This window comes from Arthrobacter sp. SPT-J7 (assembly GCF_059089965.1).
In genome coordinates, this window is the sequence record NZ_JBNHFF010000002.1 from 396,890 (window position 1) to 453,121 (window position 56,232).

The window sequence follows — 56,232 nt, forward strand, 5'->3', positions numbered from 1 at the left end:
GATCAGCAGGGTCAGCAGCCGGGTGCCGATCCCCTGCCCCTCGCGCTCGGGCACCACGGCGATGGTCTGCACGTCGGCGATCGGCCGCACGCACATCAGTCCGGCATAGCCGATCACTTCGCCCAGCGCATCCACGGCCACGTAGTAGCTGCGGGTGTCCTGCGCCAGTTCCTCGTAAAACATTTCGGTGGGCCAGGCATCGTCCGGAAACAACTTCTGCTCCAGCGCATCCACCGCCGGAACATCGGCCTCGGTCATCGCCCTGATGCGGCCCGCGGGCTGCGCGCCGGCGGTCACAGTGCACGCTTTCGCGGCCCGGGGACCTTCGCGTCGGATTCGCGCAGGTACAGCGGCGCGGTGTCCAGCAGGTCCAGCCCCTTGACCAGCTTGACGACGGCGGTGCGGCCCAGCGCTTCGGCGGTCGGCTGCGTGCCGCTGTACTCGGTGACACCGCGCAGTTGCTTCGGGTACAGCCCGGCGCCCATGCCGTAGGCCGGCAGGTCCGGAACCTCGGACGGCGCGCTGACGTGCGGGCCGTCCAGCAGTTCATGCATGCCGCCTGTGCTGCGGTAGCGCGCCCAGTACACTTCCTTGCGTCGGGCGTCGGTGGCCACCACAAACTCGTCCGCGCCGGCTCGCCAGGCATCCGGCGCGGCATCCACGGCGATGGCATCCAGGCTCATCACGCCGTGCAGCGGCTTACCCCAGGCGAAGGCCAGCGACCGGGCCGTGGCAATCCCGGAGCGCAGGCCGGTGAACGGCCCCGGGCCCACGCCCACCACCAGGGCGTCGATGTCTGCGCCGGTGACGTCCGCCGTCGTCATAATCTTGCCGATTCCGGGGGCCAGTACTTCGGCGTGGCTGCGGGTGTCCTCGGTGGCGAAGGCGGCCAGCGTCTCTCCTTGTCCGGTCAGCAGCGCGGCGCTGGCGATGGCGGAGGTATCGAGGGAGAGGATCAGCACGCATCAATTTTACTTGAGGTACTCCGCGGCCCGTGGCATCCGCCCGGCGGCACCCGTGCACCGTGGGCTGGCGGATGGGTCACGATGGCGGCGGCCCGGCGATATTCACCATCCAGCGCACGCCGAACTTGTCCGTGCACATGCCGAAGGTGTCGCCCCAGGGCGCTTGTTGCAGCGGTTCAGTGACGCTGGCGCCGTCGATCAGCTTGTCCCAGTAGCCGCGCAGTTCGGCCTCGTTGTCGCCGCTGAGCGAGAGTGAGTGGCTGGAACCCGGCGTGTAGTCCATGCTGTTCGGCGTGTCAGCTGCCATCAGCACCAGGCCGCGCTCGGTGGCCAGCTGCGAGTGCATGATCTTATCCGTCTCCGCCGGGTCGTCGCTGGCGTGGAAGTCGCCGAAGGTGTTCAGCGTCAATTCGCCGCCGAACACCGAATGATAAAAGGTCATCGCTTCTTTGGCCTGGTCGCGGAATCCCAGGTACGGGGTCAGCGCAGTGTCCATGGGTTGGCCTCCTCGCGGGTCTGCTGTCGCCATCGATTATGGACCCGTGCCCGAAGGCCGTGAAGACCGAGTGCGTCCGCAGCGCCTCGCGGTGCAGCAAATCGCGCTGAGGACCGCTGAGGCGTCAGGCGAAAATGTACGCCGCCCAGCGCGGCCCGTAGGCCGCCATCCGGATCAGCCGGGGCTCGCCGTCGTCGGGCTCTTCAAAATCGAGCACGACGCCGGGGCTCGCCTGCGTGCCCGCGGCACCGTCGGTGGAACCCTGCTCGGGCCCGCCGCCAGCCGGCGCGGCCGGCGCGGTGCCTTCGGTCGGTCGGTTCATCAGGTCCGCCCCGGTGGGCCGGACCAGCGAAATGTCCAGCCAACTGTCGGAGAGGTGCTCCACACGGCCGCGGCCCCACTCCACGACCGTCACAGCCTCATCCAGGGTGTTCTCCAGATCAATGTCGTCGATCTCGCCCTCGGACTCCAGCCGGTAGGCGTCCACGTGGACCAGGTCCGGGCCGCCGTTCATGCTCGGATGGCTGCGCACCAGAACGAAGGTGGGCGAAATGATGCCCGGCCGGACGCCGAGCCCCTCGCCCAGGCCCTGGGTGAAGGTGGTTTTCCCCGCGCCCAGCTCTCCGCTGAGCACCACCAGGTCGCCTGCCCGCAGTATCCTGCCCAGCCGGGCGGCGAGCGCCTGTGTCTCCTCCGCGGAGGAGACGTGGAACTCGCGTTCCCACACCGGCATGGGCTGTTGCTCCCGGGCCACGTCTGCCGCGCCTGGCTGGCCCGCCCCGCTGGTCATGCCAGCACCGCGCCGGCGTCCCCGGCGCTGTCCGTGTTCCGATCGTCCGTCGTGGCCAAGGCCGCGCGGACTTGTGCGGCTGCGGCGGCCTGCTCCGCCGCGGACGCGGGGAGTACTGCCGCCTCCGCCACAGAAGCGGCTTCCCCGGCGTCGTCCCATTCATCGGCAGTCCCGGCGTAGTAGCGCGGGACGCGCTGGCTCACGCGCGTGACAATTTCATAGTTGATGGTGCCGGCGCCGACCGCCCAGTCCTGCGCACCGGGAACATCCCGACCCGGGCCGAAAACGATCACTTCCTCGCCCAGGAGGTCACCGGCGTCGTTGGTCCTCAAGTCCACCACGAACTGGTCCATAGCCACCCGGCCCACCACGTCATACCGCTTGCCCGCGATGGCCACCTGCACGCCGGAGGCGCTGCGCGGGATGCCGTCGGCGTAGCCCAGCGGCACCAGCACCAGCGTGGTTGGCTCGGTGGTTAGGTAGTTGAGCCCATAGGAGACGCCCTGGCCATTCGGTACCTGCTTGCAGTTGGCCACCCGCGCGCGCAGCGTCATGGCCGGCACCAGCCCCAGTTCCTCGGGGGTCTGCGACTCGAAGGGGGACAGTCCGTAGATCCCCAGGCCCACCCGGACCATGTCGAAGTGTGTATCCGGACGGCTGAGCGTGCCCGGCGTGTTGGCCAGATGCCGGACTTCCAGATCCAGCCCGGCGTTTTCCGCTACCGCCACCGCCTCCCGGAAGCGGTCCACCTGATCGTCCGTCTCCGGCCGGTGCGGTTCGTCGGCAACGGCCAGGTGGGAGAACACCCCCACCACCCGCAGCAGCCCCAGTTCCTGGTATTCCACCGCCCGATTGACCAAGTCCTCCCAGAGCGCGGCCGGGCAGCCGTTGCGGCCCAGACCGGTATCGATCTTCAGGTGCACGCGCGCCGGCCGTTCCAGCTGCCGCGCGGCCCTGACCACCGGTTCCAGCTCCCAGCCGGACACACCGACGTCGATCCCCGCCTCAATCCCGGCCGCGAAGTCGGTGTCCGGAGTGTGCAGCCAGGCCAGGATGGGAGCGTCGATGCCCGCTGCGCGCAGGGCCAGTCCCTCGGTGAAGTGGGCCACGCCCAGCCAGCCGGCACCGGCTTCCAGTGCGGCGCGGGCCACCGGAATGGCGCCGTGGCCATAGGCGTCCGCCTTGACCACGGCCATCACGCGGGCGGGGGCTGCGATCTCTCGCAGCTGCCGCACATTGGCGCGGATCGCGTCCAGGTTGATGACGGCTTGGCGGTCATAGGGCAGCGGCGACGTTGTAGAGCTCACGGATCCATTCTCCCATCCGAAGCTTGCTTTCCAGCTGAAGAGTTACGCACAGCTAGACGTCCGCCTTCACCATGCGGGGCTCTTCAGCCGGGCCGCGCGTTTGAGCGGCTAGGGTCAGTGGTTGGCCCTAGCTGGCACAATACAAGCAAGGGGCGCGTCCCGGGCACGGGGCCGCCGATTGTTATCCAAAGTCAATGTTCGGGGGAAGCAGTGGCAACACTTGCCATTCTGGGCGGCGGCGGGTTCCGCGTGCCGCTGGTCTACCGCGCGCTGGCCGAAGGGCCGGCCGCGGGGCTGGTGGACCGGCTGGTGCTGCACGACGTGGACCCCGGCCGCCAGCAGGCGATCGCCCGGGTGCTGGCGGATGCTCCGCTGCCCGTAGGGATCCGGACGCCAAGCATTGAGTCCGCGCACAGCCTCGACGACGCGCTCGCCGGGGCCGACGTCGTCTTCTCCGCCATCCGTCCCGGCGGCACGCAGGCCCGGACACAGGACGAACGCATTGCCGGCCGGCTGAACCTGCTGGGTCAGGAGACCACCGGAGCAGCCGGCATTGCCAGCGGCCTGCGGGCCGTCCCCGCCGCCTTGGACATCGCCCGGCGGCTGCGCGAGCTGAGCCCCGACGCGTGGCTGATCAACTTCACCAATCCCGCCGGGCTGGTCACCGAAGCCGTACTGCCGGTACTCGGCCCCCGGGTGATCGGCATCTGCGACACGCCCCTCGGGCTGGTTCGGCGCTCCGCCAAGGCCGCGGGCGCGCCGTTGCGGCGCGGCTCCTTGGCGGGTGTGGACTATGTGGGCCTGAACCATCTGGGTTGGCTGCGCGGTTTGGAGCACGACGGCGGGGATCTGCTTCCGGGGCTGCTCGCCGACCCCGGCAGGCTGCAGTCGTTTGAAGAGGGCAGGATCTTCGGTACCCGGGAATTGCAGGTCCTCGGGGTGATCCCGAATGCCTACTTGTTCTATTACTACTTCCGCCGCGAAGCCACGATGGCGCTGGCCGGTGCCACGCAGACCCGCGGCGAGTCGATCCACGAGCTGCAGCAGGAGTTGTACGCCAGGCTGCAGGCCTCCGGGGCTCCGTATGCGGAGTGGGAGGACGCGCTGCGGCGCCGCGAGGAAAGCTATCTGTCCGAGGCCCGGGAGATCGGCGTTTCCCGCGATGAGGAGGACCGAGCGGCCGGCGGCTACGAACACGTCGCCCTGGACACCATGCGTGCCCTGCTCACCGGCGAGCGCAGCGAGCAGATCCTCAACGTCCGCAATGCCGGGACCATCCCGCAGCTGCCGGAGGACGCCGTCATCGAAGTGCCTTCGGTGGTGGATTCGGACGGTGCCCGTCCGCTGCCGGTGAAACCGCTGACCCTGCACCAGGCCGGGTTGATGACCCAGATCAAAGCAGTGGAGCAGGAGGTCATCCGCGGCGGACAAGGCGACCGCGCCGCCGCGCTGCGGGCCTTCATGATCCACCCGCTGATCACCTCCGGCCATGTGGCCCACCGGTTGCTCGAGGCCTACGAACAGGCCCACGGATACCGCTGGAACTGAGATGGTGCAGAACACCTCGTCGCCGGGTGCTTCCGAGTGGATAATCACACCATGGACTTTGTCGGCGGGCTGATCGCGCTGGGACTGGTGGCGTTGATCATCGCCGCCACCGTAGCGATGGCGTCCCGACCGTGGCGCGGCTTTCCCGGGTCCGCGGGAATTTCCGGCGCGTTCGGCGCCATGGAAGAGGTCTTCGCCCCGGGCCGCTATGAAACGCGGATGGAACAGGAGCGGCAACAGCAAGCACCTGCCCCGGCCCCGACTCCCGGCGACAAACCCACACCGGGCGAGGACCTTGGGACCGAAGGGCCAGCCCGCGTCGGCGACAAGGACGACGGGGTGTAACGGAAATGCCTACCGAGGACGATGTGCGCCGCCTCTGCCTGGCCCTGCCCGGCGTCGCCGAACGGCCCAGTTGGGGACAGCCGGCGTGGTTCGCGAAAACGCTCATGGCCCGCATCTGGGAGCCAGGCGTGCTGACCGTCAAGACGGAGGAACGCGAGGCCCTGGCCGGCACAGCCCCGGACATTTTCTTCTGGACGCCACACCACGAGCGGTCACCGTTGCTGGTGCTCCTGCACTTGGTGAAGGTTTCACCGGCCGAACTCGAAGAGCTGCTCGACGAATCGTTCCGGATCGCCGGAGGCCGGCACCTTCCCTGAGGGTTGGTGCCGGCCTCCGGCACGATTCGGGCGTGCGTTGCCTAGCGGACTCCGGCCGCCTGAGCCGGCTCGGGCAGGTCCGACTGCTGGACCAGCTTGGCGCCTTCCACATCCACGTCCGGCAGGATCTTGTCCAGCCACCGCGGCATCCACCAGGCAGCCTTGCCGAACAGGTGCATGGCTGCCGGAATCAGCGTCATCCGCACCACGAAGGCGTCCAGCAGCACGCCCAACGCCAGCGCAAAGCCGATCGGCCGGACCATGGTCAGGTGGGAGAAAATGAACCCGGCGAAAACGGAAACCATGATGATCGCCGCGGCCGTGACCACCTTCGCACCGTGATTGAAGCCGCTGACCACCGCGGCCCTGGCGTCTTCACCGTGCGCATAGGATTCGCGCATGCCGGAGACCAAAAACATCTGGTAGTCCATCGCCAGGCCGAAGAGCACACCAATCATGATCATCGGCAGGAAGCTCAGGATCGGCCCCGGGTCATGCACATCGAACAGGTTGCCCAGCCAGCCCCACTGGTAGATCGCCACCACCGCGCCGAAGCTGGCGCCCAGCGAGAGCAGGAAACCGGCGGTGGCCAGCAGCGGCACCAGGATGGAGCGGAAGACCAACAGCAGCAGGATCAGCGAGAGCCCGATGACAATGGCCAGGTACACCGGCATGGCGTCCGCAAGTTTGTCGGACACATCGATCTGCATCGGCGGCTGACCGGTGACGGAAATCCCGACGCCGGTGCTCTCCTCGAGTGCGCTTGTCGCCGCCCGCAGGTTATGGACCAAATCCTCGGTGCTCTCGGCCGCCGGGCCTTTCTCCGGAATGACCTGCAGTACCGCGGTGCGGCCGTCCTCGCTGGTTGCGGTCGGAACGGCGGCGGCAACGTGGTCCATGGCGCGCAGTTCCTGCGAGAGCTGCAGCAGGGTTTCGTCGGTCTCCGCCCCCTTCAGCCCCGCCGGCAGGTCAGCCACTACGATCAGCGGGCCGTTGATGCCTTCGCCAAAGTTCTCTCCCAGCTGGGTGTAGGACCGGTAGGCCGTCGAGTCCGCCGGTTCGGAGCTGCCGTCCGGCAGGCCCAGCCGCAGTTCGGCGGCCGGCACCGCCATCACGCCCAGCACTGCCACGCCCGCGATCAGCGCCAGCCACGGGTGCTTGGTGACCGACCTGCCCCAGCTGCGCTTCGGATCGTTGTGGAATTCGTGTCCCGGTGTGGAGCTCTCCGCACCGGCGGCCACGGGCCCGGTCAGCCCCGCCTTGGCCCACGCCCGTTTGGACAGAATCCGCCTGCCCATGATGGCCAGCAGCGCAGGGGTCAACGTCAAGGCAACCACGACGGCGACGGCCACCGTGGCGGCTCCGGCCAGTCCCAGCACAGTGAGGAACGGGATGCCCGGCACCGCCAGTGCGGCGAGCGCGATGATCACCGTGAGCCCGGCAAAGAGCACGGCGTTGCCGGAGGTTCCGGTGGCACGGCCGATGGACTCGATCAGCGGCACTCCGGACAGCAACTGGGTGCGGTGGCGGTTGACGATGAACAGTGAATAGTCGATGCCCACAGCCAGCCCCAGCATCAGCGCCAGCACCGGTGACACGGAGCTCATCTCGACCACGCCGCTCAGTGCCATGGTGCCGCCCACGCCGACGCCCACGCCGACCAGCGCCATGAGCAGCGGCAGCCCGGCGGCGAGGAGCGTGCCAAGCATCAGCACCAGCACGGCGGCCGCCACCGCAATGCCGATGACCTCGGCCGCGCCGAACAGGCTCGAGATGTCTTCGACGATGTCCTTGCTGTACTCCGCCTGCAGCCCGGACACCAGGCCGGCTTCGGTGACTTGCTGGACCTGTTCGCGGTCCTCCTTGGAGACCGACATCATGTCCTGTTCGAATTGGACCTGGACGAAGGCGGCCGAACCGTCCTCCGAGACGAACCGCAGTCCCTCCGACGACTGCTGTTGCAGCTTGGCCGTTTCCAGATCGGCGACCCCGGACTCGTACTCTGCCCGGCCGTCTTCCAGCCGCTGCTCGGCTTTGTCCAATTGCTCTTGGGCCGCTTCCAGCTGGGCCCGCTGCGGCTCCAGCTGAGCACGGGCCTGCTCGGCCATGGCGGTCTGGCCGGCGGCTTCAAGCTGCTCGATCTGAGCCTCGGCAGCCTGCACTTGCTGCAGCCCCGGCTCCAGCTGCGCCTTGCCCGCATCCAGGTCGGCCCGGCCGTCGTCGAGCTTCTGGGCTGCCTTTTGCAGCTTCTCTTCCCCGTCGGCAATCATCTGCGGCGCATCGTCCAGAGACGTTTGCAGGTCCACCGGGTCCGTGGCTCGTTTGACGGCACCCAGGGCCGTCAAGTCGGCCGAGATCTTGGCAATGGCGTCTTCCTGCTTGGCAGTAAATGCCGTGCCGTCCGCCGAGGTGAAGACAATGGTGCCGAGTCCGCCGGAGGCGTCCGGCAGTTTCTCCTGCAGCTCGTCCGCGACCGCCTGTGCGGGGGTGCCCGGAATGGTGAAGCTGTTGGACAGGGTGCCCATGAAGGCTGCGACGGAACCGCCGACGGCCACCAGCACCACCAGCCACGCAGAGACAAACCACCAGCGCTTGCGGGCGGCCAGCTTGCCGAGTCGATAAAGCAGTGCTGCCATGCGATTAGTCCTTGTGGTTGGTGTTGAAGCCGCTACGCAGCAAATCAAAGCTTTCGAGCAGCTGCTGCCGGAAGGCCGACGGCGGAGGCGCTTCGCCGTCGGGGGTTTGGTCGGCTGCCATCCGCATGGCTGCCTGCGCGCAGGCGATCAACGAGCCGGCGAGCGCGGTGACCATCAGTTCACCGGAGTTCTCCGGCAAGCGAGGGCGCAGTCCGTCTTCCAGCGACCGCTTGGCCTGGCTCCAGATTTGAAGCTGCATGCGTTCCAGTTGCGCGTCGTCCGCGCCCATTTGGTAGATCTCGCAGAGCAGCGCCAGCCGGTCCTGGCTGATGTCCCCGCCGAGAGTGGCAAGCACCGCATCCATGATCGGCTCGTCGCCCGGCCGTTCGTCCAACCGGGCGAAGGACTCCTCCAGGAACTCCTCCACTGGTAACGTGACCGCCGCTTCGATGGACGGGAAGTAGTTGAAAAAGGTCCGCCGCGAGACGCCGGCCTCTGCCGCCACCTGGTCCACCGTGAAGCCGCCCGGCCCCTGCTCGCGGGCCAGCCGCAAAGCGGCCGCAGTGATGGCAGCCCGGGTTGCCACCTTGTTTTTCTCCCGGCGGCCTTCCGGCGGGACCGCGCTCTCTGCACTCACCCGCCCAGCATAGAACCAAACTTGCACACCATGCAAAGTTGCCCACCGTGCACAGATGGCACCACCAAGCTGGTGCGCGGACGCCATTTCGCTCGTCACGCAAAGCAGACCCCCACGTCTGGACGCCGAAACAGCGGATTCATCAGCAGCGACCTCTGGACGGTAGTTTGGAGAGGATCCCGTTCCCCAAGCCAAGGACCGCATTTGTCTCCGCGCACCCTGTTCCGGACCGTCGCTTTCGCCGAGGCAGTCACTTGGACGCTGCTCCTCGCCGGTCTGGTGTTGAAGTACGTCACCCACACGACCGATCGCGGAGTTAGTATCGGCGGCGGCCTGCACGGCTTCGTCTTCCTTTGTTATGTGACCAGCACATGCTTCACCTGGGTGAACCAAAAATGGTCGGTCGGCCAGGGCACATTGGCTCTGGGCGCCGCCTTCCTCCCCTATGCCACGATTCCCATGGAGCGGGCAATGGACCGCCGCGGCAGGCTCGACGGCGGTTGGCGACTGGCGGCCGGAGGCGAGCGGCCACAGGGTTTACTGGAGAAGCTTCAGGCGTGGGTGCTCGCCAAACCGGCCACCGCCGTCGTGGTGGCCCTCGCATCGGTGGCAGTGGTCTTCAGCGTCCCGCTGTTTCTGGGGCCGCCCGGTACCTGGTTTTCGTGAATCGTGAGCCGGTTCTTTTCCGGCCCCTGTTACGCGCCCTAATTCGCGCTGACGTCTCCTCAGCAGCCGGAGCGTCAGGCATCGAACCGGGCGAAGGCGCGCAAGGCTCCGCCGTCATAATCAGTGACTTGCGTGTAGCCGAGCGATTCGTAGAACGCCTTCTGGCCGGCCTCGTTGTCGGTCAGCAGGACCTTTTGCCGGACCTGGGCGAAGGGCTGCAATACCAGCAGTACTAGCTGCCGGCCGATTCCCCGTCGTTGGAAGTCAGGGCGGACCAGCACTTCCTGCAGATAGCAGATCGATGCTCCGTCTGATATCACCCGGGCGAGCCCAACCAGTTCGGTGCCGACATGGGCAACTGCGATGGCGTCGGAACCGGACAGGGCGGCTGAGATGGTCTCTGGCGACGAGGTGTAGGCCGTCCAGCCCACGGCGCCGTATAAAGCGAGCACCTGATCGAGGTCCAGTTCAGCCGCGACGGTGAGGCTGACGTTCAGCGGCGTCTCGCCTGTCACGGTGGGACGGTCCACGGTTAGCTCTTCGGCTTCCAAATGTTGATGTCGGAGTCCACGGCGAACTGGTCGATGGCTTCGGCTTCCTCGGCCGTGAAATCGAGTTTGGCCATGGCGGCGAGGCTATCCTCCAACTGCGTGACACTGGATGCCCCGATCAGCGCCGAGGTCACCGGGGCGCCCTTCGACTGCTCGCGCAGCACCCAGGCGATGGCCATCTGCGCGAGCGACTGACCGCGGTTCTGCGCCAGCTCGTTCAGCCCGCGGACGCGGTCCAGGTTTTCGTCCGAGAGCATCTGCGGGAACAGCGACTTGTTTTGCGCCGCCCGGGAATCCTCGGGGACGCCTTTCAAGTAGCGGTCCGTGAGCATCCCCTGGGCAAGCGGCGAGAAGGCGATGCAGCCCATGCCCTCCTCGTCCAGCACTTCCAGCAGGCTCGGGCTGGAGTCTTCCACCCAGCGGTTCAGCATGGAGTAGGACGGCTGGTGAATCAGCAGTGGCGTTCCGAGCCCTCGCATGATGCGGGCCGCGTCCCGGGTCTGTTCGGCCGTGTAGGAGGAGATGCCGGCGTACAAGGCCTTGCCCGAACGGACCGCCTGGTCCAGCGCGCCCATCGTCTCCTCCAGCGGCGTGTTGGGGTCCGGTCGGTGGCTGTAGAAAATGTCCACGTAGTCCAGACCCATCCGCTTCAGCGAGGCATCAAGGCTGGACAGCAGGTATTTGCGCGAGCCCCACTCGCCGTACGGTCCCGGCCACATCAGGTAGCCCGCTTTAGTGGAAATCACCAGTTCGTCGCGGTAGGGCAGGAAGTCCTCGCGCATGTGCCGGCCGAAATTCGTCTCGGCGCTCCCCTCGGGCGGACCGTAGTTGTTGGCCAGATCGAAGTGCGTCACGCCCAAGTCGAAGGCCCGGCGCAGGATCGCGCGCTGTACCTCCAGCGGCTTGTCATCACCGAAATTGTGCCAAAGCCCCAGCGAGACGGCGGGCAGCTTCAGTCCGCTTCGTCCCACCCGGCGGTAAGGCATGTTCTGGTACCGGTTCTGTGCAGCTTCAAACGCCATCCCCTCATCATGCCATCGTGCACCTGCTGGTGCCGACCGGCGATGATCCTGACCACAGCCGGAGGGACTGCTCCGTGGACATCGAAGAGCCGCCGGCGGCCGGTCCCCCGCTCGGACGACAGAGCGGTGGGGAGGGCCGGGACACCCCGTCCTCCCCATCGAGATGATTACCTTGGGGGCGAGTCACCCGTGGTCGCAGTGGAAGCGGACCTTGCTGCTCGACACCCAGCCGTCATTGCGGCTGAAACTGACAGCCTTGTAGGTGCGGTCGCACCGCAAGCCGTCGTTCCGGCTGGTGAAGTCGCCGTGATGGGTCCGGACGTAGAACTCATTGACAACGCGGTCCCGGGAGACATTGACAACCCAGACATGGACGCGCTTTGCCTCGTAGTCCGTTCCCCGTACCCGGTAGTCGCCGTTGCCGAAAATTCGCAAGGACAGGTTGGCGTCGCCTCCGCCTTTGTGTCCTCTGTCCGCCTGTGAAAGTGAAGACGTCGCGGCGACAGTGCTGGCACCGGCGGGCGCTGCCATGCCCATGCTGGCGAGAAGTCCCAGGAATACGCCGGCGATCATCAACCATGCGCGCCATTTTGCTGAAGTTTTCATCGGTGAGAGTGCTTCCGTGCTTTCCGGAGGCTGGACGCGGAAGGCGCGTCCGCCCGTCAAAAAGCGGCTTGGCGTGCCCCCGGCATTCTGTCGCCACTGCCGCTTGCTGCGCCGGATCAAACCACGGGAGCTGCTCCGGCCCATCGGTGTTCCCATGAGGTTGCCATCCCTCAGGAGGATTCTGCCTCCGGTGCGCCGCCCCCATGCCCCTGCGGTGCGGTTAGCACGTGCCTATAGCGTAGTTGAAACAGGTAACGCCGGGTATCCCCGTGAGGCCGCTTTCCCTGCTCAGGGGCCCGGCGCCGGCCACTCTTCCCGCCATCCTGTCATCGCTGCGGCTACAGGTTTGGACCGGCGATGATCCTGCCCAGCACGGAGGGGAGGGCTGCGCTGATATCGGACGCAGCCAGCGGACGGCCCGGCCCGGATGACGACGGCGGTGCGGACCATCCGCTGCCTGCCTTCGCTGCGTCCGGTTCCGGCGCCCACGCTGCTTCGCCTCGTCGCGAGGCCGCTGCCCCGGCCAGTCCGTGGAGGCAGGCGGCCATGGCGGCGACCACTGCCCAGCGATCAGGCTCCGCGAATCCGGCCGCGTCCAACTGCTCGGTACGGATAGTCGCGGCAAGGGCTCCGAGAATCCCGGCGAGTGTGTCGCCGGATCCGGCGGTGGCCAGCCAGTCGGGGCCGTCGTCCTGGCTGAACATCACGCCGTCCGGTGCGGCGATCACCGTCGCTGCTCCTTTGAGCAGCACGGTGGCGCCCGTGAGACCGGCTGCCAGCGCGGCGAATTCGCCGGGCGCAGCCTCAATCTGTTCGCGGTCCGTCACCACGCCCTGGGCTTCCAGGATGCGTACCAGTTCGCCGGCATGCGGGGTCAGGATCACGTGCGGTCCCAGCTCCGCGGGGAGCACGTCGAACGCGCCGGCATCGGCCACCACCGGCAGCCCGGAAGCAATGGCGTCCCGTGCGCGCCGGTGCTGGTCCTCGTCGCCGTCGGTACCCGGACCCACCAGCCAGGCTTGGACCCGGGACTCCCCCACCGCGCCCTGTGAACAGACAGCTTCCGGCGTTTCCAAGTTGATCAGCCGGCACACCTCCGCGGGCCCCAGGTACCTGATCATTCCGACACCGGTGGCCGCCGCCGCCTTGGTCGCGAGCAAGGCCGCCCCGGGATAGGAAGCGGATCCTGCCGCGATGCCCAGCACTCCGCGGGTGTATTTGTGGTCGGTCCGCCGCGGCACCGGCCAGAGCATGGCCAGGTCCCGCGCTTCAAGCCGCCGCAGCCCCGGTTCCGGGAGCAGGTGGCCGATGCCAATGTCCACCGTCTCGATCCTGCCGGCGAGCGCGGCCGCGGGATCGAGGAACAGGCCCACTTTGGCCCCGCCGAAGGTCACCGTGAGGTCCGCGGGCAGCACTGGTCCGGCCACCTGTCCCGTTTCGGCGTTAACGCCGCTGGGCAGGTCGCACGCCACCACCAGCGGACCGCGGCCGCGGCCTTGGTCGGAATCCAGCAGCGTCTGCACCAGCTCCCGTGCCGGACCGCGCAGTCCTCCGGCGGAACCGGTGCCCACAATCCCGTCGACCAGCGCGTCAGCGGCTGCACAGGCTTCTGCCGCCGCCCGAACCGCATCAGTTAGATCCGCCGCACCAGCAGCCGGCTGGCCCAGCCGGATCACCCGGCCGCCTCCCCGCTTAAAGGCAGCCAACGCCTCCGCATGCACGCGCTCGGCGGTGAGCACCGCCGTCGTCATGACACCGCGTTTAGCCACCGTTGCCGCAGCGTACAGGGCGTCGCCGCCGTTGTTGCCGCTCCCGGCCAGCACCACCAGCCGGGCGCCATAGATCCTGCCGGTCACGCGTTTGAGTTCGCGGATGATGCCGTCGGCCAGCCCTGCCGCCGCGCGGGCCATCAGCTCCGGCCCTTGTCCGTCATCGAGCAGCGGGCGTTCGGCGGCGCGGATACGGTCCGGCGTCCAGGCCTCGATCATGCAGTCCTTTCGGCCACGCAGCCGGCGGGCGGCGAGTCGGGCGGTGGAAGGTCAGTTACTGCTGCCGCAGCAGCCAGGGCTACCAGCCGTCGGGCGACAGCTTCAGAGCACGTCCTCTGCTGCAGCCATGAAGCCGATCCTAGCCTGCGGCCCCGCTGCGGACTATGGCGGCCGAGTGCCCGGGCAGAACCAGCCCGTCAAACGCCCGCTTGCTGTCTGTCGATGCGTCTTCAACGGTGCCGGCGGCATTCCCGGCGGCACCGAACGCAGCGCCGTCGTCGGTGGCCAGCACCACCGTCCCCGTCGCTGCCGGGACGGTGCAGGGTTCGGCGGAGAAGTTGCAGCAGATGGCAAACGGTCCACGGTGCAGGATGAGCCATCCAGCCTCCGGGTCCGTTTGTACCGACACCGCCGAGAAATCCGGTTCGGTCAGCTCGGGATGCTGCTTCCGCAGGGCAATCAGCTGCTTGTACAGCTCCAGCATCCTCGCGTGGTCGCCGGTTTCCGGCTCCGTCCAGTCCAGCTTCGAGTTGCGGAAGGTACTTGGATCCTGCGGGTCGGGTACCACGCGCGGGTCCCAGCCCATCCGTTCGAACTCCTTGAGCCGGCCCGCGGAAGTCGCTTCGCCCAGCTCCGGTTCCGGGTGCGAGGTGAAGAACTGCCACGGGGTGGACGCTGCGAACTCCTCGCCCATGAACAGCATCGGGGTGAACGGCGCGGTCAGGTTCAGCACCGCGGCGAGCGCCAGTTGCCCGTAGCCGAGGCTGCCGGTGAGCCGGTCGCCGGCGGCGCGGTTGCCGATCTGGTCGTGGTTTTGGGTGCAGACCACCAGCTGCGGAGCCGCCACCCGCTCCTTGTTGATCGGCCGGCCGTGGTGGCGTTCCCGGAACGAGGAATAGCTGCCGTCGTGGAAGAAGCCGTCCCGCAGCACCTTTTCCAGCGCCCCCAGTCCGGCAAAGTCGGCGTAGTAGCCACTGGTTTCGCCGGTGAGGTTCACGTGCACGGCATGGTGGAAGTCGTCGCTCCATTGCCCGGCCAGGCCGTAGCCGTTGGACTCCCGGGACTCGATGAGCCGCGGGTTGTTCAGGTCCGACTCAGCGATCAGGAACAGGGGCTTGCCCAGCTTCGCCGCGCAGTCATCCGTCGCCGCGGCGATCTCCTCCAGGATGTGCACCGCACGCTCGTCCCGCAGCGCGTGCACAGCATCCAGCCGCAACCCGTCCACGTGGTAGTCGCGGAACCACATCAGCACATTGTCGGTGATGAACCGGCGTACCTCGTCCGAGCCGGGCCCGTCCAGGTTCACCGACTCGCCCCAGGTGTTGGCGCTGCTGCTGCTCAGGTACGGCCCGAAGCGCGGCAAGTAGTTACCGCTGGGACCCAGATGGTTGTAGACAACGTCCTGGATAACGCCAATGCCCTTGGCATGCGCGGCATCGACGAACCGCTGATAAGCGGCCGGCCCGCCGTAGCTCTCCTGGACAGCGAACCACAGCACGCCGTCGTAGCCCCAGTTGTGCGTTCCGTTGAACGCGTTGACCGGCAGCAGTTCGACGTAGTCCACGCCGAGTCCGGCAAGGTAGTCGAGCTTGTCTGCGGCTGCATCCAGCGTTCCCTCGGGGGTGAACGTGCCGATATGCAGTTCGTAGATCACCCCGCCCAACCCGGGTGAAGCCCAGTCTTGGTCCTGCCAAGGGTGCGCCCCTGCGTCGAACGTTCGGGACAACCCGTGCACGCCGTCCGGCTGGCGCCGCGACCGCGGATCCGGCAGCGCCTTGTCCTCGCCGTCCAGCAGATAGCCGTAGTCGGTTTCCCCGTCCGGTACGGCGGCGGTGTCTGCCAGCCGCCACCAGCCGCCGTCGGGTCCCTGCAGCGGCAGCCGTGTTTCGCCTGCCTGCAGTTCCACCGTTCCGGCCTGCGGCGCCCACACCGCGAAATCCCTGCTCATTGCCCTTCCTTTCCGCGCACCAGCAGCGCCACCGGCAAGTCGGCCAGCACATCGGACAGGTGGAGCGCGCCGTCGCTGGTGTGGTCCCGCCCGCTCAGCTCGTCGCGGTATTGCCCCGGCGGAATGACGACGGCGGTGTCCCGCCACCCGCCGTTCTGCTGCAGCCGTACCGGCAGTCTGGTGGCCAGCGTGATGGCGCCGCCGCGGTCGAAGCCGAACGCGTGATCGGCGGCGGGTCCCCGCACCGACAAGGCCTCGTAGCCGGTGAATAGCTCCGGCCGGTCCCGCCGCAGCTGAAGTGCCCGGGTCACCACCAGCATCTTGGCAGCCGCGGTGTCGTCCACCGGGGGCGTCCCGTCCCGGTCCAGGTTCTCGAGCGTCGTGCGCCGGGCCTGGAAGTCCACCCGACGGCGGTTGTCCGGGTCCACCAGCGAGTGGTCCCAAAACTCCGTTCCCTGGTAGACGTCCGGCACGCCGGGCATGGTCAGCTGGATGAGCTTGGCGGAGAGCGAGTTGCTCCGGCCGAATGCCTTGGTGTCCTCTACCAGTCCGACCAGCAGGCGGTTCACCTCCGGGTCGTCGAAGGCCGCATCCACCGCGGCATGCAGCTGCTTTTCGAAATCAGCATTGGGGTCGATCCAGGACGTGCTGTTGCCGGCTTCGCGGGCCGCCTTCTCCGCGTAGGCATGTGCACGTTCCCGACTGAACGGCCACGCCCCCAGCGCCGCCTGCCACAGCAGATCCGCGAACGGCAGGTCGCCGAACGGAGCCAGCCGGTCCAGCTCCGCCAGCCGGGCCGGCCATTGGTCCGCCAGTTCCGAGAGCACGGAGATGCGGGCACGGGTGTCCTCGCTGCGTTTCGTGTCGTGGGTCGAGAGCGTGGTCATCGCCAGCGGCTGGTCCTGCTGCCGGCGGACCATCCGCGTGTGCAGCTCGAACGGCTCCACCGCGAAGATGGACGGATCGGCACCTACCTCGTTCAAGGAGGTCAACCGCGTGTAGCGGTAGAACGCGGTGTCTTCCACGCCTTTGGCCATCACCATGCCGGAGGTCTGCTGGAAGCGCACCGCCAGTTCGGTCAGCACGCCCTCCGGCTGCAGCAGCGGCAACAAGGTGGTGACCGCTTCGCCCAGGTCCGGACGGCGAACCTGGGCCGCGATTCCGGCTTCCTCCAAATACTCCGCGCCGACCGGCAGGTAGCTCCGGTACACCGGGAAGCAGCTCAGCAGTTCCGCGAGCGCATCAGCAGCCACATCGAAGTCCACTTTGGCATCGGCCGGAACCAGCCGCGCCAAGCGCAGCACCTCGGAGCGCAGGATGCCGTCGGCGATTCCCCGTTTGGTGTCATGGATCATGTGTTGGTACGGCTGCACCGGCGCCGCCTCAGTCAGGCGTTCCCGCCCGTCAGGATCGACCAGCAGCCGGTCCACCTCCGCCAGCGCGTCGTAGCCGGTGGTTCCCGCGCAGGCCCAGTCGGTCGGCAGTGTCTCCCCCGGCTCCAGGATCTTCTCCACCAGCACGTAGGCGCCGCCGGTCAGCTCCTGCAGCCGCTGCAGGTAGCCCTTCGGATCGGCCAACCCGTCCGGATGGTCCACGCGCAAGCCGTCAACCAGGCCTTCGTCGAACCAGCGTTTGATCTCGGCGTGCGACTCATCGAAGACCCACGGCACCTCCACCCGCACACCGGCCAGCGAATTGACACCGAAGAACCGGCGGTAGTTAAGCTCCGCGTCGGCCCGGCGCCAGTTCACCAGCTGGTAGTGCTGGCGCTCGTGGACTTCCCGGGCGGTAGCGCCGTCGTCGGCCGTCCCCTCGGCCACCGGGAACCTGTTCTCGTAGTAGCGCAGCTCGCCGTCAATCAGCTCCAGCGCATCCAGTTCCGCTTCGCCGTCGCCCAGCACGGGAATCCGGATCTTTCCGCCGCCGGCGTCCCAGTCGATATCGAAGGCTTCGGCATAACGCGACCCGCGGCCCTCGGCCAGCAGCGACCACCACCAGCGGTTATTGGCCGGCGTCCCCACGCCCATGTGGTTCGGGACGATGTCCACCAGGACTCCCAGCCCTGCTTTCCGCGCGGCCGCCGAGAGCGCGCGGAGACCGTCGATCCCGCCTCTGGCCGGATCCACCGCGCCGAAGTCCACAACGTCGTAGCCGTGATCGGATCCCGGTTCCGCGGTGAGCAGCGGCGACAGGTAGACCCAGTCGACGCCGAGTTTGTGCAGGTACGGCACCAGCTCTGCCGCGTCATACAGCGTGAGCGATTCCCTGATCTGCAGTCTATAGGTCGATGTTGGGGCCCTCATCCTTCCTGCTTCCCCTGCTCGCCCTTGCCAGCGTGCTGCGCCTCGGGTTCCGCCGGCTGCTCCGCTTCCGGCGCCTGCTCAGCTTGCGGCTCTTGCTCGGGTTCGGCCGGCTGCTCCGCTTCGGACATCGCTGCCACCGAGGCCGCCACCGAATGGTCGGGTTCTTCCTCCGGTGCTGAGTGGGCCCGCAGCACCACGGTGGACTTCGCGGCCACCAGCGCGGTCTCTCCGGCCTTGAGCGGGCCGGGCGATTCCTCGTCGCCGGCCGTATCGATGATGACGTCCCACGCCGGCGCGTATTCCCGCGGCGGCAGCGCGAACGGCACGTCGTCGTCGTCGGCGTTGAAATACACCAGGAAATGCTCGTCGGTAATCCGCTGCCCGCGGTCGTCGCGCCCGCGGATGCCCTGCCCGTTGAGGAAGATGCCGATGCACCGGCCCAGGGCTTCGTCCCAGTGCTCCGGTTCCATCGGGGTTCCTTCCGGGGTGAGCCACACGACGTCGCTCAGCGGTTCCCCCTCGCCGCGGCGGACGGGCTTGCCGTCGAAGAACAGCCGCCGCCGGAAGGTCGGATGCTCTGCCCGCAGCCGGTTGACGGTGGCCACGAACTCGAGCAGCGGCTGGTCCACATTGTTCCAGTCCACCCAGGACAGCTCCGAGTCCTGGCAGTACACGTTGTTGTTGCCTTGCTGGGTGCGGCCCAGCTCGTCGCCGTGCGCGATCATCGGCACGCCCTGGCTCAACAGTAGTGTGGCCAGGAAGTTCCGCTGCTGGCGGGCGCGCAGGGTCAGCACGGCGGGATCGTCGGTGGGCCCTTCGACCCCGCAGTTCCAGGAGCGGTTGTGCGATTCGCCGTCGTTATTGTCTTCGCCGTTGGCCTGATTGTGCTTCTCGTTGTAGGACACCAGGTCCCGCATGGTGAAGCCGTCGTGTGCGGTGATGAAGTTGATCGAGGCGACCGGACGCCGTCCGGTGGCCTCGTACAGGTCGGACGAGCCGGTGATGCGCGAGGCAAACTCGCCCAGCGTGGAGGGTTCGCCCCGCCAGAAGTCGCGGACGGTGTCGCGGTACAGGCCATTCCACTCGGTCCACAGCGGCGGGAAGTTGCCCACCTGGTAGCCGCCGGGTCCGATGTCCCACGGCTCCGCGATCAGCTTGGTCTGGGACACGATGGGGTCTTGCTGCACCATTTCGAAGAAGGTGGACAGCCGGTCCACGTCGTAGAACTCACGGGCCAGCGTGGAGGCCAAGTCGAAGCGGAATCCGTCCACGTGCATCTCCGACGCCCAGTAGCGCAGCGAGTCCATCAGCAGCTGCAGCGAGTGGGGGTGGCGCACGTTCAGCGAGTTGCCGGTGCCGGTGTAGTCCATGTAGTACTGCGGCTGGTCCTCCACCAGCCGGTAGTACGCGCCGTTGTCCAGCCCGCGGAAGGACAACGTCGGACCCAGATGGTTGCCCTCCGCCGTGTGGTTGTACACGACGTCCAGGATCACTTCGATGCCGGCCAGGTGCAGTTCCCGGACCATCGCCTTGAATTCCTGCACCTGCTGCCCGGTGTCCCCGGAGGAGCAGTACGTATTCTGCGGCGCGAAGAAGCCGATGGTGTTGTAGCCCCAGTAGTTGGAGAGCCCCTTCTCCTGCAGCGTGCTGTCGTTGACGAACTGGTGGACCGGCATCAGCTCGATCGCCGTCACCCCCAGCTTCTGCAAATGCCCGATCACGGCCGGATGCGCTATTCCGGCATAGGTGCCGCGCTGTTCTTCCGGGATCTCCGGATGCAGCTGGGTCAGGCCCTTCACGTGGGCCTCGTAGATCACCGAACGGTGGTAGGGAGTGCGCGGCTTCCGGTCGCCGTCCCAGTCGAAATAGGGATTGATGACGACGCCGAGCATCATGTGCTCCGCCGAGTCCTCGTCGTTGCGGGAGTCCTCGTCGCCGAAGTTGTAGCCGAACAGTGGCTGCGCCCAGTCGATCTGGCCGCTGACGGCCTTCGCATAGGGGTCCAGCAGCAGCTTGTTCACGTTGCAGCGCAGCCCCTGGCCGGGATCGTAGGGCCCCTCCACCCGGAAACCGTATTTCTGGCCCGGCTGGATCTGGGGCAGATAGCAGTGCCACACGTAGCCGTCGACGTCCTTGAGCTCGATCCGTGTTTCCACGCCGTCGTCGTCGAACAGGCACAGGAACACAGCATCGGCTACTTCGCTGAACACGGCAAAGTTGGTGCCGTTGCCGTCGTAGGTTGCCCCCAGCGGGTAGGCGTCTCCCGGCCAAACTTCCATGCGCTACTCCTGATCATCGATGGCGAATCCCCTCATCCTTCTTACCCCATGGCCGGGACATTGGACATCCCGCTTTACCCGTCGAAGGGCCACAGAACGACGACGGAGCCCGGCTCCGCGCGGAATCCGCCGTGTACCGGTTCCGCTGAATTGCCTCGTCAGTTGTCGCCCTGCGAGCCGCCCAGGCCGCGGACGCCACCGGACCTACACAATGACTGGTACTACTGCCGACCGGGTCACCGCGGGCGTATCGTGGAGCTACTATCGGTTCTCGTGAAGCGGGGGCCATCATCTTCATCCGTGCCTAGGAGGATATCGTGACGCCTCCACCCGGATCAGACGGCAACCAGGACCTTGCCCTGCTGGACACCCTTGCCCGCCGGTTCTCGCATGACCCGCAGGTCGAACAGGGCACCATGTTCCGCAGTCCCGGGCTGAGGGTGGCCGGAAAGATCTTCGCCTTCCTCGGCCGCGGGAACCGCCTGATCGTGAAGGTTCCGCGGCAGCGCGCCGAAGCAGCTGTCGCGTCCGGAGCGGCTGAGCCGGTCACCATGGGGCATCGGACCATGAAGGAATGGGTGGCTTTCCCGGCGGTGGCCAACGACCCGTCGGCTACCGAGCAATTGTGGCTCAGCGTCGTCGACGAGGCCTACGCGTACGTCAAAAGCCTTGCCGCCGGCTGAGGCCGGCCCACGTCACTCGGTCGCTCGCTGTGCGGGCTGGAATAGCTCCACTAGATTCCCGGCCGGGTCGGTGAGCAGTATTTGGCGGCCGCCGGGGCCTTCCACTACATCGCTGCGGAACTGGAGTCCTGCACCGCGCAGCCGGTCGATCTCTGCGTCCAGGTCCTCGAAGATCAGGTGTATGCGGTTGCGTCCCGCAGCCGCATACTCCGCCGGCGTGGCACGGGCCCCCGAACTGGGTGGCCCGGATAACAACAGCCGCAGCGGGCCGCGCGTCACGTCCGCAAAGCCGGAAAATTGCATCTGCACGGTGAAGCCGAAATTCTTGGTGTAGAAGTCGACGGCCGCGCCAACGTCGTCCACAAGATAGCGGACGCTTGCGTACTGGTCCGGTGCCGTCACGGCTCATTCTCCTTCGATCATGGCCTGCTGCCCGTGCCAGCAGGATACACACGACGCTGTTGTCGCGGAATAGGTCCTTCAGCGTGCGCCGGCCGGTGGCCGCTGCCGTTCCCCTGACGGACAGGGTCGGGAACAATGGGACAACGCTCCCGCCCTTCCGATCAGCTCAGGAGTCATCGTGGTGAAACTGCTGTATTCGGCCATCATGTCTTTGGACGGCTACATTGCCGACCAGAACGGCAACTTTGACTGGAGCATGCCCGACGAGGAAGTCCATGCGTTCGTGAATGATCTGGAGAACCCTGTCGGAACGTATCTTCTCGGCCGCCGCATGTACGAGGTGATGGTCTTCTGGGAAACCGTGCCGACCGGCCCCGAGACCCCGCCGGTCGAACGCAACTTCGCCGAGTCGTGGCTGCGCAAGGACAAGGTGGTCTATTCCCGAACCCTGGACAAGCCCTCAAGCGCCCGTACCAGGATCGAGCGGGAGTTTGACCCGGAGGTTGTCCGCCGGATGAAAACCGAGGCAGCCGAAGACCTGAGCATCGGCGGACCGGATCTGGCCAGCCGCGCGTTCACGGCGGGCCTGGTCGATGAATGCCGGTTCTTCGTCTCGCCCATCGTGGTGGGTGGCGGGAAGCGCTTCCTGGCGGAGGAAGTGAAGGTGGACCTCGAGTTGCTGGACGAACGGCGCTTCGGCAATGGAGTGGTGTACCTGCGTTACCGGGTGGCCGGCGGCTGACCGCTACTTCTCAGCTACCACCATGGCGGTGGCCAGATCGCCGTCGTGGCTCATGGACAGGTGCCAGTACTTCACGCCCCGGGCCTTAGCGGCCGCGGCAACCGTGCCGGTGAATTCCGGATAAGGGTCTCCGCCTCCGTCGACGCAGATCGTGCAGTCCTGCCAGTTCATTCCCGAGGGAGCACCCAGCGCCTTGGCGATGGCTTCCTTGGCGGCGAAACGGGCAGCCAAGGACCGTGTGTTGAGCTCACGCTCGGCGGGGGTGAAGAGCCGCTCCAGCAAAGCCGGCGTACGCTGCAGCTGTTGGCGGAATCTGGAAACTTCCACCACATCCACGCCGATGCCGACGATCATTTCCCGGCTCCGGCCCGAACGGCCCACGGCGAGCGGGCGCACCTTGGCGGCAACGCGGGCTCCGCACTGGCTCGGAGCGTGCACCGCACCGGCGGCACGGACAGCAGCCGTACCCGCAGCCGCAGCACTGCACGCCCGGCGCGCACCGGACGCTGCGGAACGGAGCAGTCCCCGATCCTGTTGTACGGGGATCGGGGCGCTGCAAAGAGGAAGCGTGTAGCCATGCTTGCCTGTTGCCTCTTATTCGACCGTGACGCTCTTGGCCAGGTTGCGAGGCTGATCCACGTCGAAACCCTTGGCCGACGCCAGTTCGCAGGCGAAGATCTGCAGCGGAACCGTAGTAAGCAGCGGAGCCAGCAGGGTCGGCGTCTCCGGCACGAAGAAGACGAACTCCGCGAAGTCCTTGACCGCCTCGTCGCCTTCTTCAGCGATGACAATGGTCTTGGCGCCACGGGCCCGGATCTCCTGGATGTTGGAGACCACCTTGGCGTGCAGCGAGTTCCGCCCGCGCGGTGAGGGCACCACCACGAAGACCGGCTGGCCGTCCTCGATGAGCGCGATTGGTCCGTGCTTGAGCTCGCCGGCGGCGAAGCCTTCGGCGTGGATGTAGGCCAGCTCCTTCAGCTTCAGCGCGCCTTCCATGGCGACGGGGAAGCCCACATGCCGGCCCAGGAACAGCACCGACTTGGTGTCCGCCATGCGGACGGCCAGGTCCTTGATGTCCTTCGCGTTGTCCAGCACAGCCTGGATCTTGGCCGGAATCTTGCCCAGGTCGGCCAGGATGTCCCGGATCTCGCCCTGGAACTTGTTGCCCCGAAGCTGCGCCAGGTAAAGGCCCAGCAGGTAGGCCGCGGTGATCTGCGCCAGGAAGGCCTTCGTCGAGGCGACGGCGATTTCCGGGCCCGCGTGCGTGTAGAGCACTGCATCGGCCTCGCGCGGGATGGTTGAACCGTTGGTGTTGCAGATGGCCAGGACCTTGGCGCCCTGCTCCTTGGCGTAGCGGACGGCCATCAAGGTGTCCATGGTTTCGCCGGACTGCGAGATGGCCACAATCAGCGTGTTGGCGTCCACGATCGGGTCGCGGTACCGGAACTCGTGTGAAAGCTCCACCTCCACCGGAATCCGGCACCAGTGCTCGATCGCGTACTTCGCCACCTGGCCGGCGTAGGCCGAGGTGCCGCAAGCCAGCACGATGATCTTGTTCACCGTCTTGAGCAGCTGCGGGTCGATCCGCAGCTCGTCCAGGGTCAGCCGGCCATCCAGGTCGGATCGGCCGAGCAGGGTTTGCCCGACGGCCTCCGGCTGGTCGTTGATTTCCTTCTCCATGAAGGACGGGTAGCCGCCCTTCTCCGCGGCCGCGGCATCCCAGTTGACTTCGAATTCGGTTCCCTCGGCGGCATTTCCGTGGAAGTCGGTGATCTCGAAGGACTCGGGAGTGATGGTGACGATCTGGTCCTGCTCCAGCTCCACGGCGCGGCGGGTGAAGTCGATGAAGCCGGAAACGTCGGAACCCAGGAAGTTCTCGCCCTCGCCCAGTCCCACGACCAGCGGCGAGTTGCGGCGTGCAGCGACGACGACGTCGGGCTGGTCCTCGTGGATGGCCAGCAGGGTGAATGCGCCCTCCAGCCGCTGGCAGGCCAGCTGCATGGCTTTGGCCAAAGTGGCAGTGGCAGGATCCTTGGCCACCAGGGAACGGTAGATGTCGCCGAGCAGCACTGCGGCCACCTCGGTGTCCGTCTCCGAGCGCAGCGTGTAGCCCTTGGCCAACAGGGACGCGCGGAGTTCGGCGAAGTTTTCGATGATGCCGTTGTGGATCACGGCCAGCTTGTCGTCGTCGGCCAGGTGCGGGTGCGCGTTCTGGTCGGTCGGTCCGCCGTGCGTTGCCCAGCGGGTGTGGCCGATGCCGGTCAGCGACTTGGGCAGCGGGTCGGCCTCGAGCTCGTCCAGCAGGTTGCTCAGCTTGCCCGACTTCTTGCGCGCTTCGATACCGGACTCGGAAATGACCGCTACTCCCGCGGAATCGTAGCCGCGGTATTCAAGGCGGCGCAGACCCTCGAGAACAACATCCAGGGCCCCATGATCAGCAACGCTGACTCCGGCCCCGTCGTCGCGGCGGCCAACATATCCTACGATTCCACACATGGAGTTAAGGGTACCTGCCCGCAGACCGGCCGCAGACAGCACCTGCTCTTCTCCCTGTCTATCCGCGGGCCAGCGCTGAACCCAAGGCCCGCGCGCGGCGGGCCGGCGGCGTAACCCGGCGCGCCGCCGTCGCGCGCCTTTTGGGATTTGAAACCCGCAGCAGGCACAATTCATACGTGACTGATGCGACACCGAAGACGACGGCGTCAAGCGGTGAGAGTAATTTCACACCATACGTTGAGCTGGACCGGCAGACCTGGTCCCGGCTGTCCAATGAGATTGAGCAGCCGCTGGACCAGGACGATATTGAGCGGCTCCGGGGCTTGGGCGATGCCCTGAACCTGGATGAGGTCCGCGAGGTCTACCTGCCGCTGTCCCGTCTGCTCAATTTGTATGTGGGCGCGGCCGGCGAGCTGCACAAGGCCACCACCACGTTTTTGGGCGAAACCAGCCGCCGCACCCCGTTCGTGATCGGCGTGGCCGGGTCGGTCGCCGTCGGGAAGTCGACCACGGCTCGCGTGCTGCGCGAGATGTTGCGCCGCTGGCCGGACACTCCGAACGTGGAGCTGATCACCACCGACGGGTTCCTCTACCCGAATGCCGAGTTGGCACGGCGCGGCCTGATGGAACGCAAGGGATTCCCGGAGTCTTACGACCAGCGGGCGCTGCTGCGCTTCGTGTCCGAGGTCAAGTCGGGAGCCGAAGAAGTGCGGGCGCCTTGGTACTCGCACCTGACGTACGACATCGTGCCGGACAAGGAAGTGGTGGTCCACCGTCCGGATGTGCTGATTGTGGAGGGGCTGAACGTGTTGGCTCCGGCGCGCCCGCGGGCGGACGGACGGACCGGACTGGCGTTGAGCGACTTTTTCGATTTCTCCGTTTATGTGGACGCCAAGACGTCCTATATTGAGCAGTGGTACGTCAACCGCTTCCACAAACTGCGGCGGACGTCGTTCGCCGACCCGGAATCCTATTTCCACCGCTACGCCTCACTCACGGACACCGAGGCCACCGAGACCGCGCTGGGCATCTGGCGCCGGATCAACGAACCGAACCTGAGGGAGAACGTGCTGCCGACACGCGGCCGGGCACAACTGGTGCTCACCAAGGATGCGGACCACTCCATCCGCAGAATGCTGCTGCGGAAAACCTGAGATGTCTGCTCTGAGGGCTCCGGTGCTCGCCGCAGGCCTGGCCGCTGTACTGGCTCTGCTCACCGGTTGCGTTCCGGCGGATGAGTCCAAGCCCTCCCCCACGACGACGGCAGCCGCGAAACCGTCAGAGGGCGCCACCTCCCTGCCGGTGCCGGAACAGAGCCCGAAGGACGCGGGAAAGGGCACCGGAAAGGACGACGGCGCGGCTGATGCCCGGGAAGACCACACCGATCCGGCGAGCATCGGCGTCGTCGTTAACAAGGCCAGGCCGCTGGTCCCGCTGGATTACCACCCCAACGACCTGCGCCGGCCGGCGGTGAGCATCGGGACCGGCGGCGAGTCTGCCATGCTGCGCGATGCCGTGGCAGACGCCACCGAGAAAATGTTTAGCGCCGCTGCGGCCGACGGAGCGCCACTGGTCATGGTCAGCGGATTCCGTTCCTATGCCACGCAGGTGGAAACCTACAACCACTGGGTCCTCCAGCACGGCAGTCAGGCGGCCGCAGACATGATTTCGGCTCGCCCCGGCTATTCGGAGCACCAAACCGGCCTGTCCCTGGACGTCGGCGACAGCACTGGAGCCTGCAACCTGCAGCAATGCTTCGCCGACACCGCCGCCGGAATCTGGGTTGCCCGCAATGCGGTCCGGTTCGGGTTCATCATCCGCTACCTGCCCGGGGAAGAGGATGTGACGGGGTATTCGCCTGAACCCTGGCACCTGCGTTACGTGGGCAAGAAAGTGGCGGGGAAGATGGCGAAACGAGGCATCCACTCGCTTGAGGAGTATTTCGGCCTTCCCCCGGCCCCGCGCTATAAATGACGGCGGCGGAGGGGCTTGCCGCATGCATCCGCTGCCTGGCTGAGGATGGGCGATACATTGGGCGACATGCTCAACGGGTTTAAAGAATTCATCATGAAGGGCAACGTCATTGACCTCGCCGTCGCCGTGATCATCGGCTCAGCCTTCGGCGCCGTGGTCAATGCCCTGGTGAACAGCGTGCTGATGCCGTTCATCGCCGGCCTGGTCGGCTCGCCCAACTTCGACAGCTTCCTGCTCTGGAACTTTAACGGCAATGAGGTCGCTTTCGGTGTCCTGCTCACGGCCATCGTGAACTTCCTGCTGATTGCCGCCGCAGTCTACTTTGTGGTTGTCACTCCGATGAACCACCTGATCGAGCGGCGCAACCGCCGACTGGGCATCAACAAAGACGAAGAGGCCGTGGACCCGCACCTCGCGCTGCTGACCGAGATCCGCGACGAGCTGCAGGCACGCAACCGGCTGTAGCCACCAAGTTCGGCACATCAACATCCCCCGGCGCTGACCGCAGTCGGCGCCGGGATGAGCCCGACGTTGGGACTAGTCGACGTCAGCCGGCTCCAGGGACAGGTGCTGCTTGACCGTCTGCGCCAGCTCCTCGGCGGTGGCCTGCGCGGTTGCCATGTCGGCGGCCTCCACCATCACGCGGACCACCGGCTCCGTGCCGGACGGGCGCAGCAGCACCCGGCCGGTCTCGCCCAGTCGCGCAGAGGCGGCCTCGACGGCCTGTTGGAGCGGCTGGTTGGTGCTGACGGCTGTCTTGTCCACGTCCTTGACGTTGATCAGGACTTGGGGCAGCCGGACCATCAGCTGGGACAACTCGGACAGCGGCTTGCCGGTCTTGGCCACCTGCGCGGCCAGCTGCAGCCCGGTCAGCACGCCGTCGCCGGTGGTGGCATAGTCCGAGAAGATGACGTGGCCGGACTGTTCGCCGCCCAGCGAGTAGCCGTTGGCGCGCATGTTTTCCAGCACGTAACGGTCGCCCACCGCGGTTTCCTCGATCCGGATGCCGGCTTCCCGCAGCGCCAGCTTCATGCCGAGGTTGCTCATCACGGTGGCTACCAGGACGTCGTCTTTGAGCCGTCCGGCTTCGCGCAGGGCAAGCGCTAGGATGGTCATGATCTGGTCGCCGTCCACCACCGCGCCGCGCTCGTCCACGGCCAGGCAGCGGTCGGCATCGCCGTCGTGGGCAATACCCAGGTCTGCGGCATGCTCGACGACGGCGGCCTGCAGCTTCTCCAGGTGGGTGGAGCCCACGCCGTCGTTGATGTTCAACCCGTCCGGTTCGGCACCCATCACCACGATGTCGGCACCGGCGGCGCGGAAGACTTCCGGCGAGCAGCCACTGGCGGCACCGTGCGCGCAATCGAGGACGACCTTCAGGCCTTCGAGGCGGACGGGCAGGGTCTGCAGCAGGTGGAGGATGTAGCGGTCTTCGGCGTCGGAGAAGCGCTGGATCCGTCCGACGTCTGCTCCCGTTGGCCGCAGGCGCGGCCGGGACATTTCCTCTTCGATCGCGTTCTCGACCTCGTCGGGCAGCTTGTGGCCGCCGCGGGCGAAGAACTTGATGCCGTTGTCCGGAGCCGGGTTGTGCGAGGCGGAGATCATCACACCGAAGTCGGCGTTCAGGTCCCCCACCAGGTACGCGGCGGCTGGTGTGGGCAGCACACCGGCGTCATACACGTCGACGCCGGAGCTGGCCAGGCCCGCCTCGACGGCAGAGCTGATGAACTCGCCACTGGCGCGCGGGTCGCGGGCGATCACCGCCGTCGGGCGCCTGCCGTTGTCAACTTGCCGGTGGCCCAAAACCACTGCGGCGGCCTGCGCCACTTCCAGGGCGAGCTCGGCTGTGATCAACCCGTTTGCCAGGCCGCGGACTCCGTCGGTACCAAATAATCTAGACATTGCGGACCATTTTACGGCAGGGTTCCGCCGTGACGTTTCACAGCGTGTCGCCGGTCATAAAACCGACCGTCAGATGAAGCTGCCACCGGCCCGGCTGGTGCACCGTGGCCGCAGGAGTGCCCGCTGGAGTGTCCGGTGACGGCGCGGCGGCCAGGCCGCTTAAACGGCCGCGAGGCCCCGCAGCAGATGCTGAGGGGCCTCGCGGTGGAAGCACAGACTTCCGAAGCGGTTTAGCGCTTCGAGTACTGGGGTGCCTTACGGGCCTTCTTGAGGCCGGCCTTCTTGCGCTCGATGATGCGGGCGTCGCGGGTGAGGAAACCGGCCTTCTTCAGCGTCGGCCGGTTGTTCTCGCGGTCGATCTCGTTCAGCGCGCGGGCAACACCCAGGCGCAGCGCACCGGCCTGGCCGGAGGGGCCGCCGCCGTGGATGCGGGCGATAACGTCGTAAGCGCCTTCCAGATCCAGGATCTTGAACGGATCGTTCACTTCCTGCTGGTGCAGCTTGTTCGGGAAGTAGTTCGCCAGTTCACGATCGTTGATGGACCAGTTGCCGGAACCCGGAACCAGGCGCACGCGGGCGATGGCCTGCTTGCGGCGACCAACGGCAGCTCCGCCGACGGTCAGGGCCGGGCGTTCCTTCTTGGCGGTCTCGGTGGCCTCGGATGACTCCGAGGTGTAGCTGGTGAGGGTTTCGCCCTCAGCAGCGTTGTTCAGCTCTTCAGCCACGATTCTCCTTGAATTAAGTTTCTAGTGGTGGCCGGCGCTACTGGGCGACCTGGGTGATTTCGAACGTCTTCGGCTGCTGGGCAGCGTGCGGGTGCTCGGCACCCGTGTAGACCTTCAGCTTAGACAGCTGCTGGGCAGCCAGGGAGTTCTTCGGCAGCATGCCCCTGATGGCCTTCTCAACTGCGCGAACCGGGTTCTTTTCCAGCAGTTCGGCGTAGCTGACGGAGGACAGGCCACCCGGGAAACCGGAGTGGCGGTAGGCACGCTTCTTTTCGAGCTTGGCGCCGGTCAGGGCAACCTTCTCTGCGTTGATGATGATGACGAAATCGCCCATGTCCATGTGAGGAGCAAAGGTCGGCTTGTGCTTTCCGCGCAGCAGTGTTGCGGTCTGGCTGGCAAGACGACCCAGGACAACGTCGGTGGCGTCAATGACGTGCCACTGGCGGTTGATATCGCCGGGCTTCGGAGTGTACGTACGCACGGTTTTTGCCTTCGTTTGGTGTTCTTAGGTAGCGGCGCATTCTTCGCAGAACGCACGCGCAAAGTTGGTGATGCGCTACCGGAACTTCAGGTGAGGACTGAAATCTGACCAGTGGCCCAGAGAGTCTCGGCTATTTCCGTGGATCAGGTTGGCCCTGCAACTGGGCCGTCTCACGGACATAGCGTATCGAGGTTGGACACGCACAACGACGATTAAGAATATCCTGCCGCCCCGGGTTAGGTCAAAAAGACCACGACGACAGCGGTGTTCCGCCCAGTACGACCCGCAGAACTGGGCGTCGGTTGTCGGAGCACACTGCCGTTTCCGGCGAGGGCCGGCGACGGTGAAGGCGCTTCAGCACAGGGGAAACGGCCCGTAGCCGGTCGATGGAGAGGTCAGTTTCCGCTGGCTTCGGTGTTGCCGGGAGCATGCAGCCCCAGCAGGGCCTTGATGCGCTCTTCGGCCTCCGGCCCGCTCTGCGCGGCAGCCACATTGGCTTCGCTGACGGCCTGGACCACTTCATCGCGCTGGATTTTTACCCCGCGCGGGGCCTCGATGCCGAGGCGGACGCCGTCGCGGCGGGCGTCCAGCACGGTGATGACAATGTCGTCACCGATCAGGATCCGCTCTCCGGGTTTTCGCGTCAGCACCAGCACGCGTCAACTCTATCGCAGGTAAAACGCGGTTCGGCCGGGCCACGACGTACTGGTACTCGCCTGTCATGAATCCAAGCAGGCCCACACCCTGCCAGCCGTTGCGCGCCACCTGCCCGCTGCCTCGCGGACGTCAGAGCCAGGCGGCCTCTGACGGCGCCCCGTCGATCCAGCCGACCGGAACGCCCAAGGTGTTGACCGTCTTCGGAGTGCTGGTGTGCCGGCTTCCGGTGACGGCCAGACCGTCGGGAACAACAACACGCTGCACCGCCTGCACCCAGCGATCGGTGTCCTCGGACTTACGCCCGGCGTCCACGGCAAGCCAGACTTGGTCAGCTCCCAGTGCCGGCAGGATCGCGAGCATCTCCAGGGACGGCGTGAGCGTGTGGCCCAAGCCAAACGCCACGAAGACGCTCTGCCCCCTTTCCACACCGCGGGCGCGCGCTCCGATGGCGCTGTTGCGGTCCTGCACCGGGCGCCTGACCTCGGCAGCATAGGCTCCGGCCATCCTGACGATGTTCCCGCCGCTGGAGATCCAGTCGGCAGCCTCCGACGGCGCGCCGTTGACGGCTGGCGCGGCGGCGGCCATGGACGTGGCTGCCTCGACGGCATCGCCACCTTGGCCAATCACCAGCACCAGGTCCCCCGGCCCGTAGAGCGGCGCAGGAATGCCCGGCACTGCCGACAATCCCGGACCAGAAGCTTGTCCCGTCTCGTCCGGCTCCACCGTGACTGCGCCCTCCAACGGCTTTGCCTCCGGGGCGGGAAGGGCCACCGACGCGGCGGGCGGCCCGGCTGGCACAGCTGCAGGGCGAACCGAAGCAGCCGACGTATCAGCCGGCTCCGCCAGAGTCCCCGCAGCAACGGCACCCGGCTCCTGGCCTTGCCCGGCCGCCGCGGACTGTGGCGGGTCTTCGGCGGCTGGTTTCGAGTCGGTTCTCCGCCGGCCGAACCCGGGCCTTGCCGCAGGCGTCCCGGTGCCCGCAGCCGCGCCCGGCTCCGGCCGGGTTGGCGTCTGCACGGCAGGCCCGGCCCCCGGCTCCTCCAGCTTGGCGCCCTGGGGCAGCCGGGTGGGCCGGGCCGTGTTAAACGTCAGGTTATCCATGATGACCGCGAACTGGTCCGTGTGGGTGGATACGTGCAGTTCGGGGGCCTTGCCGTGCACTTGGGCGCCGTGCATCTGGGATTCGGCGAACTCCGCGTCCGCCAGCAGTGCGGCGATGCCGGCGCGGGCCTTCTGGTCCAGCGCATGCTGGCCGCGCACCGAAGGGGCAGGCAGTTCCACGGTGACTTCGTAGTGCTCACGGGCGAAGAATCCGCGGATGCCGCCGACGGTGACTTTCTCCGCGGCGACGATTTTCGCGTCCGGTCCGTGCTCGGCCAGGACCTGGGCTTTTAGTTCCTGCAGTGAAGCGCCTTTAAGCTGCAGCCGTCTGGCCGACACGCACTACCCCCACGGTCTCGATCTTCACGTTGGCGGAGGTGACCTCCTGGTAGGACAGTACCGGAAGTCCCCCGGCCTGCGCCGAGACCAGCCGGCGGATGGCCGGACGGAGCGCGGGCGCGCAGACGAGAACTGCGGTGAGGCCGTTGGCTTCCACCTTCTCCAAGGCATCCCGCAACGAGGCCAGCACGGCTTCGGTCCGGTCGGCGGACAACAGGATCTGCGTGCCCAGTTCGGACGGCCGCATGCCCTCCAGCATGGACTGCTCCAGCGTGGGTTCGATCATGATGACCCGCAGCAACTGCCCGTCCAGGTACTGCGCGGTCAAGGCCGGCCCCAGGGCCTGCCGGGCTGCTTCGATCAGCCCTTCCGGATCGGTGGAGGACTTGGCCTTGAGCGCCAGCGCTTCGTAGATGCGCGGCAGGTCGTTGATCGGGATCTGCTCCGCCAGCAAGCCCTGCAGCACCCGTTGCACCTCGGCCAGGGACAGCAGCGACGGCGTGAGTTCGTCGACGGCAGACGGGTTCACCGACTTCACGCCCTCGGTCAGCACGCGCACGTCCTCGCGGGTGAGCAGCCGGGCCGCGTTGGCCGAGATCAGCGAGGACAGGTGGGTCACCAGGACCGAAACCCGGTCGATCACCGTGGCTCCGGTCATTTCCGCACTGTGCCGCATCTCCGCCGGAACCCACTTGCCGGCCAGCCCGAACACCGGCTCCACCGTGGCGATGCCGGGCAGCGAGTCCAGGTTGTCGCCCAGCGCCAGTACCTTGCCGGCCGGGGCCTCGCCGCGACCGGTCTCCACGCCGGCAATCCGGATCGCGTAGGTGGAGAGGGGCAGATCGATGCTGTCGCGGGTGCGCACCGGCGGCACCACAATGCCCAGTTCCATCGCGATCTTCCGGCGCAAGGCCCGCACCCGGGCCAGCAGGTCGTCCGACGCACCGGAAACCAGGTCCACCAGGTCAGGTGCCAACTGGATCTCCAGCGCATGCACCCGCATCTGCTCGATCAAGTCCTCGGTGGTCTCCGAAGCGGGAGCCGACGGGCCCGCTTCGGCGGCAGCGGCGTCGTCGTTCTTCGCTTTGGCCGCCTCCGATGCCTTGAGCCGTTGGGCCATGAAAATCAGGAACGCGCCCACCAGGATGAACGGGATCTTGGGCATGCCGGGAATCAGCGCCAGCAGAATGGCCGCGCCGCCGGCGATCATCAGCGCCTGGCGGGACTGGGTCAGCTGGTCGGAGGCGTCCGAACCCATTTCCGAGTCCGCGTTGGACCGCGTCACGACCATGCCGGTGGACACGGCCATCAGCAGTGCCGGGATCTGTGTGACCAGGCCGTCGCCGATGGTCAGCAGCGTATAGGTGCTGACCGCGTCGCCGATCTCCATGCCCCGCTGCAGCATGCCGATGGCGATGCCGCCGACGATGTTGATGATGATGATGATGATGCCGGCGATCGCGTCGCCCTTGACGAACTTGGACGCACCGTCCATCGCACCGTAGAAGTCAGCTTCGGCGGACACCTCGGCACGCCGTTCGCGGGCCTGCACATCGGTGATCAGGCCGGCGTTCAGGTCGGCGTCGATCGCCATCTGCTTGCCGGGCATCGCATCCAGCGTGAAGCGCGCGCCCACTTCGGCCACGCGCTCGGCGCCCTTGGTGACCACCACAAACTGGATGACCACCAGGATCAGGAAGACCACCGCGCCGATAATGATCGAACCGCCCACGGCCACATTCCCGAAGGCTTCGATCACCTGTCCGGCGTACCCGTCGCCCAGCACCAGACGGGTGGAAGCCACGTTCAGGCCCAGCCGGAACAGCGTGGCCACCAGCAGCAGCGAGGGGAACACGGAGAAGTCCAGCGGCTTCTTCACGAACATGGTGGTCAGCAGGATCACCAGCGCCAGCAAAATGTTCACGATGATCAGAACATCCAGCAGCCCGGCCGGGATCGGCACCACCAGCAGCAGGATGATGCCCACCACGCCCATGGGGACAGCGAGCTTGGAGAGGTTGCGGTTCATCGGTCACCTCCAGGCGACGGTAAGGACAAGGCACGTCGGCCCTGCGGGGTTGAAGCATGGGCGGCAGCATCGGCATCTGTCATCGCCGGCTCCGCCATAGTGTGGACGCCTGCGCCTGTACTGGCCGAGGCGCCGCGGGCTTTGAGGCTCATCACGAAGGCCAGCACGCGGGCCACGGCGTTGTAGAGCTCCAGCGGGATTTCCTGCCCGATCTCGCACGCCGCGTGCAGCGCACGCGCCAGCGGCACGTCCCGCACCACCGGCACCCGCGTGGTCTCCGCTTCCTCGCGGATGCGGGCCGCAATCAGGCCGGCACCCTTGGCCACCACGCGCGGCGCGGATTTGCCCGGTTCGTATTTCAGCGCCACCGCGTAGTGCGTCGGGTTAACCAGCACGACGTCGGAGCCTCCGACCGCGGCGATCATCCTGTTCCGGCTCATCGCCAACTGCCGCGAACGCCGCTGCGACTTGATCAGCGGATCGCCTTCGCTGTTCTTGTTCTCGTCCCGGACTTCCTTCTTGGTCATCCGGGTCTTCTTCCGGTTCCGCCGGATCACCACCATCACGTCCAGCGCGGCCAGGACCAGGCCGGCGATGATCGCCGTCTGCAGCAGTCCGGCGGTGCCGGCACCGGCGGCGTCGAGCAGCGAGGAGACCGAGAGCCCGCCGGCGGTCATCAGCACCGGAACCAGTCCCTGCACCACAAAGTACAAGGCAAGCCCCACCACCACGGTCTTCAGCAGCGCCTTGACGCCCTGCCAGAGCGCCTGCATCCCGAACACCTTCTTGATCCCGTTGACCAGGTTGAACTGCTGGGTCTCCGGCTTGAACTTCTTCCAGTGGACGCCGCCCTGCAGCGCCGCGCCGGCGATGATCACGGCCACCACGGCCAGAAACATCGGCGTGAGCGTGTACATGATGGTGCCCAACCCGTCCTCCAGCGCCTTGACCACCAAACCAGGGTCGGGCGAGGCGATCACCCGTGTGACGGTGAAGAGCTGGTCGGTGCCGGCCTGCGAGGCCCGGTCGATGGTCATCGGCAGCATCACGGCTGCGGCGCCGATGCCCAGCCAGGCGGTCAGGTCCTGGGACTTGGAGAGCTGGCCCTTTTGGCGGACCTCCTTCATCCGCTTGGGCGTGGCTTGCTCTGTCCGTTCTCCGGAGCTTTCCTGCGACACCTAGCCCACCCCCGTCAGCGCCGTCACGGCCTGGCCGGCCAGGGACGAGACAATCCGCGGCAGCGCCACGAACACCACCCCGCCCAACATCAGGGTCAGGAAGATCTTCAGCGGAAAGCCCAGCGCAAACGCGTTCAGCGCCGGGGCCACGCGCGTGAGCAGGCCCAGACCGGCGTCGGCCAGGAACAGCACCACCAGCAGCGGCCCGGCAATCTGCACCGCGGCCAGGAACATCTGGGTCACGCCGGTGATCATCAGCTGCACCGGCTCGGCCAGGTCCACTCCCCCGGCCAGCGGCAGCGCGGTGAAGCTGCGAGCCAACCCGCCGATGATCAGCTGGTAGCCGTCGGAAGCGAACAGCAGCGCCAGCGCGGCCATCTGGAACAGCCGGGTGAACTGCGCGCCGTTGACCATCGACTGTGGATCGAACGCCTGCGCCATCGAGAAGCCGCCGAACAGGTCGATCAGCGTACCGGCGGACTGCACCGCGGAGAACACGATGAGCACCAGGAAGCCCAGCAGCGCACCCACCAGAATCTCCAGCACCAGTGCGCCGAAAAACCCGGCGGTGCTCAGCGGCTCGTACCCGTTGACCACCCGCGGCGACACCGCCAGGGCCAGCCCGACGCCGAGCATGGCCTTGATCCGGGCCGGGATGGCTCCGTAGGAAAACGGCGGGGCAATGAGCAGGAAAGCCACCATGCGGACTCCTGCCAGCATGGTGGCCTCGATCCACGCCTGGTCGAGCGGGATGTTCATTATCCGCCGCCGAGCAGGCCGGGGATTTTCTCGAACATTTCCTGGGTGAAGGACACCATCTCGGAGATCATCCAGTGACCGCACACCAGCAACGCCACCGCTACGGCCACGGCCTTCGGCACGAAGGAGAGCGTGATCTCCTGGATCTGGGTCATGGACTGCACCAAGGAGACGGCGAAGCCCACCACCAGCGCGGTGACCAGCACCGGGGCGGAGAGTTTGGCGGCGACCAGCAGGCCCTGCAGGCCGATGTCGAGGACGGCGTTTGTATCCACGGCTAGGTACCGTAACTTCCGACCAGGGCGGTGATGATCAGGCCCCAGCCATCCACCAGCACGAAGAGCAGGATCTTGAACGGCAGCGAGATCATCACCGGCGGGAGCATCATCATGCCCATGGACATCAGCGCCGAGGCGACCACGAGGTCGATCACCAGGAACGGCACGAAGATCACGAAGCCGATGATGAAGGCGGCACGCAGTTCCGAAATCATGAACGCCGGAATCAGGGTCTGCAGCGGCACTTCCTCCGGGTTCTCCGGGTTGGGCAGGTCCGCTGCACGCATCATCAGCGCCAGGTCTTCCTGCCGGGTGTGCGCCAGCATGAAGTTCTGCAGCGGAGCGGCCGCGGCCGACACCGCATCGGTGAACGTCTCGGTCCCTTCCATGTAGGGCTGGACGCCGAGCTCGTTCACCTGGGTTAGCACCGGCCACATGATGAACAAGGACAGGAACAGGGCCAGCCCGGCGAGCACCTGGTTCGGCGGAATCGAGGGCAGCGACAGGGCGTTCCGTGTCATCGCCAGCACCACGAAGATCTTGGTGAACGACGTCATCATCAGCAGCAGCGCCGGGGCCACCGACAGCAGCGTGATGCCCAGCAGCGTAATGACGGCCGACGACGGCGTGCCGTTGGGGCCGTTGATCTCCACCGAGAACCCGCCGTCGCCGTCGGGCGAACCCGGTTCGGTTGGCGCGAACGGGTCCACCGGGGGTGTCGGGGCGACCGGCGATGCGAAAGCCGACGGGGCGTTCAGCAGCGCGGCGGCTGCGGCAAAGAGCACTGCCAGCAGTAGTGCCAGGAGTGCTGTGGTGGCCAGACGAGGCCAGCGGCCTGCCGTCGGGGCCGGAGTGCCGGTGATGCTCAACGCGAACGGACCTGCTTCAGGGCTTCGGCGGTCTGCTTCCAGGTGGACGGAGAAAGGATCGAGCCGGCCAGCGGGGAATCCGGCGCCTGTTCCTGCCAGCCGGCCGCCCGCGAGGCGCGGCGGCCGGTGCGCTCGGAACGTCGCCCGCCCTCGATCGGGTACAGGCCCCCTGCCATCGCGGCATCAAACGGGTCGGAGGCGGCATCCTGCCGGCTGGCACCGGCCACAGATGACGTGCTCCGGCGGGGCGAGGTTCCGCCGTCGTACTGCGTTGTTGCGTGGCCAATGCCCGTGGAGCGCGCGCCGGCACGTCCGGCGGTTTGGTCCTTGCCGACGGCACGTCCAGCGGTCTGGTCCTTGCCGGCGGCACGGCCAGTGGCCATCTCGAGCAGCCGGGCGAAGCTGTCCGACGCGGTCTGCGGAGCCCGGTGGGAGGGCTGCGCCTCTTCCTCAACCGGTGCCTCGCGGGTGTCGAGCACACTGACGGCCTGGTCGGTCACGCCCAGCAGGAAACGCTGGCCATCGGCATCCAGCACCACTACCGAGGCCTTCGGCCCGATGGTTTGACGTTCCACCACGCGCACCAGTTTGCGCGCGCCGGTGCGGGCGCCGCGGCTGAAGCGGCGCTGCAGCACCCAGAGCAGTCCGAGCACCACGGCCAGCGACAGTGCTACCCGCAGGGCGAGGACCACGGTCTCCATTTAGAGGAGTCCTTCGGGCACATCGAGGATCTTGGTGATGCGCACGGCGTAGTCCTGGTCGACGACGACGACCTCGCCGTGCGCGATCAGGCGGCCGTTAAGCAGCACGTCCGCGGGGGCCCCGGCCGAGCGGTCCAGTTCAATCACACCGCCAGGTTCCAGGTTCAGCACATCGCGCACCGACATCCGGGTGCGGCCGATCTCCACGGTCAGCGCCATCTCCACGTTGTTGATCCGGCCCAGCTTGGCCAGCACAGAGTCGTCCACGCCGATGCCCGCGGGATTCTCACGCAGCCGGATGGCGAACCAGCCGCCGGCCTCGCCGTCTCCGCCGGTGAGCTTGAAGACCGCGGCTTCCGGATCGGAGAACAGCGCCGCAGCGTTGGCCACGTGCGCCTCCCCCAGCACACCGGCGCCGAGCACCGAGGTGGCCGCTTCCAGCGCCGGACGCAGCAGATCCGCGGCGGACACCAGCGGGGAATCGGTGCCGGCGGCAGCGGCCAGCGCGGCCTGATCGGCGACGACCAATGCCACATCGGCGGAGGTGCCGCCCACGAAGGAACCGACGACGGCGGAGGCTACCTGCCCAGGCAGCGGCCCGCCCTCGTCCTGGCGCACCGCGTAGAGCGGAGTGTTGGTGGGCAGCAGCCCCAGGAGCGCGTCGGCGGCAGCAGCCTGCAGGGTCTGGGTCTGTGTCATCGGGCGTTCTCCTCGGTTGTAACAATGACTCCGGCCAGGCGGTTGCCGTTGGCGCCGACGGCGGCATGGGCCAGACATTCGCCGTTAATGGCAACATCCAACGGGCGGTGCTGCGGGTGCGGCAGCGGAAGCAGGTCGCCCACGGACAGGTCCAGTACCTGGCCGGGGCGGACGCGCATGGGGGCGAACTGCAGCGACACATCCACCGGGATCTGCACCAGCTGGGTCTCCAGCAGTTTGCGGGCGTTGGCCGGGTTGCTCAGGGCGAACGAATCGCGCAATTGGGTCAGCAGCACTTCGGCCGGGATGGCCACCGTGGCCGGTGCGGACAGTTCCCCTACGCGGATCTCGAATGTCGCCACGATCATCAGGTCATTGGTGGCGGCCGCCTGGGCGAACTGCGAGTTGTAGTGGATCTGATCCAGACTGATCGGCGTGGTCAGCAGCGAGCCGAGGGAGTAGCGCAGGTCCTCCAGCGCGTCTTCCATCAGCCGACTGACCAGGGCCTGTTCGATCTGGGTGAATTTGCGGTCCGGGTAGTTGTGCGTGCCGTTCCCGCCCAGCATGTGGTCCACCCAGGTCATCGCCGCCTTGGTGGGAAACTGGATCACCGCCTTGCCGGTGATGTCGTCCAAGGCGCAGAGCACCATCGCGGTACTGGCCGGCAACGAGGCCGCGTACTCGTCGTACGTCTGCATCTGGACCTGCTCGGAGGTAACCGTGCAGATCACACGGACCTTGGCGGTCAGCTGGGTGCCCCACTGGCGGGCGAAGGTTTCGAAGGCCAGCTCCAGCACGCGCGAGTGCTCGCGCGCCAGAGTGGTCGGCCTCCGGAAGTCATACACTTCGACGGCTCTGGCCGGCTTTTCGGGCGCGCTGGATTGCAAATGTTCCTGGACCGTCACAGCAGGCACTATCGACAGCTAAATACTGCGCGTTAGGAGTCTGCGAAATGTAGTGCCCCCGGGTTGCCCTGAGGTCCCGTCCTGGTGTCGGTGGCTGGCGCCCGGTGACTGGCGGCCGCTCTCGGCGGTCGCCAGCCTGCCTCACTCGCTGGAGGACTTCCCGCCCGGGGCCGGCGCGTAGGTGGCATGCGGTGCCGGTCCGCCTGTGCCGTTGCCGCCGGTGACGATTTTGCCTCCGCCTGAGCCTCCTCCGCCCGGCTCGCCAGCCACCCGCTCGGCCTGTTTGCCTTCGGTGCCAGCAGTCTCTTCTGACTCGGCCGCCGCCTTTGCCGCCGCGTCGACTTCGGCCGCCTTTTTGGCCATTTCCGCCCGTTCAGCGGCAGCGTCCTTGGCGGCGCCGGCCGGGTCTTTGAGCACCTCGGGCATCAGGTTGCGGATGGCTTCGGGCTGGCCGGAGAGCACCACAATGTCGACGCGCCGGTTCATCGCCAGATCGTCGTCGCTCCCGCTGGTCTTCAGTGGCCTGGACTCCCCGAACCCCACAGCGGAGATCCGGTTCGACACCACGCCGCTGTCCTCCACCAGATGCCGCAGCACATTCACTGCGCGCTCGGAGGAAAGTTCCCAGTCCAGGGCGCCCGGGTCCAAATGTCGCACCTGCGCTGTGTGGCCTTCGACCTTCAGCTCGTAGCCGACCGGCTTCAGCACCGGTCCGACCACGTTGAGGATCTTGATGGTCTGCTGTGTAAGTATCGGCGAGTCCGGCTCGAAGAACGTCTCGCTGCCGAGCAGGCGTACGGTCAGGCCTCGTTCGTCCAGTTGGAAGCGGACTGCCTTTTCGAGCCCTTCTTCCTGCAGCCCCTTGTTGATCTTCTCCTGGATGCGGCGCAGGTCGCTGACTTCCTTGATGGCCAGATCCAGGTCGGTCTTCTGCTCGCCTTCGGTGTCCTCCTCGGCGTCGCCGGCGGTGAACCCCTGGCCTTCTTCGTCGATGAGTTCCGGAGGCACCACTACGCCCTCAGCCGTATCAACGGTCTGGGTCCGGGCCACTCCAAACCCGGTGGCCAGCGAATTGGCCAACTGCTGGAACTTGGCCGCGTCCACTGTGGACATGGCGAAAAGCACGATGAACATGCACATGAGGACGGTGACCATGTCCATGTAGGACGCCATCCACCGCTCGTCCGGGTGTTCGTCCTCTTCTTCGAGCGGCCGACGCGGACGTCGTGACTTCATGCCGCCTTGGCCTCTGGCTTGTTGTCGGATTTGCCGGACTTGCCTTCCTTGGCCGGTTTTCCGGTGCCCATCTCATGCGCCGGAACCATGGCCCGCAGACGTTCTCCCAGCAGACGCGGCTGGCTGCCTGCCTGCACGGCGAGCATGCCTTCCATCAGCAAGGTCATGCGTTCGGTTTCCAGATCGGAGAGGCGTTTCAGCTTGCCGCCGATCGGCAGCCAAATGAAGTTGGCGGAGAGCAGACCCCACAGCGTTGCTACGAACGCCGTCGCAATCATCGGTCCCAAGGTGTCCGGCGTGGACAGGTTCTCCAGCACGTGGGTCAGCGAGACGACGGTGCCGATGATGCCGATGGTCGGTGCGTAGCCGCCCATGCTCATGTAGAACTTGGACGATTGGCGGTCGGCACGTGCTTTCGTGGTGATTTCGTCTTCGAGGAGGATCCGCAGTTCTTCGCCGTCGGTGCCGTCGGCAATGTTCTGCAGCGCCCGCTGCATGAACGGATCCTTCTCCTCGGTAGCCTCGGCGTCCAGCGCCAGTAGGCCCTCACTGCGGGCTTTTTCGGCTAGCTCGACCACACGGTCGATGACTACCTGCGGCTTCGCGACCTTGCCGGTGAAGGCCTGCGGCAGCGCTTTGATCGCCTGCATGCCGTCCCTGAGCGTGGTGCTTGCCAAACCAACGGCGATGGTGGCGCCAAAGACCAGGATCATCGGGGCCGGGATGAGGAGCGCTGAAACGTGGGCACCCTCGAGGGTGATCATGGCGTAGAGCGAGCCGAAGGCCAGCAGGAGGCCTATAAGTGTTGCGGGATCCATTTACGTATTCCTAGGGCGCAGCGGCACAGTGTTACCGGTGTCCCCGGAGTCGTCTCCGGAAGCCGGCGCCGCGGGGGGCACAAGGCCGAGTTGGGGGTGGCTGTGCTGGGTTACTGAAGGCGGCAGCTCACGGGCCAGATGCAGCACGTAGGCGCGGTAGCTGGCGATCATCTCGATGACCTGGCTCATCGTCTCGGTGACGATGTACTTCGCCCCGTCCACCATCACCAGCGTGGTGTCCGGATTGGCGTGGATGCGCTCAATCAGGTCAGGGTTGACCGCAAACTGGCTGTCATTCAGCCGTGTTACTACGATCATCAGCCATCCCAGGTTTCTCGAGGGCTCCGGTGAGCCGCTACCTACTACCTTCGGCCGCGCGCGCCCCGCGGTTAGCTAAGCGGGCTGGATGTCAGATGCGTCACCCCGCGCAAGCCAACTTCGTTGAGGAGCCTGGAGTGGCTGGGGTGGGACGTGGGTTTGCCAGTACGAGTTGCGCAGCGGCCTGCGGTCGGGATCGATGTAGTCGGGCGGGGTGAACCAGGGGATCCCGCCGCGGACGGTGATCTCCCAGTTGCCTTGCTCGATCAGGTCGTGGTGGAGGCCACAGAGGCAGACCCCGTTGTTGACCTCGGTCCGGCCGCCCGCCCACCAGGGCACGACGTGGTGCGCTTCGGTCCAGAACGCGGGCATGGTGCAGCCCGGGAAGGCGCAGCCCTTGTCCCGAACCAGCAGTGCCCGGCGGATCGCGCGGCTGAAGAACCGTTGGGACCGGCCCAAATCCAGCACCTCGCCCTTGGAACCGAGGATCGCGGGGATGATTTCGGCGTCGCAGGCCATCCGGCGCACCGTTTTCGCCGACACCGGGCCGTTGAACACCGCGTTGCCGCCGCCCGAGAGCAGACCGGCCAACTGTTCATAGCCGGTAGTGACCATCACCTGGGTGCGGTGCCCGCCCGAGTCGGGAAGCTTTTCGACGTTCAGGGCGATCCGGCAGGCACCAATCAGCCCGGCCAGCAGCTTCTGCGCCCTGGTGAAGCCGTCCATTCCCGCCACGACCGCTGGATCGACCCCGTTGGGCTCTGCACCAGCTTCCGCAACATCGCCGCCTTCCACACCAGTGGGAAAGGAAGGCGCGCAATCGTTGTGGGAGGGTACGACCTTTTCACATCCGGTGCCGGCCGTGCCGGTCTCCGTGGTTCCGGTGGTCCCTGTGTCGTGGCTGTCGGGACCGGCAGGGGCTACCTCGCCGTTGGCGGCGGTTTCGATGGCGTCGGAGCGGATCCGCGGGTTCGCGGCGCTGTTCATTACCGTGGCCAGGGCCTCGTACTGGTCGTCTGTGGTGTTGATGACGAACTGGTGCAGGCCCCGACGGCGGCCGCGGTAGAACATGCCCTGCCGGGACCGCAGTTCCTCTTCCGAGGGCTCGGCACCGTCCTGATCGACCGCTGTCTCCCAGGTTTTCGCGACCATCACCAGGGTGTCCTCATCGCTCTCGGCGGCTTGCCGGACCAGCGACTCTTCCATCGCTTCCATGGTTTCGGGTGCTGCGGCGTGGCGGGTACGGCCGATTGAATCAGTGACCAAGACCGCGGCGTTCCCGCTGACTTCCCCGGCGGCCATGGCCTGGGCCAGGGCCGGCAGCGCCGGAGCACCCGGTTCGCCATCAAAACGCACCGGCGCGGTGACCGCCCTGCCGACCCGCAGCCGGCGCCGCGCTTCGACAATACCGATGCCCAGCCGGGAACGCAGATACTCCGCGTTGTTCCGGAACTCGGTCTTGCGGCGGCGCCGCGGCCGTTCCGGCCCCGCGGCATCGCCGACGGCAAGGGCGGGATCGGCATCACCGCCCGTGTTGATGGCGGCCGCCGGGTCCGCCCACTCCCCTACTCCCGCCGGGGAGGATGCCCCGGCACCTGCTTCGGTGCCGGCCGGGGCTGCGGTTTCCCCGTTCGCGGCGATGTCCGCCCGCTCCACGGCATGGGCGCCGGCGGCTTGCAGGAATTCCACCGTCTTGGAAATGTCCTCGACCGCCGCTACCGTGTTGGCAAGCTCCCGGGTGCTCAGCGAACCGGACTCGGCGGTGAAGCGGGCGGCGAAATCCTGCAACAGGACGCGCACGTCGGCGAGGGATTCGTCCATCCCTTCGTTTCGGTCCAACGGTGCAAGTGCCATACCACGATTTTATTCGTACGCATATTCGACCCGCCATCGAAACAACCCAATGTGTAGGCATAGTGGGACCCCGGAGATTGGCGGGCGTGAGTTCGGAAGCCGCTGGCAACGAAAAAGCGGCCGCCTGCGAACGGTGCAGACGGCCGCTGCAGCTGCCCGCGAACGGTCGGGCAGCTGCACTTCGGTGGTGGCTTTAAGGCCTCCGGACCCTTAGCGCTTCAGGTTGGTCAGTTCCTGGAGCACTTCGTCGGAGGTGGTGATGATACGGGCGTTGGCCTGGAAGCCACGCTGCGCGACGATCAGGTTGGTGAACTCCTGGGACAGGTCCACGTTGGACATTTCCAGCGAGCCGCCAGCCAGAGTGCCAAGTCCAGCGGTGCCGGCAGTGCCCAACTCAACCTGTCCGGAGTTTGCCGTGACGCGGTACGACGACGAGCCGGCCTTTTCGAGGCCGCCAGGGTTAGTGAAGTTGGCCAGGGCCACCTGCGCGACGACGGCTTGGGTTCCATTGCTGAACGATCCCATCAGGGTGCCGTCCGACGACATGGTGAATGATTCCAAGGCTCCGGCAGCGTGTCCGTCCTGACTATCGAAGGCAACAGTGGTCAAGCCGGCGTAACCGGTGAGTGCAGTCAGATCAATGGTGACACCGTTGAGGACAGGGGTAGCAGAAAGTGCCAGTGTGCCGTTCCCTCCGACCGTCAAGGTAGCGGTGGCCGCAGGAGTCGCGGTGCCGTCAGCTATCGATACGGCCCATTGCTTCGGCGCGGAGTTGCCGTCAAAAGTGAAAGTTGCCTGCACTGTCCGCTTGGAGCCATCAGGCCCAAAAGTTTCGATGTCGCGAACCAACTTGGCACCGTGCTCTGCATCGGACGGCAAGTTCCCGGCCATCACCGCTTTTTTCGTCTGTTCGGCGGGTGAGATGGCGTCCGGGGACAGATCGATGGCGGTGACGGGACCGCCCGTTGTTACAACCCCACCTGTGGCCATCCATCCCTGCAGGATGGCACCGTCCGGCGACACCAAGCGTCCGGTGGAGTCCAACTCAAAGGCGCCGGCGCGCGTGTAAAGCTGCTCGCCGCCCTTGCTGGTGACGAAGAAGCCGTCGCCGGAGATCATCATGTCGGTGGCTTTGCCGGTGGCCTGCGAGGAGCCCTGGGTGAAGTTGGTGGAGATGCCGGCAACCTGCACGCCGAGGCCCACCTGTGCCGGGTTGGTGCCGCCGGCCTGGGCCTGCGGGCCGCCGGCGCCTTGGGTCATCTGGGACAGGGTGTCCTGGAACTGGACCGAGGAGGCCTTGAAGCCGGTGGTGTTGACGTTGGCGATGTTGTTGCCGGTGACATCCAACATGGTCTGGTGCGAGCGGAGGCCGGAGATTCCGGAGTAGAGCGAGCGGAGCATAATCAGCGCCTTTCGGATCGTGGAACGGACGGTAGATTCAGTGACTGGGAAAATTTGTGGCTTGCAAAAGCGGCTTTAGGACACAACAAGTCAGGCGGCGCCCCCACTGGGCCCCGGGGCGTCGGTGCCGGAGCCACCCGAGGAGACCGAGGCGTCGGTGCCGGAGCCGCCCAAGGAGGCAGCGGCGTCGTTAGCCCCAGCGGAGGACTCCCCCGGCGCGGCGGCGTTGATCCCGGCGACCAGATCCAGCGGGATCTCCTTGCCGTCGACGATCACCTGCGGGACCGGCCCGGCGTAGGACACCGAGGAGGCGGTGCCGGTGATTAGCGAGCCGTCCTGGCCGTAGTAGCTCACCTGCTGGCCCACCAGCGCCGCGGCCACACCGCGCATCTGCAGCGAGAAGTTCTCCTCGCTGGTGGTGGTCATGGTGGCGATGCTCTCCATCATTGCCAGCTGGGTGCTCTGCGAGATCATCTGGTTGGTATCCATGGGCGAGCTGGGGTCCTGGTTCTGCAACTGGGTGACCAGCAGGTGCATGAACATCTCGCCGTCCATGGTCTGCTTGGGCGCGCGAACGGGCGGCGCGGTGTACGTCGGGGTGACGGAGCCGACGGGTGGGACTGAGTCGGTGGGCATGGTTCTCCTTGTCTCAGGCCAGCACGTCGAGGCTGGTCGAAATCCCGTAGGGACGTCTCAGAGCGGATGGGTCGGTGGTGTCAGGGGCGGTGCCTGTTCCGGCAGATGCGCCGGGTCGGCCGTCCTGGCCCGGCGAACCGCCGGAGGGCCGGCCGTCGGGCCCGAACTGCATGCCCGGGCGGGCATCGTTCGGCCGGTTTTGGTTGGACAAATCCAGGTTCGCGTTCATGCCGGTGGAGGCGAGATCGCGCTTCAGGTCGGCCATGATGGCGCGCAGGGCGTCGCGGCCGGCGTCGTTCGGCGCGAAGAGCTCCACGCGGACGCCCTCCCCCGTCACGTGGGCACGGACGGTGACCGGTCCCAGGTTGTCCGGCGTGACGCTGATGGTCATCACGTGCTCGCCGGGCTTGGCCTGCGCCAGGGTGAACAGCGGTCGCGCCACCTGCGCGGTGAAGGGCAGCTGCTGGTGCGGCGGGACGGGAGCCGGTGCCGCGGTCGGAGCCGTGGCCGGGGGCTGGGACACCGCGGCAGGCTGCCCGACGACCGGAACCTGGCCGTTCGGCGGCAGCTGTTCGGCCTCGCCACGGCCACCGCTGGTGGCAGCCACGGCTGTTGCTGCGGCTGCCCCGCCCGTGGAGGCAGTAGCTCCACCGTGAGCAGCCATCCCGGGCATGGTGTGGCCAGGAAGTACGACGCCGGTGGGCAGCTGGGTAGCTGTGGTCACCTGAGCCGGTGGCTGGTTTGGGACAGCTTGCGCGAGCGAAGCACCTGCCTGGATTTGCGTTGCTTCCCCAACCCCGGCTCCGGCTGCCGTGGCGGCAGCGGTCCCCTGGACGGCCAGCGCATCCGCGACCGACGCGGCGGCAGCAGCCGGAGAACCGGTTCCTGCCGGGCCGGGGCCGGTGGTGGCGGCGAGAGCATTCGCGGCTGCGCCTGCGGCTTCTGGTGTTCCGGTTCCCTGTCCGCCAAGGCCCGGATCGTGGACGATACCGGCACCAGACGGCGCCGCAGCAAGGAGTGCGCCGGCTCCAGCCTGGGGCGCACCGGCGCTAGCCGAAGTTGCGGCGCCAGCAGCCGACCCTGCGCTGCCGGCGGGATCAACAAGCATGGCGGGCCAGCCGGCTGTGCCCGCGGGCTCGGCGGTGCCGGTCGACTGGCTTCCGGTCATCGCATCAACGGGAAGAACCGACGTCGCCGTCCCCGCAGCTGAACCCGTGGCAAAAGCACCGGTTGCAGCGTCAGCTGTCGGCAGGGTTTGACCGCCAGCCAAGGGCCACGCCGTCGGGACGCCGACGGGCTGTGCCGAGGCAGCGGTTCCATCAGCCTGAGGGTCGCCGGAGGGGGCGGAAGCCTCAGCGGAAGGTCTGGAGGTTGCGTCGCCACCGGCACCAGCCGGCGTCGAACCGGGGCCAGCCGGCGCAGTTCCGGACTGCCCTGTGGCACCGGCGGAAGTCTTGCCGCCCCCGGCGGAGCCCCCGACGGAGCCCCCGGCGTCGTGCTTTGAAGGCTTGTGGGCGGAACCCTGCTGGAGTGCGCCTTGCATGGCGGCGTCAAAGCCGCCGCCGGAGGAGCGCGCACCGGTCGCGTTGCCCGGCCGGGACGGGGCGGCGGCAGCGATGGGCAGCGCGTTCACGGGAAGGCTCATGCTCGCTGTCCTGTCGCCATGGCTGCCTGTGCGGTGGCCAGCAGGTCGGTCAATGGTCTGGAACCGGAGGCGCCTTGGCCGCTGAGCATGGAGGCGAGGCCGGCGTTGCCGGTCTGTCCGGGCAGCATGGCGCTGATCGCGCCGGCGGTGCCGTTCTGGCCGGCGAGCATCGAGCCTAGCCCGCTGGAGGTGGAGAGTTGCGCGGCGCCGATCAGTTCGGTCAGCGCCCGCTGCTGGTCGGCGGTCAGTGCGGCCGAGCCGGACACAGCGCCGGAAGCACCAACGCCGCCGGCGGCCTGGACCGTGGGTTCATCGGGCAGGATGCGGCGGATGGTGGTGATGTTGGAGTCGTTCTCCCACGCATCGCGGACCTTGATGGTGTCGCCTGGCTGCGGGGCATCGATGGCCTTGCCATTGCCCAAATAGATGGACACGTGGCCGCCGTCGAAACTGAAGAGCAGGTCGCCCGGCTTGGCGTCGGCCATGGAAGCCACCGGAGTGCCTTCCTTCATCTGGTCCCAGGTGACGCGGGGCAGGTCGATACCGATGTCGCGGAAGGCGTGCTGCACGAAGGAGGAGCAGTCCAGTCCGACGGAGGCATCGTTGCCGCCCCAAACGTAGGGCAGGCCCACGTACTTCTCGGTGGCAGCGATCAGTTCGGCGGCGCTCCCGGTGGCCGCAGTGCCGGAAGCGGCGGCGCCGGAGACCCCGCCGGCCGCGGAGCTGCGGGAGGCCGCGGTGAGCGCGTCGGCAAACGTATTGGCCGTGCTGCCGGTGCTGCCGCTGCCGGAGGTGCCTGAAGCGGCTTCGGTGGCAACGGCCGGCTGGGTCAGCTGCGTCAGGGTGGACTGGATCTGCTGGATCCGGCCCATCGCGTCAGCCATGCTCATCGTCCGTCACCGCCCCGGGCGCCGATGGACAGCTCGTCCAGTACCAGCTGTTCGCGGCGGAGCTCCTCGACAGCCTCGGCCTGGACGTGCCGGGTTTCCAGCTTCTCCAGACCCACGGACTGCTTGCGCACGGCGAGGAACTCCTGCTGCGCCTGATGGGCCTCGTGCTGCCGGGTGCGGTCCAGGTTCTCCAGGTCGGCGAGCATGCTGCGCGAGGCGGACCGGGCGGCGGCCACGGCATGCAGCGTGGCGGCGTCGGAGACCTCACTGATGATGTCGCCCAGCTCGTTCCGGGCAGCCACCACGCGGGCACCGGACTCGCGGGCGCGGTTGTTCGCGGCGGCGAGGTTGCCGGCGGCCTGGTCCTGCTGGAGCTGGCGCAGCCGCAGCAGTCCGGCCAGGGGGAAGGATCGAGCCATCTCTACATACCTCCGAGGGTGCGGGTCAGGCGGTTCAGCTGATCCCAGGACTGGGCTGCGGGCGTCTGGTCATCCATCCGCTGCTGCAGGAACAGGTTGATGTCGTCTTCGTGCTGCACGGCCGCATCCACCATGGGGTTGGATCCGGCCTGGTAGGCGCCCACGTCCAGCAGGTCCTGCGCCGCCTTGCGGGCCGCGAGTACCTTGCGCAGGGCGCCGGCGGCGCGGGAGTTCTCCGGTGTGTTGACCTTGGAAGCCACCCGGGAGATTGACCCCAGCGGGTCCACCGACGGGTAGTGCCCGGAGACCGCGAGCTTGCGGTCCAGCACCACGTGCCCGTCCAGGATGGAGCGGGCGGAGTCGGCGATCGGTTCGTTGTGGTCGTCGCCGTCCACCAGCACCGTGTACATCCCGGTGACCGAGCCGGTCTCCGCCGTGCCGGCGCGTTCCAGCAACCGGGCCAGCACGGAGAAGGTCGACGGCGGGTAGCCGCGGGTGGCCGGGGGCTCGCCGACGGAGAGCCCGATCTCGCGTTGCGCCATGGCCACGCGGGTGAGCGAGTCCATCATCAGCATGACGTCGGCGCCGCGGTCGCGGAAGGACTCGGCGATCCGGGTGGCGGTGAAGGCGGCACGCAGCCGCATCAGCGCGGGTTCGTCGGAGGTGGAGACCACCACAATGGAGCGGGCCAGGCCGGCCTCGCCCAGGTCGTCCTCAAGGAACTCGCGGACTTCACGGCCGCGCTCCCCGACCAGCGCGATCACGGAGACCTCGGCGTCGGTGCCGCGGGCGATCATGGACAGCAGCGAGGACTTGCCCACGCCGGAGCCGGCGAACAGGCCCATGCGCTGGCCCTTGCCCACCGTGGTCAGCGTGTCCAGCACGCGCACGCCCAGCTGCAGCGGGGTGTCGATCCGCGCCCGGTGCATGGCGGACGGGGTGTCGTTGTCCAGCGGCACCAGCTGATCGAAGACCAGCGGACCTTTGCCGTCGATCGGCCGGCCCAGGCCGTCCAGCACCCGGCCGAACAGCCCGGCTCCGGTCGGCACCAGCACCGGGACGCCCTTGGCCTTGGCCGGCGTGCCGGTGTTGATCCCGGTGAGCCGGCCCAGCGGCATGCAGCGGATGCTGTCCCGGCTGGTGGCCACCACCTCGGCCTCCACCCCCTGGCCGTCGCCGATCACTACCAAGTCGCCAATGGCGCAGTCCAGACCAATGATTTCGACGCCGAGGCCCACCACCGAGGACACCATCCCGTAGCGCTGTGGCGCGGCAACCGCCAGCGCGTCGGCGAACCGGTCGGCGCGCGGGCGCCAGGCCACGGCGGTCACTGCCGCACCTCCAGCAGCGCGGCCTTGGCCCGGGCCAGTGCCGTGCCGATCCGCGCGTCCAGGACGCCATCGGCGAATTCGGTGACCGCGTCGCCGGGGGTCAGCGAAGAGTCGGGGCTGAAGTTCACCCCGGCGTGACTGCGGGTTTCCGGCGCCAACATGGTCAGGTCCGCCGGGTTCATCCGGACGGTGTGCACACGGGAGGCGTCCACGCCGGCCAACGCCCGGGTGAGGACCGAGCGCGCGGAGGCTTCGCCGTCGGACAGTTCGTGGCCCAGGATGGCTTCGGCCAGCTCCATGGCTGCCGCGGCCAGCGTATTCTGGGCCGCGGCCAGCACCGGTGCGGCTCGTTCTTCGAGTGCACGGGTGGCAGCACCCAGCGCGGCCACCGCCTGCTGCACGCGCGCACGGCCGTCGGCCATCATCGCGGCATGGTCCTGCTCCATGGCGAGCTGACGTTCGCGCATCATCTCGGCGCCTTCGCGCAGGCCGGCCGTGTAGCCTGCGGCATGGCCGCGGACCTTGGCCTGTTCGAATGCGCGCTCCTGCGCCTCGTCGTCGCTGCGCAGCTCGGTGTAGGCCACCTTGGAGAAGTTCTTCGCCCCGGTGTTCAGCTCCGGGAAGCTCAGCCTGGAGAACGTCGCGTCAGTAGACATATTCGTCTTCCTCCACGCCGCGCTGGACCGTGATGATGCCGCTGGCTTCCAGCTCGCGGATGGAACGGACGATGTCCGCGCGGGCCTCTTCGATCTGCGACATGCGCAGCGGGCCGGTGGCGTTGATCTCGTCGTCGAGGATGTCGCGGTTGCGTTCGGAAACGTTCTTGCGGATCAGTTCGGTGACCGGTTCGCTGGCGCCCTTCATGGCCACCGCCAGCACCGCGATCTCGATGCCGCGCAGCACCTGCTGCACGTCGCGCGGTTCCAGCTTGGTGATGTCTTCGAAGGTGAGCATCCGCGAGCGGACCTCCTCGGCCAGCTCCGGGTCGCGTTCGTCCAGCGCTTCCAGCAGCGCGCGTTCGGTGGCGACGTCGGCGCGGTTGATGATGTCCACCAGCGGCTGCACGCCGCCCACCACCTCCACCTGCTGGCGGGGCACGACGGCGCCGGCCCGCACCTTGAGCGTCTCGGCCACGATCGTCACGGCCTCGGGAGTGGCGGTGCCCATGGTGGCGATGCATTGGGCGACTTCGGGCCGGACCGAATCATCGAGCCCGGCCAGCACCGCGGAGGCCTGCTCCGGGCGCATGTGCGCCAGCACCAGGGCGATGGTCTGCGGAATCTCGCCGCTGAGCAGCGTGATCAGCTGGCTGGGATCGGCTTCGTCCATGAACTCGAACGGCTTGCCGGCCATGGAGGTGGCCAGCCGGTCCAGCACGCCAGCGGCTTTCTCCGCGCCGAAGGAGGCCGCCAGCAGTCCGGCGGCGAACTCCTTGCCGCCGCGGGGCCGGCGCCGGCCCTTGACCGTCATGTCGTGGAATTCCTTGAACGCCTCTTCGGCCACCTCGGGATCCACTCGGCCCATGCTCACCAGTTCGGCGGTAATTAGTTCGGCTTCCGCCTCGCTGAAGCGCCTCATCACCTCGGCGGCCCGGGCCTGCTCCATCTGCATCAGCACCACCGCCACCTTCTGGGTGCCGGTCAGGGCTGTCAATAGCTCACTCATGCGTTCTGCTTTTCATCCATCAACGACCGCAGGAAGTCGGCGGTCTTATCCGGCTCCTGGGCAGCCAGGGCGTCGATCTCGGCGCGCTTGCGGTTCATCTCCTTCTGCTCGTCGGACAGTTCCGGCGGGCCGGTGAGTTCCAGCGCGGTGGTCGACGGCCCGACCACGGGGATCGGCTCCGGCACGATCACGGGCTTCGGCAGAGGCAACTGCAGATCCTGCGGGGCCTCGATTTCCGGCTGGAAGTCCTGCAGTTCACCCAGGTCCACCGGCTCGCGGTTCTGGCGGCGCGACCAGCGGGCGTAGAGCAGCAGCGCGATGATCACCAGCAGGACGATGCCGGCGGTGATGATGGCGGTGCGGATCAGCTCGGCCTGGCGCGCGGCTTCCTCGGCGGCCTGCGCGGCGGCCAGCGCCTCGGCGGCCTCTTGCGCGCCGGCGGTGTTGAACGGCACCAGTTCCACGGTGACCTGGTCGCCGCGGTCGGCGTTGATGCCGGCGGCGGTGGTGACCAGTCCCTCGATGTTGGCCAGGTTCAGCGCACCGGCGGCGTCGGCGTCCAGCGCCACCGAGACGGTCTGGCGGTTGATCGCGCCGGCCGGGATGGCCCGGGTCTCGGTGACCTTGTTCAACGCGTTGTTCTTGGTCTCCGACTCGGAGGTGAAGGTCCCATCGCCGGCGGCGTCGCCGGGAACGGCGATGTTGTCCGGGCCCAGCACGCCGGCCGCTCCGCCGCCGGATCCCTCATACTCTTCGGTCTCCGTCGACTCGTTCAGCGCGGGCGCGCCGTCCGGCGTCGTAAAGGTCTCTTCCACGCGTTCGGCCGACTCGTAGTTCATGTCCGCGGCCACCACCACGGAGGAATTGCCCGGCCCGACCACGCGGTCCAGCATGGCCTGCACGGACGCGCGGACCCGCTCTTCATAGTCGGAGGCCTGCTTGTCCGCGGACCCGGTGGCGCCCACGCCGACGGCGGACAGCACGGTGCCGGCGGCGTCGATCACGGCCACGTTCTCCGGCTTCATCCCGTCGATGGACGCAGAGGTCAGGTGGACGATGGCCTGGACCTGGTCCGCGCCCAGCGTGGCCCGTTCGGTGTCCACGAAGACGGAGGCCGTCGGTTCGCCCTTCTCGGAGACGAACACCGTCTCCTCCGGGATGGCCAGCCGCACGGAGGCGGTCTTGACGCCGTCGAGCGCTTCAATGGTGTTGGCCAGTTCGCCTTCCAGCGCGCGCTTGTAGGTCACGGACTGCTGAAACTCGGACGAGGTCACGCCCATGTCGTCCAGCAGCGAATATCCGCCCGTGGAGGAGCTCGGCAGCCCTGCCGAGGCGGCCTTGAGCCGCTGATCGTAGACCTTCTCCTCCGGCACCAGGATGGTGCCGCCGCCGTTGGTCAGCTCGTACGGCACCCCGTCGGTGCGCAGCTGCTCCACGATGGTGTTGGCGTCGGCTGCGGCCAGGCCGGAGAACAGCGGAGTGTAGGAGGGCTTGGACGCCCACGCGGTCAGCGCGGCGATGCCCAGCACGACGACGGCGATGCCGATGATCGCGATGGTGCGCTGGGCGACGGTGAACTCGCGGATGGTTTTGCCCAGCCGGGAGAGCCAGGAGGAGACTGCGGTGGGCATCAGGCCTGCATCCTCATGATCTCGTTGAAGGCGTCAACGCCCTTGTTGCGGACCGCGGCCACCAGTTCCAGCGTCACCGCCGCGCGGGTGGACGCCAGCGTCGCGTTGTGGATGTCATTCAGGTCGCCGGTCACAGCCTGGATCGCCAGTTCGTTGGACGTCGACTGCAACTGCTGCAGATTGTCGACGGCGCCGGTGAGCGAAGTGGCAAAACCAACCCCGTTGGTGGACTGCGGGGCCTCGGCCGCGGGCAGGTAGCCGGTGCCGGTCACGCCCTGGATCGGCGGAATGGAAGAGAGCGGCATCAGTTGCGTCCAATCTGCAAGGCGGCCTCATACGTGGACTTGGCCCGGTCCACCACGGCTGCGTTGGCCTGGTAGCCGCGCTGGGCCATGATCAGGCTGCCCATCTGCTGGGAAAGGTCAATGTCCGGGTAGCGGACGTACCCGTTTTCGTCGGCCAGCGGGTGGTCCGGCTCGTGCACCATGGTGCCCTCGGCCTCGCCGAACTGGGCCCCGGCCACGTACACGCCGGAGACGCCCTGGCCTTCCTGCGCCACCACATAGCGGGCCTGGAAAGCGGCGCCGTCGGTGCTGCTGGCGTTGTTGGCGTTGGCCAGGTTGTCGGAGACAGCATCCAGCCACTTGCGGTGGACGGTCAGGCCGGTGCCGGCGATTCCAATGGCGTCGAAAGTCATCAGTTGGTCCTCATCGCCGTGCGGACGCCGTTGAAGGGGCTCCCCGCGGCCTGGGCTGCGAACTGGTAGCGCAGCACGGTTTCAATGTTGGAAAGAGTCTCGGTGTCCAGGTTGACGTTGCTGCCGTCCAGCCGGGTGGGCTCCAGCGAGCGGTCCATGCTGGCGCTCGCGCTGCCGTCCCCGCGGGCGACGGACTTGGCCAGCGCTTCCTCGAACTGCACGCGCTGGGCATGGTAGCCCGGGGTATTCACATTCGCGATGTTGTTGGCGATGGCACGCTGGCGCATGGCGAGGCCGTCCAGGGCGCTCTGCATGGCAGCCCCGGTCACAGATTCGAACACAGCAAGACCCGTCTTACTACTGGCGTGTGGTCGGCCGATCCATGGCCTGTTCGGTGAGCTATCCGTGCTCACTATCCAGTTATCGGCACGCAGACGGGAGTGCGTTAGGTAAATCCTGAGATTGGTTAACCGTTTACGTCTAGGTAGACGGATTGGCCGGATGCGCCGCGGGTGGGAACGGCATCCAGGAAGGCCAGTTCCTGCCGGTTCTGCCGCATATCGGCCCGCACTTCGCGGATCGCTTCCTGCTGGGCGGCGGCCAGTTTCGTGGCCCGCTCCACCAATTCGTTCGGAATCGGCCCCAGCCCCTGCGGTGCCTTCCACTGCACGACGGCGGTGCGCCGGCTTGCGTCCGGCTCCTCGCCCTCGCTCGTGGCTTCGGCGGCGGCGGCCAGTGTCTGTTCCAGCTCGTCCAGCACTTCGATCCAGCGGTGCAGCGCCGCAATACCGCTCTCCCGCAGCTCAGGCAACTCCGGTTCTGGACCCTCAGGCAATTCCAAGTTCGCCACCCAGGCCACCGGCGCGCGCAGGCTGTGCCGGCAACTGCCCGGCGGCGTCGTGCCAGGCCTCGCGCAGCGGTGCCAGCAGTTCGATGCACTCGCGGGTCCGTGCGGCATCGCGGTGGATGTTCGCGTTCATCATCGCGTTCAGTGTGTAGGTGTAGAGCGCCTTCAAGCCCTCTCCCCCGTCCCACACATCGGTTTTCAGCGAGGACATCAGCTCGGAAACAATGGCCTGCGCATGGATCAAGTTCTCCGATGCCACCGACCACTGCTGGTTCTGCTGTGCAGCCTCAGCCCGGTTCAGGTCCAGCAGCAGCCGGTCGTACAACATGGTGAGCAACCGTGCCGGCGTGGCGGACATGATCGCGTCACGCTGGAACTGGTTCCGCTTTGCCTGGGCTCCCAAGCCCGGCCCGTATGTCAGTGTCATTTCTTATGGCTCCCCCATGCGGGCAAGGTGGCCAGCTGTGAATTCAGCCAGTCGCCTTGCGATTGCAGGCTGTTCAGCGTTACTTCAAGCTGGGCCCAGGTGCGCTCCAGCGTGGAGCGGCGCGACGCCAGGCGTGTGTCCCAGTCGGTCACCTGGTCGTTGAGCGTCTTCACCAGCGATTCCTGGCCCTGAATGCGCTTGGTGATCGCGCCGTCGTACTTGTCCGAGGCTTCGGTGGCGGCAGCAGCCACACGGCCGGCGATCGTCTGCACGACCTTCTCGGCCCACGCCGAGTCTTCCTTCAACGCCTTGCCAAACTTCTCGGCGTCGAACTCAATCGAGCCGTCCTTGGTGATGCTGATGCCGATTTCCGACGGCGACCGGCCATCGATCGGACTAATAGCTGCCTTCATCATGCGCTGCTCAATGTCGCGCACGCTGCTGTCGCCGGTGAAGATCCCGCCCTTGGTCGTCGTTGACCCAGTGGACGTGGAAACGTTCACGGACGAGTTCTTGGAAATGAACGAGAACAGATCCGTCAATCCATCGACCAGCGCCTTGGCCTTCGCGGTCACGGCATCTTCATCCCGAGTGATGGTGAGGGTCGACCTCGTTTCGCCAGGAATTGCGTCAGCAGCGAGAGTGACGCTTACACCGGGCAGGAGGTCGGTAAAAGTGTTGGAGGACGAAGATACGGTTTGCAAACCGCCCCAAAGAGCAACTACAGCATCTTGAGCTGGTGGCACTTTATCGAAAGTGACGGGTACCCCTTCAAATCCGATGGTGAAGGATCCGGCTTTGCCCGACTCAGTCGCAGCGATCTGTAAGCGAAATTGTGGGTTGTTTGCGTCCGTCCCGACCGACACTTTTGTTGCTGTCACGCCTCGGTTGGCGTCGTTGATCGCCATGACGATCTGGTCCAGATCTTTGCCGGACGTCTCGACGTCGATTTCGCGACCGTCTTGAAGTGCGATGGTGAGCCGCGTAGCGGTTTCAGGCCAGTCGCTCAGCAACGCGGAGACGGAGACTTGGGCCTTGGCCAACTGGACAACTTCCAGATCGAGCCCGCCGGCTGAGGCTCCGTCTGTCGTCG

Annotated in this window: 58 protein-coding genes (2 of these 58 only partly in view); 9 read left to right on the plus strand and 49 right to left on the minus strand. The window is 67.0% G+C overall.

Going from position 1 to position 56,232, the window contains the following annotated elements:
- The 5 genes from rimI to alr all read right to left on the minus strand — a co-directional run.
- A protein-coding gene (rimI, locus tag AC5RWX_RS04640; RefSeq protein ID WP_493940109.1) for a ribosomal protein S18-alanine N-acetyltransferase crosses the window boundary here: on the minus strand, nt 1-258 show its 5' end (the start). It extends 276 nt beyond the left edge of the window; 258 of the gene's 534 nt are visible here — the first part of the coding sequence; its start codon is at nt 256-258; the stop codon falls past the left edge of the window.
- A 35-nt stretch (nt 259-293) separates the two neighbouring features.
- Nucleotides 294-962 carry a tRNA (adenosine(37)-N6)-threonylcarbamoyltransferase complex dimerization subunit type 1 TsaB gene (tsaB, locus tag AC5RWX_RS04645; RefSeq protein WP_493940053.1) on the minus strand — a complete coding sequence of 223 codons (669 nt, stop codon included), beginning with the start codon at nt 960-962 and terminating at the stop codon, nt 294-296.
- Between the two features lie 79 nt (nt 963-1,041).
- Nucleotides 1,042-1,461, minus strand: a complete 420-nt coding sequence (locus AC5RWX_RS04650) for a VOC family protein (RefSeq protein ID WP_493940054.1) — start codon at nt 1,459-1,461, stop codon at nt 1,042-1,044.
- Nucleotides 1,462-1,585: 124 nt separating this feature from the next.
- Nucleotides 1,586-2,251: a tRNA (adenosine(37)-N6)-threonylcarbamoyltransferase complex ATPase subunit type 1 TsaE gene (gene tsaE, locus AC5RWX_RS04655; RefSeq protein WP_493940055.1), complete on the minus strand. Its 666-nt coding sequence runs from the start codon at nt 2,249-2,251 to the stop codon at nt 1,586-1,588.
- Nucleotides 2,248-3,558 carry an alanine racemase gene (gene alr / locus AC5RWX_RS04660; RefSeq protein WP_493940056.1) on the minus strand — a complete coding sequence of 437 codons (1,311 nt, stop codon included), beginning with the start codon at nt 3,556-3,558 and terminating at the stop codon, nt 2,248-2,250. Before alr ends, tsaE begins: the two co-directional genes overlap by 4 nt.
- A 210-nt stretch (nt 3,559-3,768) precedes the next feature.
- Between alr and AC5RWX_RS04665 the strand changes: the two genes are divergently transcribed.
- The 3 genes from AC5RWX_RS04665 to AC5RWX_RS04675 are packed head-to-tail and all read left to right on the plus strand — an operon-like array spanning nt 3,769 to nt 5,768.
- Entirely contained in the window at nt 3,769-5,106 is a 1,338-nt protein-coding gene (locus AC5RWX_RS04665) for a family 4 glycosyl hydrolase (RefSeq protein WP_493940057.1), read from the plus strand.
- Between the two features lie 51 nt (nt 5,107-5,157).
- Nucleotides 5,158-5,451, plus strand: a complete 294-nt coding sequence (locus AC5RWX_RS04670; protein ID WP_493940058.1) for a hypothetical protein — start codon at nt 5,158-5,160, stop codon at nt 5,449-5,451.
- Between the two features lie 5 nt (nt 5,452-5,456).
- Nucleotides 5,457-5,768: an MmcQ/YjbR family DNA-binding protein gene (locus tag AC5RWX_RS04675; protein WP_493940059.1), complete on the plus strand. Its 312-nt coding sequence runs from the start codon at nt 5,457-5,459 to the stop codon at nt 5,766-5,768.
- 41 nt (nt 5,769-5,809) lie between these two features.
- Here AC5RWX_RS04675 and AC5RWX_RS04680 read toward each other — a convergent pair whose 3' ends face one another.
- A complete protein-coding gene (locus AC5RWX_RS04680; RefSeq protein ID WP_493940060.1) occupies nt 5,810-8,404 on the minus strand; it encodes an MMPL family transporter in 2,595 nt (864 codons plus the stop codon).
- A 4-nt stretch (nt 8,405-8,408) separates the two neighbouring features.
- A complete protein-coding gene (locus tag AC5RWX_RS04685; protein ID WP_493940061.1) occupies nt 8,409-9,041 on the minus strand; it encodes a TetR family transcriptional regulator in 633 nt (210 codons plus the stop codon).
- Between the two features lie 204 nt (nt 9,042-9,245).
- Between AC5RWX_RS04685 and AC5RWX_RS04690 the strand changes: the two genes are divergently transcribed.
- Nucleotides 9,246-9,707, plus strand: a complete 462-nt coding sequence (locus AC5RWX_RS04690) for a DUF3817 domain-containing protein (protein WP_493940062.1) — start codon at nt 9,246-9,248, stop codon at nt 9,705-9,707.
- A 74-nt stretch (nt 9,708-9,781) separates the two neighbouring features.
- Here the strand turns inward: AC5RWX_RS04690 and AC5RWX_RS04695 are convergent, their stop codons facing one another.
- The 7 genes from AC5RWX_RS04695 to glgX form a co-directional block, all read right to left on the minus strand.
- Nucleotides 9,782-10,237 (minus strand): GNAT family N-acetyltransferase, encoded by a 456-nt coding sequence (locus AC5RWX_RS04695; protein ID WP_493940063.1) that lies wholly within the window; start codon nt 10,235-10,237, stop codon nt 9,782-9,784.
- 2 nt (nt 10,238-10,239) lie between these two features.
- On the minus strand, nt 10,240-11,280 hold the full coding sequence (gene mgrA, locus AC5RWX_RS04700; protein WP_493940064.1) for an L-glyceraldehyde 3-phosphate reductase: 1,041 nt from the start codon (nt 11,278-11,280) through the stop codon (nt 10,240-10,242).
- Between the two features lie 183 nt (nt 11,281-11,463).
- Nucleotides 11,464-11,886: a hypothetical protein gene (locus AC5RWX_RS04705; protein WP_493940065.1), complete on the minus strand. Its 423-nt coding sequence runs from the start codon at nt 11,884-11,886 to the stop codon at nt 11,464-11,466.
- A 338-nt stretch (nt 11,887-12,224) separates the two neighbouring features.
- On the minus strand, nt 12,225-13,874 hold the full coding sequence (locus AC5RWX_RS04710; RefSeq protein ID WP_493940066.1) for an NAD(P)H-hydrate epimerase: 1,650 nt from the start codon (nt 13,872-13,874) through the stop codon (nt 12,225-12,227).
- Between the two features lie 139 nt (nt 13,875-14,013).
- Nucleotides 14,014-15,822, minus strand: coding sequence for a malto-oligosyltrehalose trehalohydrolase (gene treZ, locus AC5RWX_RS04715; RefSeq protein ID WP_493940067.1), 1,809 nt, complete (start codon nt 15,820-15,822; stop codon nt 14,014-14,016).
- Nucleotides 15,819-18,125 carry a malto-oligosyltrehalose synthase gene (gene treY, locus AC5RWX_RS04720; protein WP_493940068.1) on the minus strand — a complete coding sequence of 769 codons (2,307 nt, stop codon included), beginning with the start codon at nt 18,123-18,125 and terminating at the stop codon, nt 15,819-15,821. Before treY ends, treZ begins: the two co-directional genes overlap by 4 nt.
- Entirely contained in the window at nt 18,122-20,404 is a 2,283-nt protein-coding gene (gene glgX / locus AC5RWX_RS04725; RefSeq protein WP_493940069.1) for a glycogen debranching protein GlgX, read from the minus strand. The genes treY and glgX overlap by 4 nt, the downstream gene beginning before the upstream one ends.
- 317 nt (nt 20,405-20,721) lie before the next feature.
- Between glgX and AC5RWX_RS04730 the strand changes: the two genes are divergently transcribed.
- Nucleotides 20,722-21,087 carry an MmcQ/YjbR family DNA-binding protein gene (locus tag AC5RWX_RS04730; RefSeq protein WP_493940070.1) on the plus strand — a complete coding sequence of 122 codons (366 nt, stop codon included), beginning with the start codon at nt 20,722-20,724 and terminating at the stop codon, nt 21,085-21,087.
- A 12-nt stretch (nt 21,088-21,099) separates the two neighbouring features.
- Here AC5RWX_RS04730 and AC5RWX_RS04735 read toward each other — a convergent pair whose 3' ends face one another.
- Nucleotides 21,100-21,489 carry a VOC family protein gene (locus AC5RWX_RS04735; RefSeq protein WP_493940071.1) on the minus strand — a complete coding sequence of 130 codons (390 nt, stop codon included), beginning with the start codon at nt 21,487-21,489 and terminating at the stop codon, nt 21,100-21,102.
- A gap of 178 nt (nt 21,490-21,667) precedes the next feature.
- Between AC5RWX_RS04735 and AC5RWX_RS04740 the strand changes: the two genes are divergently transcribed.
- On the plus strand, nt 21,668-22,231 hold the full coding sequence (locus AC5RWX_RS04740; protein WP_493940072.1) for a dihydrofolate reductase family protein: 564 nt from the start codon (nt 21,668-21,670) through the stop codon (nt 22,229-22,231).
- 3 nt (nt 22,232-22,234) lie between these two features.
- On the opposite strand, the gene AC5RWX_RS04745 is transcribed toward AC5RWX_RS04740, so the two are convergent.
- Nucleotides 22,235-22,585: a holo-ACP synthase gene (locus tag AC5RWX_RS04745; protein ID WP_493940073.1), complete on the minus strand. Its 351-nt coding sequence runs from the start codon at nt 22,583-22,585 to the stop codon at nt 22,235-22,237.
- Between the two features lie 240 nt (nt 22,586-22,825).
- Nucleotides 22,826-24,727 (minus strand): glutamine--fructose-6-phosphate transaminase (isomerizing), encoded by a 1,902-nt coding sequence (glmS, locus tag AC5RWX_RS04750; protein ID WP_493940074.1) that lies wholly within the window; start codon nt 24,725-24,727, stop codon nt 22,826-22,828.
- A gap of 176 nt (nt 24,728-24,903) precedes the next feature.
- Between glmS and coaA the strand changes: the two genes are divergently transcribed.
- The 3 genes from coaA (at nt 24,904) to mscL (ending at nt 27,166) form a co-directional block, all read left to right on the plus strand.
- Entirely contained in the window at nt 24,904-25,881 is a 978-nt protein-coding gene (coaA, locus tag AC5RWX_RS04755) for a type I pantothenate kinase (RefSeq protein WP_493940075.1), read from the plus strand.
- A gap of 1 nt (nt 25,882) precedes the next feature.
- On the plus strand, nt 25,883-26,701 hold the full coding sequence (locus AC5RWX_RS04760) for a M15 family metallopeptidase (RefSeq protein WP_493940076.1): 819 nt from the start codon (nt 25,883-25,885) through the stop codon (nt 26,699-26,701).
- 66 nt (nt 26,702-26,767) lie between these two features.
- Nucleotides 26,768-27,166 (plus strand): large conductance mechanosensitive channel protein MscL, encoded by a 399-nt coding sequence (mscL, locus tag AC5RWX_RS04765; RefSeq protein WP_493940110.1) that lies wholly within the window; start codon nt 26,768-26,770, stop codon nt 27,164-27,166.
- A gap of 72 nt (nt 27,167-27,238) precedes the next feature.
- Here the strand turns inward: mscL and glmM are convergent, their stop codons facing one another.
- From glmM to fliD, 32 genes are all read right to left on the minus strand, one after another.
- Nucleotides 27,239-28,603, minus strand: coding sequence for a phosphoglucosamine mutase (glmM, locus tag AC5RWX_RS04770; protein ID WP_493940077.1), 1,365 nt, complete (start codon nt 28,601-28,603; stop codon nt 27,239-27,241).
- A 230-nt stretch (nt 28,604-28,833) separates the two neighbouring features.
- The gene (rpsI, locus tag AC5RWX_RS04775; protein ID WP_493940078.1) at nt 28,834-29,328 is read right to left on the minus strand and encodes a 30S ribosomal protein S9; all 495 of its coding nucleotides are present in this window, start codon (nt 29,326-29,328) and stop codon (nt 28,834-28,836) included.
- A 37-nt stretch (nt 29,329-29,365) separates the two neighbouring features.
- Complete coding sequence (gene rplM, locus AC5RWX_RS04780; protein WP_493940079.1) at nt 29,366-29,809, minus strand: 50S ribosomal protein L13; 444 nt, start codon at nt 29,807-29,809, stop codon at nt 29,366-29,368.
- Nucleotides 29,810-30,204: 395 nt separating this feature from the next.
- The gene (gene csrA, locus AC5RWX_RS04785) at nt 30,205-30,465 is read right to left on the minus strand and encodes a carbon storage regulator CsrA (RefSeq protein WP_493940080.1); all 261 of its coding nucleotides are present in this window, start codon (nt 30,463-30,465) and stop codon (nt 30,205-30,207) included.
- Nucleotides 30,466-30,595: 130 nt separating this feature from the next.
- The gene (locus AC5RWX_RS04790; protein WP_493940081.1) at nt 30,596-31,906 is read right to left on the minus strand and encodes a hypothetical protein; all 1,311 of its coding nucleotides are present in this window, start codon (nt 31,904-31,906) and stop codon (nt 30,596-30,598) included.
- Nucleotides 31,881-33,935 carry a flagellar biosynthesis protein FlhA gene (locus tag AC5RWX_RS04795; protein WP_493940082.1) on the minus strand — a complete coding sequence of 685 codons (2,055 nt, stop codon included), beginning with the start codon at nt 33,933-33,935 and terminating at the stop codon, nt 31,881-31,883. The genes AC5RWX_RS04790 and AC5RWX_RS04795 overlap by 26 nt, the downstream gene beginning before the upstream one ends.
- Nucleotides 33,932-35,113: an EscU/YscU/HrcU family type III secretion system export apparatus switch protein gene (locus AC5RWX_RS04800; protein WP_493940083.1), complete on the minus strand. Its 1,182-nt coding sequence runs from the start codon at nt 35,111-35,113 to the stop codon at nt 33,932-33,934. The genes AC5RWX_RS04795 and AC5RWX_RS04800 overlap by 4 nt, the downstream gene beginning before the upstream one ends.
- A complete protein-coding gene (locus tag AC5RWX_RS04805; RefSeq protein WP_493940084.1) occupies nt 35,114-35,872 on the minus strand; it encodes a flagellar biosynthetic protein FliR in 759 nt (252 codons plus the stop codon).
- Complete coding sequence (gene fliQ / locus AC5RWX_RS04810; protein ID WP_493940085.1) at nt 35,872-36,147, minus strand: flagellar biosynthesis protein FliQ; 276 nt, start codon at nt 36,145-36,147, stop codon at nt 35,872-35,874. The genes AC5RWX_RS04805 and fliQ overlap by 1 nt, the downstream gene beginning before the upstream one ends.
- Before the next feature lie 2 nt (nt 36,148-36,149).
- A complete protein-coding gene (gene fliP / locus AC5RWX_RS04815; protein WP_493940111.1) occupies nt 36,150-37,013 on the minus strand; it encodes a flagellar type III secretion system pore protein FliP in 864 nt (287 codons plus the stop codon).
- A gap of 2 nt (nt 37,014-37,015) precedes the next feature.
- Nucleotides 37,016-37,720, minus strand: a complete 705-nt coding sequence (locus tag AC5RWX_RS04820) for a FliO/MopB family protein (RefSeq protein WP_493940086.1) — start codon at nt 37,718-37,720, stop codon at nt 37,016-37,018.
- Entirely contained in the window at nt 37,721-38,419 is a 699-nt protein-coding gene (gene fliN, locus AC5RWX_RS04825) for a flagellar motor switch protein FliN (RefSeq protein WP_493940087.1), read from the minus strand. It lies immediately after the preceding gene.
- A complete protein-coding gene (locus AC5RWX_RS04830) occupies nt 38,416-39,324 on the minus strand; it encodes a flagellar motor switch protein FliM (RefSeq protein WP_494062542.1) in 909 nt (302 codons plus the stop codon). The genes fliN and AC5RWX_RS04830 overlap by 4 nt, the downstream gene beginning before the upstream one ends.
- Before the next feature lie 141 nt (nt 39,325-39,465).
- On the minus strand, nt 39,466-40,560 hold the full coding sequence (locus tag AC5RWX_RS04835) for an OmpA/MotB family protein (RefSeq protein WP_493940089.1): 1,095 nt from the start codon (nt 40,558-40,560) through the stop codon (nt 39,466-39,468).
- Nucleotides 40,557-41,378 (minus strand): motility protein A, encoded by an 822-nt coding sequence (locus AC5RWX_RS04840; protein ID WP_493940090.1) that lies wholly within the window; start codon nt 41,376-41,378, stop codon nt 40,557-40,559. The genes AC5RWX_RS04835 and AC5RWX_RS04840 overlap by 4 nt, the downstream gene beginning before the upstream one ends.
- A complete protein-coding gene (locus AC5RWX_RS04845; RefSeq protein ID WP_493940091.1) occupies nt 41,379-41,696 on the minus strand; it encodes a flagellar FlbD family protein in 318 nt (105 codons plus the stop codon).
- A gap of 75 nt (nt 41,697-41,771) precedes the next feature.
- Complete coding sequence (locus AC5RWX_RS04850; protein WP_493940092.1) at nt 41,772-43,550, minus strand: DUF222 domain-containing protein; 1,779 nt, start codon at nt 43,548-43,550, stop codon at nt 41,772-41,774.
- 210 nt (nt 43,551-43,760) lie between these two features.
- A complete protein-coding gene (locus tag AC5RWX_RS04855; protein ID WP_493940093.1) occupies nt 43,761-44,951 on the minus strand; it encodes a flagellar hook protein FlgE in 1,191 nt (396 codons plus the stop codon).
- A gap of 90 nt (nt 44,952-45,041) precedes the next feature.
- Complete coding sequence (locus AC5RWX_RS04860; protein ID WP_493940094.1) at nt 45,042-45,587, minus strand: flagellar hook assembly protein FlgD; 546 nt, start codon at nt 45,585-45,587, stop codon at nt 45,042-45,044.
- A gap of 13 nt (nt 45,588-45,600) precedes the next feature.
- Complete coding sequence (locus AC5RWX_RS04865; protein ID WP_493940095.1) at nt 45,601-47,232, minus strand: flagellar hook-length control protein FliK; 1,632 nt, start codon at nt 47,230-47,232, stop codon at nt 45,601-45,603.
- Entirely contained in the window at nt 47,229-48,116 is an 888-nt protein-coding gene (locus AC5RWX_RS04870) for a C40 family peptidase (RefSeq protein ID WP_494097041.1), read from the minus strand. The genes AC5RWX_RS04865 and AC5RWX_RS04870 overlap by 4 nt, the downstream gene beginning before the upstream one ends.
- A 2-nt stretch (nt 48,117-48,118) precedes the next feature.
- Complete coding sequence (locus tag AC5RWX_RS04875; RefSeq protein ID WP_493940097.1) at nt 48,119-48,541, minus strand: flagellar FliJ family protein; 423 nt, start codon at nt 48,539-48,541, stop codon at nt 48,119-48,121.
- 2 nt (nt 48,542-48,543) lie between these two features.
- Nucleotides 48,544-49,872 carry a FliI/YscN family ATPase gene (locus AC5RWX_RS04880; RefSeq protein ID WP_493940098.1) on the minus strand — a complete coding sequence of 443 codons (1,329 nt, stop codon included), beginning with the start codon at nt 49,870-49,872 and terminating at the stop codon, nt 48,544-48,546.
- Nucleotides 49,869-50,528 carry a FliH/SctL family protein gene (locus tag AC5RWX_RS04885; RefSeq protein ID WP_493940099.1) on the minus strand — a complete coding sequence of 220 codons (660 nt, stop codon included), beginning with the start codon at nt 50,526-50,528 and terminating at the stop codon, nt 49,869-49,871. Before AC5RWX_RS04885 ends, AC5RWX_RS04880 begins: the two co-directional genes overlap by 4 nt.
- Nucleotides 50,518-51,537, minus strand: a complete 1,020-nt coding sequence (fliG, locus tag AC5RWX_RS04890; protein WP_493940100.1) for a flagellar motor switch protein FliG — start codon at nt 51,535-51,537, stop codon at nt 50,518-50,520. Before fliG ends, AC5RWX_RS04885 begins: the two co-directional genes overlap by 11 nt.
- Nucleotides 51,534-53,168 (minus strand): flagellar basal-body MS-ring/collar protein FliF, encoded by a 1,635-nt coding sequence (fliF, locus tag AC5RWX_RS04895; RefSeq protein WP_493940101.1) that lies wholly within the window; start codon nt 53,166-53,168, stop codon nt 51,534-51,536. Before fliF ends, fliG begins: the two co-directional genes overlap by 4 nt.
- A complete protein-coding gene (gene fliE, locus AC5RWX_RS04900; protein WP_241914702.1) occupies nt 53,168-53,473 on the minus strand; it encodes a flagellar hook-basal body complex protein FliE in 306 nt (101 codons plus the stop codon). Before fliE ends, fliF begins: the two co-directional genes overlap by 1 nt.
- The gene (locus AC5RWX_RS04905) at nt 53,473-53,865 is read right to left on the minus strand and encodes a flagellar basal body rod protein FlgC (RefSeq protein ID WP_493940102.1); all 393 of its coding nucleotides are present in this window, start codon (nt 53,863-53,865) and stop codon (nt 53,473-53,475) included. Before AC5RWX_RS04905 ends, fliE begins: the two co-directional genes overlap by 1 nt.
- Entirely contained in the window at nt 53,865-54,206 is a 342-nt protein-coding gene (locus tag AC5RWX_RS04910; RefSeq protein WP_493940103.1) for a flagellar basal body rod protein FlgB, read from the minus strand. The genes AC5RWX_RS04905 and AC5RWX_RS04910 overlap by 1 nt, the downstream gene beginning before the upstream one ends.
- Before the next feature lie 125 nt (nt 54,207-54,331).
- Nucleotides 54,332-54,700 carry a hypothetical protein gene (locus AC5RWX_RS04915; RefSeq protein ID WP_494097042.1) on the minus strand — a complete coding sequence of 123 codons (369 nt, stop codon included), beginning with the start codon at nt 54,698-54,700 and terminating at the stop codon, nt 54,332-54,334.
- On the minus strand, nt 54,693-55,139 hold the full coding sequence (fliS, locus tag AC5RWX_RS04920; RefSeq protein ID WP_493940105.1) for a flagellar export chaperone FliS: 447 nt from the start codon (nt 55,137-55,139) through the stop codon (nt 54,693-54,695). The genes AC5RWX_RS04915 and fliS overlap by 8 nt, the downstream gene beginning before the upstream one ends.
- On the minus strand, nt 55,136-56,232 hold the 3' portion of the coding sequence (gene fliD / locus AC5RWX_RS04925) for a flagellar filament capping protein FliD (RefSeq protein WP_494097043.1). Its footprint extends 250 nt past the window's final position; only the last 1,097 of its 1,347 coding nucleotides appear in the window; the start codon falls outside the window, past its right edge; it ends in the stop codon at nt 55,136-55,138. Before fliD ends, fliS begins: the two co-directional genes overlap by 4 nt.

Bases quoted from the DNA above. Each gene is read 5' to 3' on its own strand.
- AC5RWX_RS04845 (WP_493940091.1), bottom strand. From the start codon at position 41,696: ATGATCGTAGTAACACGGCTGAATGACAGCCAGTTTGCGGTCAACCCT.
- AC5RWX_RS04675 (WP_493940059.1), top strand. From the start codon at position 5,457: ATGCCTACCGAGGACGATGTGCGCCGCCTCTGCCTGGCCCTGCCCGGC.
- AC5RWX_RS04670 (WP_493940058.1), top strand. From the start codon at position 5,158: ATGGACTTTGTCGGCGGGCTGATCGCGCTGGGACTGGTGGCGTTGATC.
- treZ (WP_493940067.1), bottom strand. From the start codon at position 15,822: ATGAGCAGGGATTTCGCGGTGTGGGCGCCGCAGGCCGGAACGGTGGAA.
- AC5RWX_RS04710 (WP_493940066.1), bottom strand. From the start codon at position 13,874: ATGATCGAGGCCTGGACGCCGGACCGTATCCGCGCCGCCGAACGCCCG.
- AC5RWX_RS04885 (WP_493940099.1), bottom strand. From the start codon at position 50,528: ATGTCTACTGACGCGACGTTCTCCAGGCTGAGCTTCCCGGAGCTGAAC.
- AC5RWX_RS04760 (WP_493940076.1), top strand. From the start codon at position 25,883: ATGTCTGCTCTGAGGGCTCCGGTGCTCGCCGCAGGCCTGGCCGCTGTA.
- fliF (WP_493940101.1), bottom strand. From the start codon at position 53,168: ATGCCCACCGCAGTCTCCTCCTGGCTCTCCCGGCTGGGCAAAACCATC.
- AC5RWX_RS04905 (WP_493940102.1), bottom strand. From the start codon at position 53,865: ATGACTTTCGACGCCATTGGAATCGCCGGCACCGGCCTGACCGTCCAC.
- AC5RWX_RS04835 (WP_493940089.1), bottom strand. From the start codon at position 40,560: ATGAAGTCACGACGTCCGCGTCGGCCGCTCGAAGAAGAGGACGAACAC.
- fliN (WP_493940087.1), bottom strand. From the start codon at position 38,419: ATGACACAGACCCAGACCCTGCAGGCTGCTGCCGCCGACGCGCTCCTG.
- AC5RWX_RS04795 (WP_493940082.1), bottom strand. From the start codon at position 33,935: ATGAACCGCAACCTCTCCAAGCTCGCTGTCCCCATGGGCGTGGTGGGC.
- AC5RWX_RS04865 (WP_493940095.1), bottom strand. From the start codon at position 47,232: ATGAGCCTTCCCGTGAACGCGCTGCCCATCGCTGCCGCCGCCCCGTCC.
- glmS (WP_493940074.1), bottom strand. From the start codon at position 24,727: ATGTGTGGAATCGTAGGATATGTTGGCCGCCGCGACGACGGGGCCGGA.
- AC5RWX_RS04805 (WP_493940084.1), bottom strand. From the start codon at position 35,872: ATGAACATCCCGCTCGACCAGGCGTGGATCGAGGCCACCATGCTGGCA.
- fliS (WP_493940105.1), bottom strand. From the start codon at position 55,139: ATGACACTGACATACGGGCCGGGCTTGGGAGCCCAGGCAAAGCGGAAC.
- AC5RWX_RS04650 (WP_493940054.1), bottom strand. From the start codon at position 1,461: ATGGACACTGCGCTGACCCCGTACCTGGGATTCCGCGACCAGGCCAAA.
- fliG (WP_493940100.1), bottom strand. From the start codon at position 51,537: ATGAGTGAGCTATTGACAGCCCTGACCGGCACCCAGAAGGTGGCGGTG.
- AC5RWX_RS04855 (WP_493940093.1), bottom strand. From the start codon at position 44,951: ATGCTCCGCTCGCTCTACTCCGGAATCTCCGGCCTCCGCTCGCACCAG.
- AC5RWX_RS04705 (WP_493940065.1), bottom strand. From the start codon at position 11,886: ATGAAAACTTCAGCAAAATGGCGCGCATGGTTGATGATCGCCGGCGTA.
- fliE (WP_241914702.1), bottom strand. From the start codon at position 53,473: ATGCCGCTCTCTTCCATTCCGCCGATCCAGGGCGTGACCGGCACCGGC.
- AC5RWX_RS04870 (WP_494097041.1), bottom strand. From the start codon at position 48,116: ATGGCTGACGCGATGGGCCGGATCCAGCAGATCCAGTCCACCCTGACG.
- AC5RWX_RS04840 (WP_493940090.1), bottom strand. From the start codon at position 41,378: ATGGATCCCGCAACACTTATAGGCCTCCTGCTGGCCTTCGGCTCGCTC.
- AC5RWX_RS04820 (WP_493940086.1), bottom strand. From the start codon at position 37,720: ATGGAGACCGTGGTCCTCGCCCTGCGGGTAGCACTGTCGCTGGCCGTG.
- glmM (WP_493940077.1), bottom strand. From the start codon at position 28,603: ATGTCTAGATTATTTGGTACCGACGGAGTCCGCGGCCTGGCAAACGGG.
- glgX (WP_493940069.1), bottom strand. From the start codon at position 20,404: ATGGAAGTTTGGCCGGGAGACGCCTACCCGCTGGGGGCAACCTACGAC.
- treY (WP_493940068.1), bottom strand. From the start codon at position 18,125: ATGAGGGCCCCAACATCGACCTATAGACTGCAGATCAGGGAATCGCTC.
- AC5RWX_RS04875 (WP_493940097.1), bottom strand. From the start codon at position 48,541: ATGGCTCGATCCTTCCCCCTGGCCGGACTGCTGCGGCTGCGCCAGCTC.
- AC5RWX_RS04680 (WP_493940060.1), bottom strand. From the start codon at position 8,404: ATGGCAGCACTGCTTTATCGACTCGGCAAGCTGGCCGCCCGCAAGCGC.
- AC5RWX_RS04860 (WP_493940094.1), bottom strand. From the start codon at position 45,587: ATGCCCACCGACTCAGTCCCACCCGTCGGCTCCGTCACCCCGACGTAC.
- tsaE (WP_493940055.1), bottom strand. From the start codon at position 2,251: ATGACCAGCGGGGCGGGCCAGCCAGGCGCGGCAGACGTGGCCCGGGAG.
- AC5RWX_RS04745 (WP_493940073.1), bottom strand. From the start codon at position 22,585: ATGATCGTCGGCATCGGCGTGGATGTGGTGGAAGTTTCCAGATTCCGC.
- mscL (WP_493940110.1), top strand. From the start codon at position 26,768: ATGCTCAACGGGTTTAAAGAATTCATCATGAAGGGCAACGTCATTGAC.
- mgrA (WP_493940064.1), bottom strand. From the start codon at position 11,280: ATGGCGTTTGAAGCTGCACAGAACCGGTACCAGAACATGCCTTACCGC.
- AC5RWX_RS04850 (WP_493940092.1), bottom strand. From the start codon at position 43,550: ATGGCACTTGCACCGTTGGACCGAAACGAAGGGATGGACGAATCCCTC.